At 71.0% G+C, this 56,939-nt stretch carries 54 protein-coding genes; 22 read left to right on the top strand and 32 right to left on the bottom strand.

Annotation, left to right across the window (positions count from 1 at the left end; translation table 11 throughout):
* Nucleotides 1-32 precede the first annotated feature (32 nt).
* The 4 genes from DEJ05_RS12885 to DEJ05_RS12875 all read left to right on the top strand — a co-directional run bounded on the left by DEJ05_RS12885 (nt 33) and on the right by DEJ05_RS12875 (nt 3,924).
* Entirely contained in the window at nt 33-2,426 is a 2,394-nt protein-coding gene (locus tag DEJ05_RS12885) for an excinuclease ABC subunit UvrA (protein ID WP_220037024.1), read from the top strand.
* Between the two features lie 123 nt (nt 2,427-2,549).
* A complete protein-coding gene (locus tag DEJ05_RS12880; RefSeq protein WP_111030113.1) occupies nt 2,550-2,816 on the top strand; it encodes a DUF4190 domain-containing protein in 267 nt (88 codons plus the stop codon).
* Between the two features lie 127 nt (nt 2,817-2,943).
* Complete coding sequence (locus DEJ05_RS18150) at nt 2,944-3,099, top strand: hypothetical protein (RefSeq protein WP_163343611.1); 156 nt, start codon at nt 2,944-2,946, stop codon at nt 3,097-3,099.
* A gap of 183 nt (nt 3,100-3,282) precedes the next feature.
* On the top strand, nt 3,283-3,924 hold the full coding sequence (locus tag DEJ05_RS12875; RefSeq protein WP_111110580.1) for a copper resistance CopC family protein: 642 nt from the start codon (nt 3,283-3,285) through the stop codon (nt 3,922-3,924).
* Between the two features lie 15 nt (nt 3,925-3,939).
* On the opposite strand, the gene DEJ05_RS12870 is transcribed toward DEJ05_RS12875, so the two are convergent.
* A complete protein-coding gene (locus tag DEJ05_RS12870) occupies nt 3,940-4,971 on the bottom strand; it encodes an alcohol dehydrogenase catalytic domain-containing protein (protein ID WP_111110579.1) in 1,032 nt (343 codons plus the stop codon).
* A 224-nt stretch (nt 4,972-5,195) separates the two neighbouring features.
* Here DEJ05_RS12870 and DEJ05_RS12865 point away from each other — a divergent pair, with 224 nt between their 5' ends.
* Entirely contained in the window at nt 5,196-5,636 is a 441-nt protein-coding gene (locus tag DEJ05_RS12865) for a GNAT family N-acetyltransferase (protein WP_111103591.1), read from the top strand.
* A gap of 31 nt (nt 5,637-5,667) precedes the next feature.
* Here DEJ05_RS12865 and DEJ05_RS12860 read toward each other — a convergent pair whose 3' ends face one another.
* The gene (locus DEJ05_RS12860) at nt 5,668-6,348 is read right to left on the bottom strand and encodes an SDR family NAD(P)-dependent oxidoreductase (protein ID WP_111103589.1); all 681 of its coding nucleotides are present in this window, start codon (nt 6,346-6,348) and stop codon (nt 5,668-5,670) included.
* A 102-nt stretch (nt 6,349-6,450) separates the two neighbouring features.
* Here DEJ05_RS12860 and DEJ05_RS12855 point away from each other — a divergent pair, with 102 nt between their 5' ends.
* Entirely contained in the window at nt 6,451-7,284 is an 834-nt protein-coding gene (locus DEJ05_RS12855) for a helix-turn-helix domain-containing protein (RefSeq protein WP_181440723.1), read from the top strand.
* On the opposite strand, the gene DEJ05_RS12850 is transcribed toward DEJ05_RS12855, so the two are convergent.
* On the bottom strand, nt 7,271-8,491 hold the full coding sequence (locus DEJ05_RS12850) for a beta-ketoacyl synthase (RefSeq protein WP_111054236.1): 1,221 nt from the start codon (nt 8,489-8,491) through the stop codon (nt 7,271-7,273). The two genes, DEJ05_RS12855 and DEJ05_RS12850, sit on opposite strands and share 14 nt — an antisense overlap.
* Nucleotides 8,492-8,545: 54 nt before the next feature.
* Here DEJ05_RS12850 and DEJ05_RS12845 point away from each other — a divergent pair, with 54 nt between their 5' ends.
* Complete coding sequence (locus tag DEJ05_RS12845; protein WP_111054235.1) at nt 8,546-9,124, top strand: TetR/AcrR family transcriptional regulator C-terminal domain-containing protein; 579 nt, start codon at nt 8,546-8,548, stop codon at nt 9,122-9,124.
* Between the two features lie 62 nt (nt 9,125-9,186).
* On the opposite strand, the gene dhaM is transcribed toward DEJ05_RS12845, so the two are convergent.
* From dhaM to dhaK, 3 genes are all read right to left on the bottom strand, one after another.
* Nucleotides 9,187-9,921, bottom strand: coding sequence for a dihydroxyacetone kinase phosphoryl donor subunit DhaM (dhaM, locus tag DEJ05_RS12840; RefSeq protein ID WP_111110577.1), 735 nt, complete (start codon nt 9,919-9,921; stop codon nt 9,187-9,189).
* A complete protein-coding gene (gene dhaL, locus DEJ05_RS12835) occupies nt 9,918-10,544 on the bottom strand; it encodes a dihydroxyacetone kinase subunit DhaL (RefSeq protein WP_111030104.1) in 627 nt (208 codons plus the stop codon). The genes dhaM and dhaL overlap by 4 nt, the downstream gene beginning before the upstream one ends.
* A 70-nt stretch (nt 10,545-10,614) precedes the next feature.
* A complete protein-coding gene (gene dhaK, locus DEJ05_RS12830) occupies nt 10,615-11,616 on the bottom strand; it encodes a dihydroxyacetone kinase subunit DhaK (protein ID WP_111110576.1) in 1,002 nt (333 codons plus the stop codon).
* A gap of 316 nt (nt 11,617-11,932) precedes the next feature.
* Between dhaK and DEJ05_RS12825 the strand changes: the two genes are divergently transcribed.
* Entirely contained in the window at nt 11,933-12,658 is a 726-nt protein-coding gene (locus DEJ05_RS12825; RefSeq protein ID WP_111030103.1) for an MIP/aquaporin family protein, read from the top strand.
* A gap of 83 nt (nt 12,659-12,741) precedes the next feature.
* Entirely contained in the window at nt 12,742-14,253 is a 1,512-nt protein-coding gene (glpK, locus tag DEJ05_RS12820; RefSeq protein WP_071403832.1) for a glycerol kinase GlpK, read from the top strand.
* Nucleotides 14,254-14,962: 709 nt separating this feature from the next.
* Here glpK and trpD read toward each other — a convergent pair.
* On the bottom strand, nt 14,963-16,018 hold the full coding sequence (trpD, locus tag DEJ05_RS12815) for an anthranilate phosphoribosyltransferase (RefSeq protein WP_111110575.1): 1,056 nt from the start codon (nt 16,016-16,018) through the stop codon (nt 14,963-14,965).
* 70 nt (nt 16,019-16,088) lie between these two features.
* Between trpD and DEJ05_RS12810 the strand changes: the two genes are divergently transcribed.
* From DEJ05_RS12810 to DEJ05_RS12790, 5 genes are all read left to right on the top strand, one after another.
* The gene (locus DEJ05_RS12810; RefSeq protein WP_027465617.1) at nt 16,089-16,727 is read left to right on the top strand and encodes a heme-copper oxidase subunit III; all 639 of its coding nucleotides are present in this window, start codon (nt 16,089-16,091) and stop codon (nt 16,725-16,727) included.
* Between the two features lie 21 nt (nt 16,728-16,748).
* Nucleotides 16,749-17,558: a cytochrome c gene (locus DEJ05_RS12805; protein WP_071403834.1), complete on the top strand. Its 810-nt coding sequence runs from the start codon at nt 16,749-16,751 to the stop codon at nt 17,556-17,558.
* A 33-nt stretch (nt 17,559-17,591) separates the two neighbouring features.
* A complete protein-coding gene (locus tag DEJ05_RS12800) occupies nt 17,592-18,656 on the top strand; it encodes a ubiquinol-cytochrome c reductase iron-sulfur subunit (RefSeq protein ID WP_027465615.1) in 1,065 nt (354 codons plus the stop codon).
* A complete protein-coding gene (locus tag DEJ05_RS12795; protein ID WP_111110574.1) occupies nt 18,656-20,344 on the top strand; it encodes a ubiquinol-cytochrome c reductase cytochrome b subunit in 1,689 nt (562 codons plus the stop codon). Before DEJ05_RS12800 ends, DEJ05_RS12795 begins: the two co-directional genes overlap by 1 nt.
* A gap of 167 nt (nt 20,345-20,511) precedes the next feature.
* Entirely contained in the window at nt 20,512-21,471 is a 960-nt protein-coding gene (locus tag DEJ05_RS12790) for a phosphodiesterase (RefSeq protein ID WP_111030100.1), read from the top strand.
* A 521-nt stretch (nt 21,472-21,992) separates the two neighbouring features.
* On the opposite strand, the gene DEJ05_RS12785 is transcribed toward DEJ05_RS12790, so the two are convergent.
* From DEJ05_RS12785 to DEJ05_RS12770, 4 genes are read right to left on the bottom strand one after another with little or no spacing between them, the layout of a single operon-like run.
* On the bottom strand, nt 21,993-23,546 hold the full coding sequence (locus DEJ05_RS12785; RefSeq protein WP_111030099.1) for a stealth conserved region 3 domain-containing protein: 1,554 nt from the start codon (nt 23,544-23,546) through the stop codon (nt 21,993-21,995).
* 48 nt (nt 23,547-23,594) lie between these two features.
* A complete protein-coding gene (locus tag DEJ05_RS12780) occupies nt 23,595-24,026 on the bottom strand; it encodes a DUF6804 family protein (protein ID WP_111030098.1) in 432 nt (143 codons plus the stop codon).
* Nucleotides 24,026-24,610 carry a GDSL-type esterase/lipase family protein gene (locus DEJ05_RS12775; protein WP_071403838.1) on the bottom strand — a complete coding sequence of 195 codons (585 nt, stop codon included), beginning with the start codon at nt 24,608-24,610 and terminating at the stop codon, nt 24,026-24,028. The genes DEJ05_RS12780 and DEJ05_RS12775 overlap by 1 nt, the downstream gene beginning before the upstream one ends.
* Nucleotides 24,607-26,139: an SDR family oxidoreductase gene (locus tag DEJ05_RS12770; protein ID WP_258370603.1), complete on the bottom strand. Its 1,533-nt coding sequence runs from the start codon at nt 26,137-26,139 to the stop codon at nt 24,607-24,609. Before DEJ05_RS12770 ends, DEJ05_RS12775 begins: the two co-directional genes overlap by 4 nt.
* Before the next feature lie 43 nt (nt 26,140-26,182).
* Between DEJ05_RS12770 and deoC the strand changes: the two genes are divergently transcribed.
* From deoC to DEJ05_RS18145, 3 genes are all read left to right on the top strand, one after another.
* A complete protein-coding gene (gene deoC, locus DEJ05_RS12765; protein WP_111030096.1) occupies nt 26,183-26,914 on the top strand; it encodes a deoxyribose-phosphate aldolase in 732 nt (243 codons plus the stop codon).
* A 164-nt stretch (nt 26,915-27,078) separates the two neighbouring features.
* Entirely contained in the window at nt 27,079-28,032 is a 954-nt protein-coding gene (locus DEJ05_RS12760) for an ROK family protein (protein ID WP_111110583.1), read from the top strand.
* Nucleotides 28,033-28,228: 196 nt separating this feature from the next.
* The gene (locus DEJ05_RS18145) at nt 28,229-28,801 is read left to right on the top strand and encodes a type IV toxin-antitoxin system AbiEi family antitoxin (protein ID WP_181440722.1); all 573 of its coding nucleotides are present in this window, start codon (nt 28,229-28,231) and stop codon (nt 28,799-28,801) included.
* A 141-nt stretch (nt 28,802-28,942) separates the two neighbouring features.
* Here the strand turns inward: DEJ05_RS18145 and DEJ05_RS12750 are convergent, their stop codons facing one another.
* From DEJ05_RS12750 to ybaK, 17 genes are all read right to left on the bottom strand, one after another.
* Nucleotides 28,943-31,267, bottom strand: coding sequence for a bifunctional (p)ppGpp synthetase/guanosine-3',5'-bis(diphosphate) 3'-pyrophosphohydrolase (locus DEJ05_RS12750; protein ID WP_228513657.1), 2,325 nt, complete (start codon nt 31,265-31,267; stop codon nt 28,943-28,945).
* Nucleotides 31,268-31,336: 69 nt separating this feature from the next.
* Nucleotides 31,337-31,684, bottom strand: coding sequence for a rhodanese-like domain-containing protein (locus tag DEJ05_RS12745; RefSeq protein WP_111103578.1), 348 nt, complete (start codon nt 31,682-31,684; stop codon nt 31,337-31,339).
* On the bottom strand, nt 31,684-32,688 hold the full coding sequence (secF, locus tag DEJ05_RS12740) for a protein translocase subunit SecF (RefSeq protein WP_111110572.1): 1,005 nt from the start codon (nt 32,686-32,688) through the stop codon (nt 31,684-31,686). The genes DEJ05_RS12745 and secF overlap by 1 nt, the downstream gene beginning before the upstream one ends.
* Nucleotides 32,688-34,439 (bottom strand): protein translocase subunit SecD, encoded by a 1,752-nt coding sequence (gene secD / locus DEJ05_RS12735; protein ID WP_111101124.1) that lies wholly within the window; start codon nt 34,437-34,439, stop codon nt 32,688-32,690. Before secD ends, secF begins: the two co-directional genes overlap by 1 nt.
* A 91-nt stretch (nt 34,440-34,530) precedes the next feature.
* Nucleotides 34,531-34,932, bottom strand: coding sequence for a preprotein translocase subunit YajC (yajC, locus tag DEJ05_RS12730; protein WP_111039336.1), 402 nt, complete (start codon nt 34,930-34,932; stop codon nt 34,531-34,533).
* Between the two features lie 90 nt (nt 34,933-35,022).
* A complete protein-coding gene (gene ruvB, locus DEJ05_RS12725) occupies nt 35,023-36,066 on the bottom strand; it encodes a Holliday junction branch migration DNA helicase RuvB (protein ID WP_111039335.1) in 1,044 nt (347 codons plus the stop codon).
* Nucleotides 36,063-36,683 (bottom strand): Holliday junction branch migration protein RuvA, encoded by a 621-nt coding sequence (gene ruvA, locus DEJ05_RS12720; protein ID WP_071403844.1) that lies wholly within the window; start codon nt 36,681-36,683, stop codon nt 36,063-36,065. The genes ruvB and ruvA overlap by 4 nt, the downstream gene beginning before the upstream one ends.
* Nucleotides 36,680-37,327 (bottom strand): crossover junction endodeoxyribonuclease RuvC, encoded by a 648-nt coding sequence (gene ruvC, locus DEJ05_RS12715; protein ID WP_111110571.1) that lies wholly within the window; start codon nt 37,325-37,327, stop codon nt 36,680-36,682. Before ruvC ends, ruvA begins: the two co-directional genes overlap by 4 nt.
* A 2-nt stretch (nt 37,328-37,329) precedes the next feature.
* Nucleotides 37,330-38,097 carry a YebC/PmpR family DNA-binding transcriptional regulator gene (locus DEJ05_RS12710; protein WP_017887357.1) on the bottom strand — a complete coding sequence of 256 codons (768 nt, stop codon included), beginning with the start codon at nt 38,095-38,097 and terminating at the stop codon, nt 37,330-37,332.
* Between the two features lie 119 nt (nt 38,098-38,216).
* Nucleotides 38,217-38,828, bottom strand: a complete 612-nt coding sequence (gene pdxT / locus DEJ05_RS12705) for a pyridoxal 5'-phosphate synthase glutaminase subunit PdxT (RefSeq protein ID WP_111110570.1) — start codon at nt 38,826-38,828, stop codon at nt 38,217-38,219.
* Entirely contained in the window at nt 38,818-39,738 is a 921-nt protein-coding gene (gene pdxS, locus DEJ05_RS12700) for a pyridoxal 5'-phosphate synthase lyase subunit PdxS (protein WP_071403847.1), read from the bottom strand. Before pdxS ends, pdxT begins: the two co-directional genes overlap by 11 nt.
* A 13-nt stretch (nt 39,739-39,751) precedes the next feature.
* On the bottom strand, nt 39,752-40,405 hold the full coding sequence (locus DEJ05_RS12695) for an HIT domain-containing protein (RefSeq protein ID WP_258371279.1): 654 nt from the start codon (nt 40,403-40,405) through the stop codon (nt 39,752-39,754).
* Nucleotides 40,405-42,426, bottom strand: a complete 2,022-nt coding sequence (gene thrS, locus DEJ05_RS12690; protein WP_111110569.1) for a threonine--tRNA ligase — start codon at nt 42,424-42,426, stop codon at nt 40,405-40,407. The genes DEJ05_RS12695 and thrS overlap by 1 nt, the downstream gene beginning before the upstream one ends.
* A gap of 123 nt (nt 42,427-42,549) precedes the next feature.
* On the bottom strand, nt 42,550-43,092 hold the full coding sequence (locus DEJ05_RS12685; protein ID WP_111110568.1) for an adenine phosphoribosyltransferase: 543 nt from the start codon (nt 43,090-43,092) through the stop codon (nt 42,550-42,552).
* 244 nt (nt 43,093-43,336) lie between these two features.
* The gene (locus DEJ05_RS12680) at nt 43,337-43,570 is read right to left on the bottom strand and encodes a hypothetical protein (RefSeq protein ID WP_128779916.1); all 234 of its coding nucleotides are present in this window, start codon (nt 43,568-43,570) and stop codon (nt 43,337-43,339) included.
* Nucleotides 43,571-44,395: 825 nt separating this feature from the next.
* A complete protein-coding gene (locus tag DEJ05_RS12675) occupies nt 44,396-47,005 on the bottom strand; it encodes an ATP-dependent Clp protease ATP-binding subunit (RefSeq protein WP_111110567.1) in 2,610 nt (869 codons plus the stop codon).
* A gap of 96 nt (nt 47,006-47,101) precedes the next feature.
* Nucleotides 47,102-47,587: a Cys-tRNA(Pro) deacylase gene (ybaK, locus tag DEJ05_RS12670; RefSeq protein ID WP_071244681.1), complete on the bottom strand. Its 486-nt coding sequence runs from the start codon at nt 47,585-47,587 to the stop codon at nt 47,102-47,104.
* Between the two features lie 66 nt (nt 47,588-47,653).
* On the opposite strand from ybaK, the gene DEJ05_RS12665 reads away from it, so the two are divergent.
* A complete protein-coding gene (locus DEJ05_RS12665; RefSeq protein ID WP_110863747.1) occupies nt 47,654-47,947 on the top strand; it encodes a hypothetical protein in 294 nt (97 codons plus the stop codon).
* 61 nt (nt 47,948-48,008) lie between these two features.
* Nucleotides 48,009-48,746 carry a membrane protein insertase YidC gene (locus tag DEJ05_RS12660; protein WP_111110566.1) on the top strand — a complete coding sequence of 246 codons (738 nt, stop codon included), beginning with the start codon at nt 48,009-48,011 and terminating at the stop codon, nt 48,744-48,746.
* Here the strand turns inward: DEJ05_RS12660 and DEJ05_RS12655 are convergent.
* On the bottom strand, nt 48,743-48,958 hold the full coding sequence (locus tag DEJ05_RS12655) for a hypothetical protein (protein WP_027465592.1): 216 nt from the start codon (nt 48,956-48,958) through the stop codon (nt 48,743-48,745). The genes DEJ05_RS12660 and DEJ05_RS12655 overlap by 4 nt on opposite strands.
* Before the next feature lie 360 nt (nt 48,959-49,318).
* Between DEJ05_RS12655 and DEJ05_RS12650 the strand changes: the two genes are divergently transcribed.
* Together DEJ05_RS12650 and DEJ05_RS12645 are read left to right on the top strand one after the other, a co-directional pair.
* Nucleotides 49,319-49,969 (top strand): hypothetical protein, encoded by a 651-nt coding sequence (locus DEJ05_RS12650; RefSeq protein WP_146245101.1) that lies wholly within the window; start codon nt 49,319-49,321, stop codon nt 49,967-49,969.
* A 229-nt stretch (nt 49,970-50,198) separates the two neighbouring features.
* The gene (locus DEJ05_RS12645) at nt 50,199-51,560 is read left to right on the top strand and encodes an MFS transporter (RefSeq protein ID WP_111110564.1); all 1,362 of its coding nucleotides are present in this window, start codon (nt 50,199-50,201) and stop codon (nt 51,558-51,560) included.
* Between the two features lie 486 nt (nt 51,561-52,046).
* Here DEJ05_RS12645 and DEJ05_RS12640 read toward each other — a convergent pair whose 3' ends face one another.
* Nucleotides 52,047-54,134: a collagen binding domain-containing protein gene (locus DEJ05_RS12640; RefSeq protein ID WP_111110563.1), complete on the bottom strand. Its 2,088-nt coding sequence runs from the start codon at nt 54,132-54,134 to the stop codon at nt 52,047-52,049.
* Between the two features lie 208 nt (nt 54,135-54,342).
* A complete protein-coding gene (locus tag DEJ05_RS12635; protein ID WP_111110562.1) occupies nt 54,343-54,807 on the bottom strand; it encodes an NUDIX domain-containing protein in 465 nt (154 codons plus the stop codon).
* 176 nt (nt 54,808-54,983) lie between these two features.
* On the opposite strand from DEJ05_RS12635, the gene DEJ05_RS12630 reads away from it, so the two are divergent.
* Entirely contained in the window at nt 54,984-55,853 is an 870-nt protein-coding gene (locus DEJ05_RS12630) for a universal stress protein (RefSeq protein WP_111110561.1), read from the top strand.
* On the opposite strand, the gene DEJ05_RS12625 is transcribed toward DEJ05_RS12630, so the two are convergent.
* On the bottom strand, nt 55,810-56,939 hold a 1,130-nt coding region (locus DEJ05_RS12625; protein WP_111110560.1), incomplete at its 5' end, for an SGNH/GDSL hydrolase family protein. The two genes, DEJ05_RS12630 and DEJ05_RS12625, sit on opposite strands and share 44 nt — an antisense overlap.

The raw sequence follows: 56,939 nt of genomic DNA, 5'->3' as shown, positions 1-56,939 counted from the left end.
GCCACGGGCCTCCCGTCGGTACGCTGACCCGCATGCACACCGATCCGGTCGACGACGACCCCGCCGGCGCCGACGCGCACCCTGCCGACCGGCACGGCCGGATCCGGGTGCGCGGTGCCCGCGCGAACAACCTGCGCGACGTCGACGTGGACCTGCCGAAGCGGCGCCTCACGGTGTTCACCGGGGTCTCCGGCTCGGGCAAGAGCTCGCTCGTGTTCGGCACCGTCGCCGCCGAGTCGCAGCGGATGATCAACGAGACCTACAGCGCGTTCGTGCAGGGGTTCATGCCCTCGCTCGCGCGCCCGGACGTCGACCTGCTGGACGGCCTGACCACCGCGATCGTCGTCGACCAGGAGCGCATCGGCGCCGACCCGCGCTCCACCGTCGGCACCGCCACGGACGCGAACGCGATGCTGCGCGTGCTGTTCAGCCGACTCGGTCAGCCGCACATCGGGGGGCCGAACGCGTTCTCGTTCAACCTCGCCACCGTGACGGCCGGGGGAGCGATCACGGTGCAGAAGGGTGCGGACGCGAAGGCCCAGAAGGTCTCGTTCACACGGCTCGGCGGCATGTGCGCGGACTGCGAGGGCCGGGGGCTGGTGAACGACATCGACCTGACGCAGCTGTTCGACGACACGAAGTCGCTCGGGGACGGCGCGCTCACGATCCCCGGGTACGGGACCGACGGGTGGAACGTGCGGCTGTACGCCGAGTCGGGCTACTTCGACCGGGACACCCCCATCCGCGACTTCACCGAGCAGGAGCGGCAGGACTTCCTGTACCGCGAGCCGACGAAGCAGAAGATCGCCGGCATCAACATGACCTACGAGGGGCTCGTGCACCGGGTCCGCCGATCGTTCCTGCAGAAGGACCGCGAGGCGATGCAGCCGCACATCCGGGCGTTCGTCGACCGTGCGGTGACCTTCACGACGTGTCCGGCCTGTGACGGGACCCGGTTGAACGACACCGCCCGCTCGTCGAAGGTCGCGGGCCGCAGCATCGCCGACGTCTGCGCGATGCAGATCACCGACGCCGTCGCCTGGCTGCGGGGTCTGGACGACCCGGGGGTCGGGCCGTTGCTCGAGGGGCTCCGCGACCTGCTCGAGTCCTTCGTCGAGATCGGACTCGGCTACCTGTCGCTCGACCGCCCGACCGGCACGCTGTCCGGGGGAGAGGGGCAGCGCGTGAAGATGGTGAAGCACCTCGGCTCCTCGCTCAGTGACGTCACGTACGTCTTCGACGAGCCGAGCACGGGGCTGCACCCGCACGATATCGAGCGGATGAACGAGCTGCTCGTCCGGCTGCGCGACAAGGGCAACACCGTCCTGGTCGTCGAGCACAAGCCCGAGGTCATCGCGATCGCCGACCACGTCGTCGACCTCGGACCCGGTGCCGGTTCCGGCGGTGGGACGCTCTGCTACCAGGGGTCCGTCGACGGGCTGCGTGCCAGCGGGACCGTGACCGGTCAGCACCTGGACGACCGCGTCACCGTGAAGTCCGAGGTCCGTCGTCCGGATGGGGCGATCGCGATCCGCGGCGCCTCGGCCCACAACCTGCACGACGTCGACGTGGACGTCCCCACCGGGGTGCTCACCGTCGTGACGGGGGTCGCCGGCTCGGGCAAGAGCACGCTCATCCACGGGTCGCTGGCCCGGCGCGACGACGTGGTCGCCATCGACCAGAGCGGGATCCGTGGGTCACGGCGGAGCAACCCGGCGACGTACACCGGCCTGCTCGAGCCGATCCGCAAGGCGTTCGCGAAGGCCAACGGCGTCAAGCCCGCGCTGTTCAGCGCCAACTCGGAGGGCGCCTGCCCGGCGTGCAACGGTGCCGGTGTCGTGTACACCGACCTCGGCATGATGGCGGGCGTCGCGAGCCCCTGCGTCGAGTGCGACGGCAAGCGGTTCGACCAGTCCGTGCTCGGGTACCACCTGGGCGGGAAGGACATCAGCGAGGTGCTCGGCATGTCCGTCGCCGACGCGCTGGCGTTCTTCGCAGCGGGGGAGTCCGCACTGCCGGCCGCCCACACGATCCTCGCCCGGCTCGCCGACGTGGGGCTCGGGTACCTGACGATCGGCCAGCCGCTCACCACGTTGTCCGGGGGAGAGCGGCAGCGACTCAAGCTCGCGACGCACCTCGGTGACCGGGGCGGCGTGGTGGTGCTCGACGAGCCGACCGCGGGCCTGCACCTGGCCGACGTCGAGCAGTTGCTCGGCCTGCTCGACCGGCTCGTCGACGCCGGCCGGACGGTCGTCGTGATCGAGCACCACCAGGCCGTGATGGCGCACGCCGACTGGATCATCGACCTCGGGCCGGGCGCCGGGCACGACGGTGGACGGATCGTGTTCGAGGGGACGCCCGCTGCACTCGTGGCGGCGCGGTCGACCCTGACCGGGCAGCACCTCGCGGCGTACGTCGGAGCCTGAGTCGGGGGACAGGCTCGGACGGCGAATCTGGGCACCAGCCGTGTGTGAGGACTAGCGTTCTGACTGACGCTCACGATCGGCTGCCCGGCCTGGATCGGCGTCCTGACCAGAAGGAGCTCCACCATGTCCAACCCCGGCAACGCGCCCGCGCAGTCGAACACCTTCGCCATCGTCTCCCTGGTGCTCGGCATCATCGGGACCGTCGTGGGTCTGTTCGTGCCGATCGTCGGTGTCATCGGCGGCATCGTCGGTCTCGTGCTCGGCATCTCGGCGCGCAAGCGTGGCGGCAGCCGCGGGATGATCACGGCGGGCGTCATCCTGTCGATCGTCGCCATCGTCATCGGTGTGATCGGTTTCATCATCAACGCGGTGGCGCTCTCGAACATGTGAGTGGTGCGCTTCGCATCGTGAGCAGCAATGGTCGAGTCCAGCGGATGGACTCGACCATTGCTGCTCACCAAACGTCTCGGGCGCCGAGCTTGCAGCTGTTCAGGAACGCGGGCGTACCGTCCGGCGCATGAGCTACAGCCAGCCTGACCCAGCCGAAGAGACCACCCAGAGCGAGTCGCCGGAGCAGCCCGACACCGACCAGGACACCCTGGAGGAACAGGGCGGCGAGCCGGCGGCGCTCGAGATCGACGCCGACGACGTCCCGACGAAGCCCGCCGACTGACACCGTCGTCATCCAGTGAGCAGAAGAGGTCGGGTCCGTGCAGCGGACTCGACCTCTTCTGCTCACGAAGCGTCGTACGGGGCGTCCGCCGGAGCGCCGATAATGCATATTATGTCAACTCGGACGTTCCGAGGCCCCGCTCGGCTGACGGGACGCTCGACATCGCTTCCCTAGCCTGGATCCGTGCACGATCACCGAGATGACCAACGCCGCTCCCGCTTCGTGACACCCCGGGTCCTGTTCGCCGTCGCCCTGTCCGCGTTCCTCGTGCTGATCGGCACGACACCCGCATCGGCGCGCGCAGCACTGACATCGAGTGATCCGGCGGACGGCGCCACCGTGGCTGCCGACCTTGAGCGAGTGGCACTCAGCTTCAGCGAGGCGCCGCTTGCCGGGCTCGAAGCCGGTCTGCGCATCGAGGTCCGGGACGACGGCGGGACCGACGAGTCGTCCGGAGCGGTTGCCGTCGACGGCACCTCGATGTCCAAGGCGGTGTCGCTCTCCCCCGGCCCGCACACCCTCGTCTGGCGGTACGTCTCCCCCGACGGCCATCCGATCGAGGGGCAGCTCGCGTTCTCGGTGGAGCCGGCCGCATCTCCGACCGTCCCACACACGACGACGAGCCCGACGGCCGCGCCCACATCATCCTCGGAACCGTCGGCAGCGGCAGCGGGAGCCGCACCGAACACGGGTGCCGGAACGCACGCGCACGGCCACGGCGGCCCGGCACTCCTGTTCGGGGTCGTCGGGATCTTGGCAGTGCTCGTCATCGGTGCGGTCGTGCTCCGCAAACGCCGGGGCGCCGACGCGCGGACCGAGGGCTGACGGGACGCTCGAGCCTCAGAACACCGCCACCGTCATGCCTGACGACGTTGCCGGGCGGTCCATCGCGACGAGTGCCTCGGGCAGGTCGTCGAAGCCGATCGTGCGGCCGATCGTCTCCTCAGGACGCAGTCGTCCGGCCACGATGGCGTCCAGCATCGCGCCGTACTCCCCGACCGCCGCGCCGTGGCTGCCGAGCAGTTCGAGTTCGTCCGCGATGACCCGGCCCATCAGGATCGCCGGGGTGGCTTCGTCGTCGAGGAGCAGCCCGACCTGCACGTGCCGGCCGCGCGGACGCAGGGACGCCACGGCGGCGACGGAGGTGGCACGGCTGCCGTAGGCGTCGAGCGAGACGTGCGCTCCGCCTCCCGTCCGGGATCGGACCGTCGTGACGGCATCGTCGTCCATCAGCACGGTGTCGGCGCCCAGGGCAGCGGCGCGTTCGAGTGCTGCCGCGGAGACGTCGACGGCGACGACGTGCGCGCCGGCGGCAACGGCGACCATGACCGCGGAGAGCCCGACTCCCCCGCAGCCGTAGACCACGACCCACTCCCCTGCGGCGACGCGCCCTCGGGCGTGCAGGGCGTGGAACGCGGTGCCGAATCGGCAGCCGAGCGCCGCCGCCACCGCGAAGTCCACGGCGTCGGGCAGCGCGACGAGGTTCAGGTCGGCGTGCGGGACGACCAGGGAGTCCGCGTACGAGCCCTGCAGGTCGAACCCGGGCTGCTGCTGGGCGGTGCACACCTGGGTCGCGCCGTCGAGGCATTCGGCGCAGGTCCCGCAGGCGAACACGAACGGTGCCGTGACCCGGTCGCCGACGGCGAAACGCTGGACGCCCGCCCCGATCGCCGCGACGACACCGGCGAACTCGTGGCCGGGCACGTGCGGCAGCCGGACCGAGTCGTCGTGGCCCTTCCACGCGTGCCAGTCGCTGCGGCAGACGCCGGTGGCGGCCACTCGGACGACGACGCCGTGCTCGGGTGCGACCGGTTCCGGCAGGTCGACGATCGAGGGGACGGAACCGAACTGGGCGTACTGGACGGCGCGCATGCGGCCATCCTGACAGACGCCGGACGCCGGACGCCGGACGCCGGACGCCGGACGCCCGACGCCCGACGGCGGACCAGCGCGACCGACCGCCCGAGGCGACCCGTCCGCCGGGGTCCCCACGGGCCTCCAGGCCGACGGCCACCCGACCACCCGACCACGCGAGCGGTCCACCGCACCCCGATCGGCCGTTGCGCCGCAGGCGCGTCCGCCGGTTGACTCGTCACGTGACCGATCTGCGCTTCTCCGCCGACCCCGAAGACCTCGACGTCGACCGCGTGCACCGCTGGCTGAGCGAGGAGTCGTACTGGGCCCGCGGCCGTGACCGGGCGACGCAGGAGGCGATCATCGCCGGCTCCCGGAACTTCGGCGTGTACGACGCGACGACCGGCGAGCAGCTCGGCTACGCGCGGGTGATCACCGACGGCGTGACGTTCGGGTGGCTCGCCGACGTGTTCGTGGACCCCGACGCCCGGGGCCGCGGCGTCGGGGTCGCACTCGTGCGCGGCGTGACCGAGGCGGTCGAGCCGCTCGGCCTGAAGCGCTTCGCCCTGTTCACCGCGGATGCCCACGGGCTGTACGAACGGTTCGGGTTCCGCCCGCTGCCCGACCCGGACGGCTGGATGATGCGCCCCGGGCCGGGGTTCGGCGCCGACGTGCACGACTGACGGGGCGCGGGCGCACACGGAGCGCTGCCCCTCAGTACTCGATGCGGCCCTCGCGGTTGTGGAACTCCCCCGTCGGCCCGTCGGTGCCGATCGTCGCGAGCCTGACCGTGGCGTCGGTGCCCTCGGTGATCGTCTGGTGTCCGCCGAACCCGTTGAACTCCGTCGCCGTGTAGCCCGGGTCGCTCGCGTTCACCCGGAACCCGGGCAGGTTCTTCGCGTACTGCACGGTCAACGCGATCACGGCCGCCTTCGACGCCGCGTACGGCACCGCAGGCACCCCGTACTCGTCGTGTCCCGGTGTCGTCAGCCAGCGCGGGAACCCCACCCCCGACGAGACGTTCACGATGACGGGTGCCGCCGAACGTCGCAGCAGGGGCAGCGCGGCCTGGGTCACCCGGACGATGCCGGTGACGTTGGTGTCGAGCACGGTCGCCATCGCGCTCGCGTCGAGGTCGTCGACCCCGAACGAGGTGCCGAGGATCCCGGCGTTGTTCACGAGGACGTCGAGTTCGGGGATGGTCGCGATCGCCGCGTCGATGCTGGCCTGGTCGGTGACGTCCAGCTGCACGACGTGGGCGCCGAGTGCGCGGGCGTCGTCGCCGCTGGCCGGGTCGCGCATGCCGGCGTACACGGTGCGGCCGGCTTCGAGCAGTCGGCGTGCGGTCTCGAGTCCGAGGCTGCGGTTGGCCCCGGTGATCAGTGTCGTTGTCATGCGCCCAGCCTGCCCCCGCCGGTCCGGCTCCCCCAGGCACGGTGCGACGGTGGGACCGGCAGTACCAGGACGGACTGGAGGCGCGGGGCGATGATGGTGGACATGAGCGAGTTCGCGAACGTGTTGCGTTCCTGGCGCGACCGGGTGCGTCCCGAGGCGGTCGGCCTGCCGGCCGGCCCCGGCAGACGGACCCCGGGCCTCCGTCGCGAGGAGCTCGCCGCGCTGGCGGGCGTGAGCGTCGACTACGTCGTCCGCCTCGAGCAGGGCCGGGCGACGAACCCGTCGCCGCAGCTGCTCGCCGCCCTCGCGACGGCGCTCCGGCTGTCGTCCGAGGAACGGGACCACCTGTGCCGGGTGGCCGGTGTCGCCCCGCCGTCGCGTCAGGTGGTGCCGCGGCACATCACGCCCGGCGTGCAGCGGCTGGTGGACCGGCTCGGCGACGTCCCGCTCGCGGTGTTCACGGCGACCCACGACATCGTGCTCTGGAACGAGCTGTGGGCCGCGGTGAACGGCGACCCCTCGCGGTACGTCGGGCTCGATCGCAACCTGGTCTGGCGGCACTTCATGCAGGAGCGCGACGGGGTGGACTGGGACGACGAGCACCAGGAGGAGTTCTCGAGCGACCTCGCGGCCGACCTGCGGCAGGCGTACGGGCGCTACCCGGCGGACCGTGACCTGTCGGACCTGGTCGAACGGCTGCTGCGGGAGTCCCCCGAGTTCGCCCGGCGATGGGAGACCGGCCGGATCGCCGAGCACCGTGCGAGCCGCAAGGTCGTGCACACGCCCGTCGGGCCGGTGGAGATCGACTGCGACGTGCTGAGCGTCCCCGGCGGTGACCTGCGGATCGTCGTCTACACGGTCGTCCCGGGCTCCGAGGACGCCGCGAAGCTCGACCTGCTCCGGGTCACCGGCCTGCAGGAGCTCACGCCGCGGTGAACACCAGCGACGCGTTCTGACCGCCGAACCCGAACGAGTTGTTCAACGCCGCACGGAGCGGCGCGGTCCGGGCTGTGCCGGAGACGACGTCGAGGTCCACCGCGGGGTCGAGCCGGTCGAGGTTCAGGGTCGGTGGAACGATCCCGGTCTCGAGCGTCCGCAGGGTCAGGATCCCCTCGACCGCGCCGGCAGCGCCGAACATGTGCCCGATCGCGCTCTTCGGAGCGGTGACCAGCGCGCCCGTCCCCACCGCACGGCTGATGGCGGCCGCCTCGCCGACGTCGCCGACCGGGGTACCGGTCGCGTGCGCGTTCACGTGGTCGACGTCGGCACCGGTGAGGCCCGCCATCCGGATCGCGGCGCGCATCGCCCGCTCCTGCTCGCTGCCGTCCGCGAGCGGTGCGGTGATGTGGTGCGCGTCCGAGGTGATCCCCCACCCGGCGAGCGTGCCGTGCGACCGCTGCCCTCGGGCGGCGGCATGGTCGGCACGCTCGAGCACGACGATGCCGGCGCCCTCGCCGAGGACGAAGCCGCGGCGGTCGGCGTCGAACGGCCGGGACAGGGTCGTCGGGTCGTCGCCGTCGGGCTTCGCGAGGGCCTGCGACTGGGCGAACGACGCCATCGTCACCGGGGTGACGGCGGCCTCGGTCCCGCCGGTGATGACGACGTCGGCCTCACCGGTGGCGATGAGTCGCGCGGCGGTGGCGATGGCCTCCGCACCGGAGGCGCATGCCGAAACCGTCGTGTAGGCGCCGCCCCGCGCCCCGAACGCGATGCTGATCTGCGCGGCGGCACCGTTCGCCATGAGCATCGGCACCGTGCGCGGTGAGACCCGCCGGGCACCGGACGCACCGAGCACGTCGTGGGCGTCGAGGAGCGTCTCCACTCCCCCGATCCCGGTGCCGATGACCACGGCGAGGCGGTCGCCCTCCACCGCGGGGGCACCGGCGTCGGCCCAGGCCTCGTCCGCGGCGACGAGCGCCAGCTGCTGACTGCGGTCCAGGCGATTGGCGCGGACCCGCCCGAGCGACCCCTCGGCGTCGAGTGTGGCATCGGCCCCGACCCGGATCGGCACCTGTTCCCAGAGTGCTCCGTCACGGTGCAGGGCTCGGACGCCGGAGCGACCGGCCACCAGGGCGTCCCAGAGCGGCGCGACGCCGTGGCCGAAGGGTGAGACCGCGCCGTAGCCGGTGATGACGATGTCCACGGGAACTCCTCTTGTACGTTGAACAAGTTGAGTTGTACCACGTACAATTCCGACATGGCAACCACGGTGGACGGCTCCGGCACGGCACGCGGCGCGGCGACACGGGCGAGGATCCTCGCCGCGTCGGCCGGACTGCTCAGCGCGGGCGCTCGGAGCGTCACCGTCAGCGAGGTCGCCCGGGCCGCGGGTGTCTACCCGAACCAGATCACGCACCACTACGGCTCGAAGGACCGCCTGGTGCTCGACGCCGCGTTCGCCCTGTTCCTCCGCGACACCACGCGACTGCAGGCGGCCGGCCGTCGTGCCCGCTCGGCGGAGTCGTTCCGGCAGCTCCTCGCGCGCACCGCCCTCGCGATGCCGTCGACCCCGCTCGTGGTCCGCGCGCTCGGGGCCGCCGGGGACGACCCGGCGCAGCGTGAGCGCGTGCGGTTGCTGCTCGCCGTGCTCTTCCGGCAGTCCGAGCGCTACCTGGAGCGCGTCGTCGCCGACCAGGGCTGGACGAGCCCGAGCGGCGTCGCCCGGGACGCCCGCACGTTCTGGAGCGCCGTGTTCGGTGCCACCCTGCTCGCGGACGCCGGGGTCACCGGCGGCCCCTCGGACCTCGACCTTGCGGGGACGATCTCGATCCGTTGACCGGAGCGGGCACCGCCGCCGGGGTCTCCCCCGGCGGCGCTGTCACTCGCCCGGCGGCGGTGTCACTCGCCGAAGCCGGACCGGACCAGTTCCACCAGGGCGTCGACTGCGGCCTGCGCGTCCTGCCCGGTCGCGTCGATCGACACCGTCGCACCCTTCGGCAGCGCCAGGGCCATGATCGCCAGCAGGCTCTTCGCGTCCACGCCGTTGACGTGCACGCTCGCGTCGTACTTCGCCGCCGTCTTCACGAACTCCGCGGCGGGCCGGGCGTGCAGCCCGGTCTCGTTCACCAGCTCGACCGACGCGCTGACGCGGTCGGAGCCGGCCGCGTCGTCGACGGGGGCAGTCCCGTCGGCCGGCCCCGTGCCTCCAGGCTGGTCACCGGACGGACGGGAGGCGGTGCTCGCGTCCGCCTCGGAACCCGCGGCCGATGCAGCGGCGGCCAGCACCGCGTCGGCGTCTCCGCCCGTCTGGGCGGCGACCGCAGCGGCCACCGCTCCCTCGACCAACGGGGCCTGCGACACGTGGACGCGTGCGCGGACGTCGTCGTCCAGGAAGTCGAGCGCGGTGTCGGTCGTCAGGTAGGCGGAGCCGAGGTCGCACAGGACCACGACGGCGTCCGCCTGGGCGAGTTCCTCGATGCCGGCGGTGATCGCCTCGAACGAGGTGCCGATGCCGCCGTCGTCCGTGCCGCCCGCGGCGACGAGCGGCACGTCCGCGGCCATCTGCCGTGCGAGCTCGACGGTGCCCGTCGCGATCGCCGCGCTGTGCGAGACGACCAGGATGCCGACGGTCACGCTGCGTCCACCGCTGCGCGCAGGATGTACGCGGTCGACTGCGCACCGGGGTCGCGGTACCCGATCGCGCGGTCGCCGAGGTAGCTCGCGCGGCCCTTGTGGGCGACGAGCGGCTCGGTGTCCGCCGCACCCTGCGCGGCGGCGTCGGCTGCTGCGGTGAGCACGGCCTTCGGGTCGTCGCCGGCACCGGCGGCCGCTGCTGCGGCGTCGACCGCGGGGCTCCACGCGTCGACCATCGTCTTGTCGCCGACCGCGGCCTTGCCGCGGGACACGACACCGTCGCGGGCGGCGGTGAGCACGGCGACGAGGGTGTCCGCGTCGAGTTCGGCCGCGTCACCGGCGGCCTGCGCCGCCTTCAGGTAAGCCGTACCGAAGAGCGGGCCGGCCGCCCCGCCCACCGTCGAGATGAGCTTCGTCGCGACGGTCTTGAGCACGGCACCCGGGGTGTCGAAGGACCCGGAGTCGACGGCCTCGAGCACGGCCCGGAACCCGCGGTCGAGGTTCTCGCCGTGGTCGCCGTCGCCGATCTCACGGTCGAGCGTGACGAGCTCGGCGCGGTGTTCGTCGATCGTCGCGGCGGTGCGACGGACCCAGTCGATGGCCCATGCGGTGTCGAGCGCCAATGCGGTTCCCTTCGTGTGTCGGGCCCGGTGGCCCGTTGTCGTGGTCCGGTGGTCGAGCGGCCGTGGACGCTCAGCGTCCCCAGCGCAGGGCCGGGGTCTCCACCGGGGCGTCCCAGAGGGCCGTGAGTTCGTCGTCGAGCACCGTGACGGTGAGCGAGAACCCCTGCATCTCGAGGGACGTGACGTAGTCGCCGACCAAACTACGCGTGACCTGGTGGCCGCGGTCCGAGAGGACCTCGGCGGCGCGTCGGTACGCGATGTAGAGCTCGGACAGCGGAGTGCCGCCCATGCCGTTCACCAGGAGCAGCAGCGACGACCCGGCCGGGGCCTCGAGGTCGGTCAGGATCGGTTCGAGCACGCGGTCGACCAGCTCGTCCGCCGGTGCCATCGCGATCCGCTCGCGGCCGGGCTCGCCGTGGATGCCGATGCCGAGCTCGACCTCGTCGTCGGCCAGCACGAACGACGGCTCCCCCGCGTGCGGGACGGTGCCCGATGCCAGTGCGAGCCCCATCGACCGCGTGACGTCGTTGACGTGCCGGGCCACGGCGGCGACCGCGTCCAGGTCGTCCCCGCGCTCGGCGGCGGCGCCGGCGCACTTCTCCACCACGACGGTCCCGGCGACACCGCGACGGCCGGCGGTGAACAGGGAGTCCTGCACCGCGACGTCGTCGTCCACCACGACGGACTCGACGCGGACGTCGTCCATCGCCGCGAGTTCGGCGGCCGTCTCGAAGTTGAGCACGTCGCCGGTGTAGTTCTTCACGATGTGCAGCACGCCCGCACCGCCGTCGACGGCCTTCGTCGCGGCGACGATCGGGTCGGGCGTCGGGCTCGTGAACACCGGGCCGGGCACCGCGGCGTCGAGCATGCCGTACCCGACGAAGCCGGCGTGCAGCGGTTCGTGCCCGCTGCCACCGCCGCTGACGATCCCGACCTTGCCGGCGACGGGTGCGTCAGCGCGGTGCAGGTGGATCGGGTCCTCGACCAGGACGACGTGTCCGGCGTGTGCCCGGGCGAAGCCCCGGACGGTCTCCTCGACCACGGCCTGCGGGTCATTGATGAGCTTCTTCATGCGGTGCCTCCACGGGTACGGGGTCGAACCGTGGCGGTCACACCGCGCGTCGTCGACCGGAGTGGGCCCAATCTACATCGACGGCACGGGCAGCCGTCCGCTCCCGATGCACGTTCGTGCAGTGCGCCGAGGACGCGCCACCGGCTCGGGATCGTGCTGGGGACACTCGTCCTGCACGTTCGTGCACGATGCCGCACTTCGCTCACGAATTCATCGCCGGGCCGTGAACCGCATCACTATGGTTGGCCTCAATCACTCAACGGGGAGTGCGGCGCAGCACGGCCGGACCCCCACCCTCACGCACTGGAGGTCACCGATGGACGGCATCGGCGTCAATTTCCTGTCCGAGCTCGTCGGTACGGCGATGCTCATCATCCTGGGTGGCGGCGTCGTCGCCGCTGTCTCGCTCGCGAAGTCCAAGGGCTTCGGAGCCGGGTTCCTGATGGTCACCATCGGCTGGGGCTTCGCGGTCTTCGCCGGTGTCACCGTCTCCTACAGCTCGGGCGGTCAGCTCAACCCCGCGGTCAGCCTCGGGCTCGCCCTGCTCGGCAAGATCACCGTCGGCGAGATGTTCCTCTACTGGCTCGCGCAGCTGATCGGCGCGATCATCGGCGCGGTCATCGTCTGGCTCGCCTACAAGCAGCACTTCGACGAGGAGCCCGACGCGGCCGCCAAGCTCGGCGTCTTCTCGACCGGCCCCGCGATCCGGTCGTACGGCTGGAACCTCGTCACGGAGATCATCGGCACCTTCGTGCTGGTCTTCGTCGTCATCGCGTTCTCGAACGGTCAGACGCCGGCATCGCTCGGTGCGATCCCCGTCGCCTTCCTCGTGATCGCGATCGGTGTCAGCCTCGGTGGCCCCACCGGCTACGCCATCAACCCGGCCCGTGACCTCGGCCCCCGCATCGCGCACGCCTTCCTGCCCATCAAGGGCAAGGGCTCGAGCGACTGGGCCTACGCCTGGGTGCCGGTCGTCGGACCGCTGATCGGTGGCGCCCTCGCCGCCGGCCTGTCCGTCGCCCTGCTGCCCATCGTCAGCTGACCCACCCCCACCCCGAAGGCGTGGACGGCCGTTCCGTACGACCGCACACGCACCCGCACCGAACACACCCGTAAGGAGCACCAATGGCCGACTACATCGTCGCCATCGACCAGGGCACGACCTCGACCCGAGCAATCGTGTTCGACCACTCCGGTTCGATCATCTCGACCGGGCAGAAGGAACACGAGCAGATCTTCCCGCGCGCCGGGTGGGTCGAGCACGACCCCGCCGAGATCTGGGACAACACCCGCGAGGTGATCGGTCAGGCACTGTCGCGTGCCGACATCACGCGCCACGACGTCGCAGCCGTCGGCATCACCAACCAGCGCGAGACGGCCGTCGTCTGGGACAAGACCACCGGCAAGCCGATCTACAACGCGATCGTCTGGCAGGACACCCGCACGCAGGCGCTCGTCGACAAGCTCGCCGACGGCGACACCGACAAGTACAAGGCCATCGTCGGCCTGCCGCTCGCGACCTACTTCGCCGGCACCAAGATCATGTGGATCCTCGAGAACGTCGAGGGTGCTCGTGAGAAGGCCGAGGCGGGCGACCTGCTCTTCGGCACCACCGACACCTGGGTCCTGTGGAACCTGACCGGTGGCATCGACGGCGGCGTGCACAAGACCGACGTCACGAACGCGTCCCGCACGCTGTTCATGGACCTCGAGACGCTGCAGTGGCGCGACGACATCCTCGCCGACTTCGGCGTGCCGAAGTCGATGCTCCCCGAGATCGTCAGCTCCTCCGAGGTCTACGGCCACGTCGAGTCCTCGAGCCTGCTGCGCGAGGTCCCGATCGCCGGCATCCTCGGCGACCAGCAGGCCGCGACCTTCGGTCAGGCCGCGTTCGACCAGGGCGAGTCGAAGAACACCTACGGCACCGGCAACTTCCTGATCTTCAACACCGGTACCGAGATCGTCCGCTCCGAGAACGGCCTGCTCACCACCGTCGGCTACAAGCTCGGCGACCAGGAGACGCACTACGCCCTCGAGGGTTCGATCGCCGTCACGGGCTCGCTCATCCAGTGGCTCCGCGACAACCTCGGTCTGATCGGCAGCGCCCCGGAGGTCGAGGCCCTGGCCAAGACCGTCGAGGACAACGGTGGCGTGTACTTCGTGCCGGCGTTCTCCGGGCTCTTCGCGCCGTACTGGCGTCCGGACGCCCGCGGTGCGATCGTCGGCCTCACCCGCTTCGTCAACAAGGGCCACATCGCGCGTGCCGCCCTCGAGGCGACGGCGCTCCAGACCCGCGAGGTCCTCGACGCGGTCAACGCCGACTCCGGCGTGGACCTGACCGAGCTCAAGGTCGACGGCGGCATGACCGCGAACAGCGAGCTCATGCAGTTCCAGGCCGACATGCTCAACGTGCCGGTCGTGCGTCCGGTCGTCGCGGAGACGACGGCGCTCGGTGCGGCCTACGCCGCAGGTCTCGCGGTCGGCTTCTGGGCCAACCTCGACGAGCTCCGTGCCAACTGGCAGGAGGACAAGCGCTGGGAGCCCCAGCTCGACGCCGCCGAGCGCGAGCGCACGCTCCGCCTGTGGAAGAAGGCCGTCACGAAGACCTTCGACTGGGTCGACGAGGACGTGCAGTAACGAAGCACGCGCACGCTGACCGCGTGCACTGAACGCACCGACGGGAGGCCCGGTGCCGGTTCCATGAACCGGCACCGGGCCTCCTGTGCGTTGCGTCTCCTGCGGGCTGGTCGCGGTCGGCCGGTCGTCGGGTGGTTGTCGGGTCGTTGCCGGCACGGCACGGTGCGGGCTTGTTCACCGGGTGCAGCGGTGACCGCCTGGTGCGCGACCGTGGCGCAGCACCGAGCCGTCAGGCTCGCACCGGCTGACGCACCGCGCACGGTGCGGCTCGCGCTGGGGTGGCACGGGATCGCGGACCGCGCACGGTGCGGACTGGAGGCGCGGGACGGGCCCGCCACGGCCCTCCGGTCCGGCACGGGGCGGCCGGCACGGCACGGTGCGGGTTTGTTCACGGGGTGCAGCGGTGACCGCCGGGTGCGCGCTCGTGGCGCAGCACCGAGCCGTCAGGTTCGCACCGGGTGACGTACCGCGCACGGTGCGGGTAGCGCGGAAGCGGCACGGGATCGCGCACCGCGCACGGTGCGGACTGGAGGCGCGGGGCGGGCCCGCCACGGCCCTCCGGTCCGGCACGGGGTGGCCGCCACGGCACGGTGCGGGCTTGTTGACCGGGTGCAGCGGTGACTGCCTGGTGCGCGCTCGCGGCGCAGCACCGAGCCGGCAGGTTCGCACCGGGTGACGCACCGCGCACTGTGCGCGGGGGCGGCGTGGGCTACGCGGCGGGAGCTGCGCCGACCCAATCAGCCAGTTTGCGCGCACCGGCGCCGGAGTCGATCGCCTCGGCGGCGACGACCAGCTGCTCGCGGAAGCGCTGCAGGATCGGCCGGTCGGACTCGTTCGGGTCCTGGGCCAGCCGGAACGAGACGAGGCCGGCCGCGGCGTTCAGCAGGACGATGTCGCGGACGGGTCCGGTCTCCCCCGCGAGCACCCGGTGGACGACGCCGGCGTTGTGCTCGGGGTCGCCGCCGAGCAGGTCCTCCGTGCGTGCCCGGGCGATGCCGAGGTCCCGCGGGTCGAGGTCGTGCTCGGTCACGCGGCCACCGGTGACCTCCCAGATGTGGCTGTGCCCGGTGGTGGTCAGTTCGTCGAGTCCGTCGTCGCCGCGGAACACGAGGGCCGTCGCGCCGCGCGTCTGGAACACACCCGTGATGATCGGAACGAGGTCGAGCTGGGCGACCCCTACAGCGTTGGCCTCGCACCGTGCGGGGTTGACCAGCGGGCCGAGGAAGTTGAACACCGTCGGCACGCCGATCTCGCGCCGCACCGGGCCTGCGTGGGCGAAACCGGGGTGGAACGCGTTGGCGAAGGCGAAGGTCAGCCCGACACGCCGGAAGGTGTCCGCGACACGCGCGGCGTCCATCGTGAGATCGAGTCCGAGGGCGGCGAGCACGTCGCTCGAGCCGGACTTCGACGAGCTGGCCTTGTTGCCGTGCTTGACGACGGGGACCCCGGCGGCGGCGATCACGATGGCTGCCATGGTCGAGATGTTCACGGTGCCGACCACGTCGCCACCGGTCCCGACGATGTCGAGCGCCATCGGATCGACGTCGAGCGGAACCGCGGCGTCCAGGATCGCGTCGCGGAACCCGACGACCTCGTCGACGGTCTCGCCCTTCGCGCGGAGCGTCACGGCGAAGGCTGCGATCTGTGCCTGGGTGGCGCGCCCGTGCACGATCTCCTCCATGGCCCATGTGGATTGCCTGATCGTCAGGTCCTCGCGCGCCATGAGCGCGCTGATCACTGCTGGCCAAGAAAGTGCGTCAGGCATGGCTCGATCGTAGTGAATTCGAGAGACCCGCCAGTCTCCTGCGAAAACACTGTCGGGGGTTTCGGCCATAATGGAGGACGTGACTAGCACCTCTCTCTCCAGATCAGCCAGCGGTCCGGCCCTCAACAGGCCGAACGCCGTGGCCGTGGGGACGATCGTGTGGCTGGGCAGCGAGGTCATGTTCTTCGCCGGCCTGTTCGCGATCTACTTCACGCTCCGCAGCACGTCCCCTGAGCTCTGGGCGACCGAGACCGCGAAGCTCGAGGTGCCCTTCGCCTCCGTGAACACGATCATCCTGGTGCTGTCCAGCTTCGCCTGCCAGTTCGCCGTGTTCGCCGCGGAGCGCTTCCAGGTGCACCGGACGAGCTGGAACCCGCGCCACTGGGGCATGACGGAGTGGTTCTTCGTCACCTACGCGATGGGTGCGATCTTCGTCTGCGGCCAGATCTTCGAGTACGCCAACCTCTGGCACGAGGGCGTGACGCTCTCCTCCAGCGCATACGGCTCGGCGTTCTACATGACCACCGGGTTCCACGGGCTCCACGTGACCGGTGGCCTCATCGCCTTCCTGCTGACGCTCGGCCGCGGTTTCGCCGCCAAGAACTTCGGCCACAAGGAAGCGACCACCGCCATCGTCGTGTCGTACTACTGGCACTTCGTCGACGTCGTGTGGATCTTCCTCTTCGCCGTCATCTACCTTCTCAAGTAGGAACTGGACACCCCCCAGCACATGTTCAACAGAACCAAGTCCAAGAAGGGCCGCCGTTCACCGATGGCGACCGTGTCGCTCATCGTCGTGGGTCTCATGACCACCGGTGGCGCGTACGCACTGTTCAGCTCCACGGCGAACGCCGACGACAGCACGAACACCGTCGCCGCCTCGAGCCAGTCGCAGGTGAACGAGGGCGAGAAGCTCTTCGCCTCGAACTGCGCCACCTGCCACGGTCTCTCCGCGCAGGGCACGAGCGAGGGCCCGTCCCTCATCGGTGTCGGCGCCGCGTCGGTCGACTTCCAGGTCGGCACCGGCCGCATGCCGATGGCCGCTCAGGGCCCGCAGGCCGAAGAGAAGCCCGCGCAGTTCACGGACGAGCAGGTCGACGCACTCGCGCAGTACGTCGCCTCCCTCGGCCCCGGCCCGTCGGTCCCGTCCACCGAGCTCACCAACGGTGAGGACGGCGACGCTGCCGAAGGCGCCGAGCTGTTCCGCATCAACTGCGCCATGTGCCACAACGTGGCCGGCGCCGGCGGTGCGCTGACCGAGGGCAAGTACGCCCCGAACCTCGAGACGGTCTCCGGCAAGCACATCTACGAGGCCATGCTCACCGGCCCGCAGAACATGCCGGTCTTCAACGACCTGAACCTGACGCCGGAGCAGAAGGCCGACATCATCACGTACCTCAAGTACGTGCAGGACAACAAGTCCCCCGGTGGCTTCGCACTCGGCTCCCTGGGGCCGGTCGCCGAGGGTCTGTTCATCTGGATCTTCGGACTCGGCGCGGTCGTCGCGATGACCGTCTGGCTGACCGCGAAGTCCAACTGATCGTCCGTGTCGAACGACACTGAAGGGAACACCATGGCAGAGCACGACGACGAGACGCTGAACTCGTCCTCGGCTGTCGAGAAGCACGGCACGACCACCTCCCCCGGGATTGCGGTCCTCCCCGTCGACCCGTTCGAGAACCCGGGCGAGCCGCCGCACCGCCCGCGTCGCACCGACGTCGACCCGAAGAAGCAGCGTCTGGCCGAGCGCCAGGTCGCCGCGTACTTCTACCTGTCGATCGTCGGCAGCGTGCTGTCGATCGCGGCGTACGTCGCCTTCCCGATCGACCCGAGCGACTTCGGGACGGTCCGCACCGCGAACCTCTTCCTGGGCCTGTCGATCGCCCTCGCGCTCCTCGCCCTCGGCCTCGGCGCCGTCTACTGGTCGAAGTCGCTCGTCGTCGACCGTGAAATCACCGAGCTCCGCCACGGCACCCGCGGCACCGACGCGACCCGCGCCAAGGCGGTCGAGGCGTTCCAGCTCGCCGACAAGGAGTCCGGCTTCAGCCGTCGCAAGCTGATCCGCAACTCGATGATCGGTGCCCTGGCCGCGTTCCCGCTCCCCGGCATCGTCCTGGTCCGTGACCTCGCTCCCGCCGAGGACCCCAACGAGCTGCTCCGCCACACCTTCTGGAAGCAGGGCCTGCGCCTGACGAAGGACCCGACGGGTCTGCCGATCAAGGCCTCCGACGTCACCATCGGTTCGGTGTTCCACGTCATCCCCGAGGGCATGCTCGAGTCCGAGCACATGCTGGAGGAGAAGGCCAAGGCCTCCGTCCTCCTCATGCGTCTCGACCCGAAGGACCTCAACCCGTCCAAGGGCCACGAGAACTGGGGCTACGACGGCATCGTCGCGTACTCCAAGATCTGCACCCACGTCGGTTGCCCCGTCGCGCTCTACGAACAGCAGACGCACCACCTGCTGTGCCCGTGCCACCAGTCCACCTTCGATGTCTCGAACAACTGCGAGGTCATCTTCGGTCCGGCAGCACGCCCCCTCCCCCAACTTCCGATCGCGATCGACGACGACGGCTACCTGGTTGCCCAGAGCGACTTCCACGAGCCGGTCGGACCGTCCTTCTGGGAGCGTGAACGCTGATGACCAGCACCACCACCACCGCACCGAACACGTCGACGAACAAGCCGGCGCCGGAGCGCGGATCCCGCATCATCGGCGGGGTCGCCAACTACATCGACGAGCGCACCAGCATCTCGGGCCTCGTCAAGGAAGTCGGCCGCAAGATCTTCCCGGACCACTGGAGCTTCATGCTCGGCGAGGTGGCGCTGTACAGCTTCGTCGTCGTGCTGCTCTCCGGGACCTTCCTGACGTTCTTCTTCCAGGCGTCCATGACCGAGGTCGTCTACAACGGCTCGTACGTCCCGCTCAAGGGCGTGGCGATGTCGACGGCCCTGCAGTCCACGCTCGACATCTCGTTCGACATCCGCGGCGGGCTCTTCGTCCGCCAGGTCCACCACTGGGCAGCCCTGCTGTTCGTGGCGTCGATCATGCTGCACATGGCCCGCGTGTTCTTCACCGGCGCCTTCCGCAAGCCGCGTGAGCTCAACTGGGTCTTCGGCTTCCTGCTCTGGGTCCTCGCCATGGCCGAGGGCTTCACCGGCTACTCGCTCCCCGACGACCTGCTCTCCGGAAACGGTCTGCGGATCATCGTCGGCATGATCGAGGGTGTCCCGGTGATCGGCGTCTGGATCGCCTACCTGCTGTTCGGCGGCGAGTTCCCGGGGACCGACATCGTCGGCCGCCTGTACACGCTGCACATCCTGCTGCTGCCGGCGATCCTCGTCGCGGTGCTCGGTGTCCACCTCGTGCTCGTCGTGATCAACAAGCACACGCAGTTCGCCGGTCCGGGCAAGACCAACGAGAACGTCGTCGGTGTCCCGATCCTCCCGGCGTTCGCCGCGAAGGCCGGTGGGTTCTTCTTCATCGTCGCGGGCATCCTGGCCCTCATCGCGTCGCTGTTCACGATCAACCCGATCTGGAACTACGGCCCGTACGACCCCTCCCCGGTGTCCGCCGGTACCCAGCCCGACTGGTACATCGGCTTCGCCGACGGCGCGCTCCGACTGGTCCCGCCGCACTGGGAGGTCGTGTGGTTCGGCTACACGGTGTCGTTCAACATCCTGGCGCCGATCGCGGTCCTGGTGCTGCTCATCCTGGCGATCCTGCTCTACCCCTTCATCGAGGCGTGGGTCACGGGCGACAAGCGTGAGCACCACATCCTCGACCGCCCGCGCAACGCCCCGACGCGCACGGCGTTCGGTGCCGCTGGCATCACGCTCTACGCCAGCCTCTGGGCAGCAGCCTCGTCGGACATCATCGCGACGCACTTCCTGGTGTCGATCGAACACGTGATCCACGTGATCCAGGCAACGACCGTCCTCGGTCCGTTCATCGCCTTCTGGATCACGAAGCGTGTCTGCCTCGCCCTCCAGAAGAAGGACCGCGAGATCGTCCTGCACGGCTACGAGTCGGGCCGCATCGTCCGACTCCCCCACGGCGAGTACATCGAGGTGCACGAGCAGCTCGACGAGTACGAGCGCTGGAAGCTCCTGCAGTTCAACGAGTACAAGCCGCTGATGATCCGCCCGAACGCCAAGGGCAAGATCACGGGTATGCAGAAGGTCCGCGCCGGCGTCTCCCGCTTCTTCTTCGAAGACCGCATCGAGCCGGTCTCGAAGGCAGAACTCGAGGCAGCACACGCCGCGCACCACGGCCCGAACCTCGAGGGTGGCCACCAGGCTCCCCAGGTCGGCCCCGGCGATCACTGATCGGTAGCGCACGAAGCAACCCCCGTCACGAAGTGGCGGGGGTTTCTTCGTGCACAGGGCAACACGCCGCCCCCAGTTCACGGCTGGTTCACTCTCGCATGCTGGACTCGTCCAGGACGGTGTGGCAACGTGTTGCACCACGCATCCGCCAACGGAATGAGACCCCGATGGACAGCCGGACGGCCGAACACCCCAGGCCGAACCACTTCCTCCTCCACCTCAGCGACACGCACCTCGTCTCCGGGGACCGCAACCTGTACGGCGATGTGGACTCCGCCGCACGGCTCACGCAGATCGTCGCGGACATCGAAGCCTCGGGCACGCGGCCCGAAGCGATCGTCGTCACCGGCGACGTGGCCGACAAGGGCGAGCCGGGAGCGTACGCCCGCGTCCGCGAGATCCTCGAACCGGCGGCCCAGCGCATCGGTGCACAGGTCATCTGGGCCATGGGCAACCACGACGAGCGCGGTGCCTTCCGCCAGGAGCTCTTCGGCCTGCAGCCCACCGACCGCCCGGTCGACTTCGTCTACGACGTCAACGGTCTCCGCGTGATCACCCTGGACACGAGCGTGCCGGGTCACCACCACGGTGAGGTCTCCCCCGAGCAGCTCGACTGGCTCGCCGAGGTCCTGTCCGAGGCCGCGCCGCACGGCACCATCCTCGCGATGCACCACCCGCCGGTGCCGAGCGTCCAGGACCTCACCGTCCTCGTCGAGCTCCGCGACCAGCAGGCCCTGGCCGAGGTCGTCGAGGGCAGTGACGTCCTCGCCATCATCGCCGGGCACCTGCACTACTCCACCAGTGCGGTGTTCGCCGGCATCCCGGTTTCCGTCGCAAGCGCCACCTGCTACACCCAGGACCTCACCGAGTTCCAGGGCGGCACCCGCGGACGAGACGGTGCGCAGTCGTTCAACCTCGTGCACGTCTACGGCCACAACGTCGTGCACTCGGTCGTGCCGATCGGGCACTACGCCACCGTCGGACAGCCCGTCTCCGCGCTCGAGACCGAGGCGAAGCTCGCGGCGCACGGCGTGACGATCCCCGCGGCCGTCGAGCCGGCACCGGTGACCTCGAGCATCCCGGTGTTCACGCTCGACTCGGTGCCCGTCTCCCCCGTCCACCGGTAGCGTCGCGCACTTCGCGTGCAGAAGAGGTCGGGTCCGTCATGCGGACCCGACCTCTTCTGCTCACCAAGCGTGGGCGCGGGAGGTCATGACTCCCCGTCAGTGTGCGGCGAGTGGTCACGTTCCGTCGGCTGGCGGCTCGGCAATCAATAGTTCATGACCGCTCGGCGGGCAGTCAACGGGGTGTCTTGACCGCGCGGCGTCGTGTACGTCCCGACGGCACGCCCGACGGTCGGGAGGCCCGTGGCGGGCCCGACCCGCGCCTCCCGGCCCGCGGGGTGGTCGCGACTCACCGCGGGTGCTGCGTCGCGTGGTCATGTTCCGTCGGCTGTGGGCGGCGCAGGCGACGGGCTGTGACCGCTCGGCGTGGGGGTGGCGGGGAGTCGTGACCGGTGGAGCGTGCGGGTGCGTCAAACCTCGTGGCTGGGTTCCGGCGCCGGGCTCGCAGGCTCGCCCGGAGCGCCCCAGCAGGCCGCTGGCGCGTCCTGAGCGCTGGGACGCTCCCAGCAGGCCGCTGGCGCGTCCTAAGCGCTGGGGCGCTCCCACGGCGCGGGGAACGGGAAGTAGCGCTCCAGGAAGCCCGTGACGCGCTGCGTGCGCTCTTCGTCGCTGACCTCGGGGAAGCTGCCGTCGTTCAGGCAGAAGAAGTCCACGTTCCGCTTCTTCAGCAGCTCGTCGAGGGCCTTGAGTCCGGAGACCATGGTCGTGTCGACGTACCCGACGGCCGCGTTCTCCTGGATGATCGCCCGACCGGTGAGCAGAGAGTAGTAGTGGTACAGCGAGTTCGTCACCGAGATGTTGTCGGCGGCTCGGAAGCGGGACGCCGCAGTGGCCGCGAACTCGTCGGCGAACTCGTGCTCCATCTCGGTCATGATCGAGGCGCGCAGGGGCGTCGGGGCGTGCTCGAGGTGCCGGGTGGTCACCGCACCGAAGCGCTGCTGCAGCAGGCGACGGTTCACGCGGGCGGAGTTCTCGAAACCGCTGCGTGCAGGGTTGTTGGAGCCGAGGCCGATCCGGGTCGACGCGAGGATGAACTTCGTGACCGATCCCGGGCTGTAGAACACCGAGGGGTCGACGAGGCGCCCGAAGAACATGTCGTCGTTCGAGTAGATGAAGTGCTCGCTGATGCCCGGGATGTGGTGCAGCTGCGACTCGACGGCCTGCGAGTTGTGCGTCGGCAGCACGGAGGGGTCGGCGAAGAACTCCTCGCTGCGGACGATGCGGACCTTCGGGTGCTCGGCGAGCCAGTGCGGCGCCGGGGAGTCCGTCGCGATGTAGATCTGGCGGATCCACGGTGCGAAGGTGTGCACCGAGCGGAGCGCGTACTTCAGCTCGTCGATCTGGCGGAACCGGGCCGGGGCGTCGTCGCCCTCGCCCAGGACGGCGTTCGACTGTGCGGCCTGGCGGGCGCGCTGGTACTCGATGGCGTTGCCGTCGACCCACGAGAAGACGATGTCGATCGGGAACCGGATGTCCGAGACGTGGTCGTCGAACATGTGCTCGACGGTGCGCCAGGTGCGGCCGTAGCGTTCGATGTCGACGAGGACGAACTCGTCGATCGGCAGGCTGCGACGCATCAGGGCGTTCTCGACGGGGGCGAGGACCTCGATGTCGGTGACGCGCCAGAACTCGAGCTGGACGCTCGTCTCGGCGCCGTAGCGCAGGCGTCCGAGCGGCTCGAGCCGCGGGCGGAACACGCGGAGCACGGGTTCCTCGATGGAGCCGAGTCCGTCGTCCTGCACGAGCACCGCCGGCTTGCCCGGGGGCTTCGCGTAGAAGGGCTCGTTGACGGCCGCGGACATCACGGCGCTCTCGGCACGCTGGCGGTCACGCTCGTCGAGGGCGATCACCGGGCGCTGGTCGTTGCCGCGGATGAGCAGGTGGTCGACGTCAGCCGCGGTGAGCGCGTCGTCGAGGAACAGCAGGTCCTCGATCATCGACTGCTGCGGCGTGAGGTGTCCGTTGATCAGGGTCAGTCGCCCCTTGCGGACGACGACGTCGGATCGGTCGAGACCGCCGGAGGACGGTCGAGGGTTCAGCAGAGGACTCTCGGTCACCGGCTCGGTCTCGTCGTTCATCCATGCCCTTCGGGTGTGCGGCCGGGTCCTGTACCCGACCTGCCGATCCTACCGTCCGTCCGACTCGCGGGGCACCTTGACCACGATGCCCACCACGATGAACAGCGCGGCGGCCACCAGCTGCAGTGCCGCCCACACCTGTCCGGGGATCGGCACCGTGACGAGCGGGTTCCAGCAGACGGCGACGGCGGCCATGAGCAGGGCGGCCCACCAGACCTTGCCGCGCACGCTGAAGACCAGCACGATCAACGCGAGCACCGTGACGCCCCAGCGGGCGAAGACGAAGCCCGACGAATCGACGATGGCGACGCAGGCCAGCAGGACGATTGCCGCGATCATCGACGGCGCCAGCGCGGGCCGGGTGAAGGGCGGCGTGGTGCGGGCACCGTTGACGGGTGCGGCGGCTGCGGGTCGCGGGGACCCTGCGGGCACGCCGTGCTGGGACGACCCCACCGGGGGCCGCCCCTTGCGTGCGGCCATCAGTCCGCGGAGCCGTCGAGGTCGATCGCCTGGATCGACCGCGACATCGGCGGCAGGTCGCGGACGCGCTCGAGCGCCGGCACCAGCTCGCCGACCAGCGCACGGTAGCCGTCTTCGGTCAGGTGCAGGCCGTCCTCGGTGAAGCGGGCGTCCAGGTGGTCGCCGTCGGCCAGGGCGGGCCAGGCGTCGAGGTACTGCGCGTGGCACGTGGCGACGAACTGCCGGAGGTGCCGGTTGGCCTGCTCGATCTTCGTGGCGTACTCGGCTTGCCGGGGCAGGATCGACACGAGCAGCAGGCGCACGCCCGGCAGCTCGCGGCGGAGCGTGACCAGGATGGTCTCGACGTTGCGGACCACGTGCTCGGCGCTCGCGCGGTGGTTGCCGAAGTCGTTCGTGCCGATGAGCAGCACGATCACCTCGGGCTGTTCGGCGACGACGGCGTCGAGGCGCGTCAGTACGCCGTCGGTCGTGTCTCCACCGATGCCCTGGTTCAGCGTGTGCTCGTCGGGGAGCCAGGTGTCCCAGTCGCCCTGTTCGGTGATGCTGTCCCCCAGGAAGAGGACGGGGCTGCGGTCGTCGGTCATGCTGCCTCCTCGTGCGCCGGCTCGGGGGTCCCGGTCTGCTGCGTCCGGTTGCGCTGCGTGGACTCGGTGTGGTCGGACTCCCGCTCGGCGGCGGCGGTGATGCGCTCGACCATACCGGGGAAGATGACGCCGTGGAACGGCAGGATGCCGTACCAGTACAGCCGCCCGGCCAGGCCCTGCGGGAAGTAGATCGCCCGCTGGTGGTAGTCGCTGCCGCCGTCGGGGTTCGGTGTGACGGTCATCTCGAGCCACGCACGACCGGGCGACTTGAACTCGGCGCGGAGCCGCAGGTACCGGCCGCGCTCGAGTCGTTCGACGCGCCACCAGTCGAGCGCGTCACCCTGCTCCAGGCGCTGCTGGTCACGCCGGCCGCGGTTCAGGCCGACACCGCCGGCGATCTTGTCCATCCAGCCGCGGGCGACCCAGGCGAGTGGGAACGAGTACCAGCCGTTGTCGCCGCCGATCGACTCGACGACGCGCCAGACGTCCTCGGCGGAGGCACTGGAGTGCCGCTTCCGGTCGTCGACGTAGACCGTGTGCCCGGCCCAGTCGGGGTCGTTCGGCATCGGGTCGGCCGAGGCGCTCGAGAGCGTCGCGCTCCGCCAGCTCGTCTGGACCTGACCGCTGCGCATCTTGTTGAGCGCGAGGCGGACGGCCCGGCGGTACGAGGTGAGCCCGCCCTCGGGCTGCGGCACGACGTCGTCGATGTCGTGCTCGCGCTGCACGCACTCGAACTGCAGCGACTCGATGATCGGGGTCGCGAGCTTGCGCGGGATCGGGGTGACGGCGTTGAACCAGTGTGCGGCGAGGCGCGGGGTGAGCACCGGCAGGACCGTGATCGGACGCTGGGGCAGCTTCGCCTCGACCGCGTAGCCGTTCAGCATCTGGCCGTACCGCAGGACGTCGGGGCCGCCGATGTCGAAGGTGCGGTTGACGTCGGCGGGCACGTCGAGCGCGGCCACCAGGTAGTACAGGACGTCGCGGACCGCGATCGGCTGGATGTGGTTGCGGACCCAGCGCGGCGCGGGCATCCACGGCAGGACGTCGGTCAGGTGCCGGATCATCTCGAACGAGGTGCTGCCCGAGCCGATCACGACCCCGGCCTGGTACGCCACCGTCGGCACGCCCGAGCTGAGGAGGATCTCCCCCACCTCCTTGCGGCTGCGGAGGTGCTTCGACAGCTCGCCGTCGGGGTGCAGCCCGCCCAGGTAGACGAACCGGCTGACGCCGGCCGCCTTCGCCTCGCGCGCCATGGTCTCCGCTGCTTCGCGCTCGGCCGACTCGAAGTCGCCGTCGGCGCCCATCGCGTGGGCGAGGTAGTAGACCGCCTCGATCCCGTCGACGGCGGCGCGCACCGCCTCGGCGTCCTGGAGGTCGCCCTCCGCGACGTCGACCTCACTGCTCCACGGGACGTCCTGGAGCTTCCGGGGGTTGCGCACGAACACACGGACGGAGTGGCCGGCTTCGAGGAGACGAGGGACGAGACGACCACCGATGTACCCGGTGGCGCCGGTGACGAGGACCTGCATGCCCTGCACGCTACGCGGCACGCCTGACGGGTAGGCTTGCCGGGTGGACAACGCAGCCTTCCCCGTCACCGTCGATGCCGTCCGCGGCCTCATCGACCACGCGATCCTGAAGCCCGAACTCACCCGCGCGGACGTCGACGCCCAGCTCGACGAAGCCGCCGCCCACCGCGTCTTCAGCGTCTGCGTCCGTCCGAGCGACGTCGCCCAGGCCGTCGAGCGCCTCACGGGCACCGGTGTCGGCGTCGGCACCGTGATCGGCTTCCCGCACGGCACGACGTCCACCGCGGCGAAGGTCGCCGAGTCGCTGCAGGCACTGGCCGACGGCGCGTTCGAGCTCGACATGGTGCAGAACATCGGCGCGGCGAAGTCGGGTGACTGGCAGCGCGTCGAGCAGGACGTCCGCGCGGTCGTCGACGCCGCCGGCGACACCGTGGTCAAGGTGATCCTCGAGACCGCGTTCCTGACCGATGACGAGATCGTCGCGGCCTCGCGTGCGGCACAGACCGCCGGCGCCGCCTTCGTGAAGACCTCGACCGGGTTCGCCGGCGGTGGCGCGACGGCCGAGCACATCGCCCTCATGCGCCGCACGGTCGGTGCCGACACCGGCGTGAAGGCCTCCGGCGGCGTCCGCGGGCTCGACACCCTGCTCGAGATGGTCGAGGCGGGCGCGAACCGCATCGGCACGAGCGCCTCGGCCCGCATCCTCGACGAGGTCACGCACCGCGCCGAGACGGGCGCCGCGTCGGCGCTCGGCGACGACACGACGTCCTACTGACCCACGGGGCTGACCCACGGCGCTGAGCCCACCCGACTGAGCCAGCCCAGCTGAGCCAGCCCACGCACCCAGCACGACCCACCACGACCAGGCCGGTGCCCACCGGACGCGACGACGCGTCGGCGACCCGCACCGTGCCTCCAGACCGCCGCATCGGAGCGCGCATGTCCAGCACCGCACCCCAGTCCCCCGCCCTCGCCCTGGCCGTCGACCTCGGCGGCACGAAGGTCGAGGCCGCGCTCGTCACCGACCAGGGCGTCGTGCTGCCGGCGACCCGGTTCCGCAGCCCCACCGGGCCGCAGCGCACCTCGGACGAACTGCAGGCCGCCGTCGACGAGGTCGTCACGGCCGCGCTCGGCGCGCTGCCCGCCGACGCGACGCTCGTCGGCGTCGGCGTCGGTTCCGCCGGCCCGGTCGACGAGGAGCACGGCCTCGTCTCCCCGCTCAACATGCCGGTCTGGCGTGGCCACCCGCTGCGCGACCGGATCGCGGCGCTCGTGCCGGACGACGTCCCGGTGACGCTCCGCATGGACGGCCTGGCGATCACCCTCGCCGAGCACTGGGTCGGCGCGGCCCAGGGCTACGAGCACGTCATGGGCATGATCGTCTCCACCGGTGTCGGCGGCGGGCTCATCCTGCACGGTCGCACCGTCAGCGGACCGACGGGCAACGCCGGCCACATCGGGCACGTCGAGTGCGGCGGCTACGTCGACCCCTGCGCCTGCGGCGGCACCGGTTGCCTCGAGGCGATCGCCAGCGGCCCGAAGACCGTGGCCTGGGCACGTCGTCAGGGCTTCGCGGGCACGACCGGCGAGGAGCTCTCGGCCGCGTACGCCGCCGGCGACGAGATCGCCGTCGCAGCGATCCAGCGGAGCGGCCGTGCCCTCGGGCAGGCCATCGCCGCCGCCACGAGCCTGGTCGACCTCGAGATCGTGGCCATCGGCGGCGGGTTCTCGCGCGTCACCCCGGACCTGTTCGAGTACGCCCGGCAGGCCGTGGCGGAGCGTGTCGAGTTCGGGTTCGTCACGAAGGTGCAGATCGTGCCGACCGGGTTGTCCCAGGACGGTCCGCTCATCGGTGCCGCGGCGCTCGTGCACCGCGCCGACGTCCTGCGCTGAGCGCGCGCGTCGCGCCCGGCCGCGTCCGATCCGGCGCGCGGCCGTCGGCTGGTCGCGTCGTCGACGCGGCCAACGCCGTGGACGTGACCGGCGACGGCCTGGAGGCGCGGTGCGGGCCCGCCACGGTCCTCCCGGCCGGTGCGGGGCTTGTCCACAGGCCTGTCGGTCGCGGCCGCAGGTCGGGCAGGATGTGCGGGTGCCCCGCCCGCGACTGCTGACCAGTGACGACTGGCCGGAACCCGAGCTGCGTGCGGCGGTCCTGGCCGGTGAGCTGGTCGCCGTCGGCCCCTGCTGGGCCTCCCCCGCTGAGCCGCAGACGCCGTCGTTGCGCGCCGCCGCTGCGGCATGGGTCCTGCGGGACGCGCGCCTGATCGCCTGCACCCTGACCGCCGCGTGGATCTGGGGCGCGGTGTCCCGGCCGCCGGCGCCGCTCGAGGCCTGCATCCCGCCGCAGGTCCGCGTCCACGTCGGGCCGGACGTCCGCCTGCGAGAGGTCCGGATCGACGTCGACGACACCGTCGAGCGCTCGGGGCTGCGGGTCACGCTGCCGGCGCGGACCGCGGTCGACCTGCTCCGAACGCCGGGCCCCTCGGCCGGTGCGTTCGGGAAGGCCGAGGCAACGGCCGTGCACGGGCTGCTCGCGATCGGGGCGGTCACCGCTGCCGAGCTGAGGGCGCGCTTGACGTCGCTCGGGACGATCCCCATGGTGCGGCAGGCCGAGCGGCGGTTGCAGGGGCTGCAGGGCGCGGCTGGGGGCGCTGTCCGGTAGGGGTTGCGCGCTGGGTGCGGGCGCGGGTGGTCAGGACACCCGGCTCACGTCCGCCGAGTGGTCAAGAACCGTCGGTTGGCAGGGCCGCAGGCGGACAGTTCGTGACCGGTCGACGGACGGGCCGCGCGGGGCGCTGCCGTCCTAGCCGGCGCTGACGCGGTAGACGTCGTAGACGGCGTCGATGCGTCGCACCGCGTTGAGCACGCGGTCGAGGTGGATGGTGTCGCCCATCTCGAACACGAACCGGCTCAGCGCGAGACGGTCGGACGAGGTCGAAACCGTCGCGGACAGTATGTTCACGTGGTGGTCGGTCAGCACCCGGGTGACGTCGCTGAGCAGGCCCGACCGATCGAGCGCCTCGATCTGGATCTGCACGAGGAACACCGACTTCGATGACGGGGCCCACTCGACCTCGATCATCCGGTCGGGTTCGTTCATGAGCGACTTCACGTTGGTGCACGACGACTGGTGCACCGAGACACCCTGGCCGCGGGTGATGAAGCCCACGATCTGGTCGCCCGGCACCGGGGTGCAGCACTTCGCGAGCTTCACGAGGATGTCGGGCGCACCGCGGACCAGCACGCCGCTGTCGCTCGTGCGCAGCTGGCGACTGGTGACCTGGCGCGGGAACGCGAGTTCGGGTTCGTCCGTCTCGGTCTCGGTCTGGACATTGCCGAGGACCTTCTCGATCACCGACTGCGTCGAGACGTGGCCCTCGCCGATGGCGGCGTACAGGGCGGAGACGTCCTCGTACCGCATCGACGAGGCGACCTCGGCGATGCTGTCCTGGCTCATGATGCGCTGGAGCGGCAGGTTCTGCTTGCGCATCGCCCGGGCGATGGCGTCGCGACCCTGCTCGATAGCCTCTTCGCGGCGCTCCTTGGTGAACCACTGCTTGATCTTGTTGCGTGCGCGGGGGCTGCGGACGAACTGCAGCCAGTCCTGCGAGGGGCCGGAGTCCGGGTTCTTCGACGTGAAGATCTCGACGACGTCGCCACTGGACAACTGGCTTTCGAGCGGGACCAGGCGGCCGTTGACCTTCGCACCCATCGTGCGGTGGCCGATCTCGGTGTGCACGGCGTAGGCGAAGTCGACCGGGGTGGCTCCGGCGGGGAGCCCGATGACCTTGCCCTGCGGTGTGAAGACGTAGGTCTCCTTGGCGCCGATCTCGTAGCGCAGGGAGTCGAGGAACTCGCCCGGGTCGCTGGTCTCGGCCTGCCAGTCGGTGATGTGGGCGAGCCACGCCATGTCCTGGTCGTCCGTGGTCGACGAGGTGCCTGCGTCGCGGCCGGCAGCGCGCTGCTTGTACTTCCAGTGGGCGGCGACACCGAACTCGGCGCGCTGGTGCATCTCGTGCGTGCGGATCTGGATCTCGACCGCACGACCCTGCGGTCCGAGCACCGTGGTGTGCAGCGACTGGTACAGATTGAACTTGGGGGTCGCGATGTAGTCCTTGAAGCGACCAGGCAGCGGGGTCCAGCGGGCGTGCACCGAGCCGAGCATGGCGTAGCAGTCGCGCACGGTCGGCACGAGCACGCGGATGCCGACGAGGTCGTAGATCTCGTCGAACTCGCGACCCCGCACGATCATCTTCTGGTAGATCGAGTAGTACTGCTTCGGCCGGCCCATGACGTCGCCGCGGACCTTGGCGGCCTTCAGGTCCTTCTTCAGGGTCCCGATGACGTTCTGGACGAACTGCTCGCGCTTCGGCTGGCGTTCCTTGACCAGGCTGTCGATCTCGACGTAGAGCTTCGGGTGCAGGACCGCGAACGACAGGTCCTCGAGCTCGAGCTTGATCATCTGGATGCCGAGCCGGTGCGCGAGCGGCGCGTAGATCTCGAGCGTCTCCTTCGCCTTGCGCGTGGCGGAGGTCGACTCGACGAAGCCCCACGTGCGGGCGTTGTGCAGGCGGTCGGCGAGCTTGATGACGAGGACGCGGATGTCCTTCGACATGGCGATGACCATCTTGCGGACGGTCTCGGCCTGGGCGCTGTCGCCGTACTTGACCTTGTCGAGCTTCGTGACGCCGTCGACGAGCATCGCGATCTCGTCGCCGAAGTCGGCTCGCAGCTGATCGAGCTGGTAGTCGGTGTCCTCCACCGTGTCGTGCAGGAGGGCGGCCGCGATGGTGATCGTGCCGATGCCGAGGTCGGCCAGGATCTGCGCGACCGCGACCGGGTGCGTGATGTACGGCTCACCGGACTTGCGCTTCTGCCCGTCGTGCGCGCGCTCGGCGACCGAGTAGGCCCGCTCGATGAGCGTCACGTCGGCCTTGGGGTGGTGCGAGCGGACCGTGCGGATCAGTGTGTCCACGGCGCCGGCCGGCTGGGCGCGCGAGAACAGGCGCGGCAGCAGCGAGCGGAGGGAACCGAGGTTGCCGGTGGTGTTCGGACCGATCGGGCTCGAGGGCCGCGGGGCGGAACCCGGGCGGCTCGGCGCGGACGGCTCTTCGCGGGTGTCCGTCATGATGCGCCTCCCAGGACTCGGTCCGAGAGCTCGATCCGAGCTCGATCCGACAAGACTACGCGTCCCCGGTCAGTGCCCGTGACGCGGTTCGCCCTGGGCGTCGCGCTCCACCGGTGCCCCCGCCTGCTCCCAGGCGAGCATGCCGCCGGAGAGGTTGACGGCCGGGACCCCCGACTGCTCGAGCGCCGCGACGATGCGCGACGAACGGCCGCCGGAGTGGCAGACGATGATGGCCGGCTGGTCGCCGCCGTTGATCTCCTGCCAGCGGTCCACGAACTCCGACATCGGCACGAGCGTGGCCTGGGGAGCGTGGACCTCGTCCCACTCCCCCTGCTCACGGACGTCGAACAGGCGGGCTCCGGCGTCGATGCGGCGCTGGGCCTCGGCGACGTCGATCTCCTGGATCTCGATGGGCATCAGACGTTCGCCTCCGCTGCGTCGACCTCACGCCGGCGCTTCTCGGCCGCCGCGGTCTTCTTGGCGTCCGACTCCTTGATCTTCGGCTCGTTCTCGCGCAGCTGCGCGTACATCGGCGACGCGATGAAGATCGTCGAGTAGGTGCCGACGATGATGCCGATGAACAACGCGAGCGAGATGTCGCGCAGGGTACCGGCGCCGAGCACGTACGACCCGATGAAGAGGATCGCCGCGACCGGCAGCAGTGCCACGACCGAGGTGTTGATCGATCGGACGAGGGTCTGGTTGACCGCGAGGTTGACCGACTGCTTGAACGTCCGGATCGACTCCTGCGCGGTGTTCTCACGCACCTTGTCGAAGACCACCACGGTGTCGTAGAGCGAGTACCCGAGGATCGTCAGGAAGCCGATGACCGCCGCGGGCGTGACCTCGAGCCCGACGATGCCGTACACACCGGCCGTGATGAGCAGGTCGTGCAGCAGCGCCGCCATCGCGGACAGCGACATCTTCCAGGTGCGGAAGTACAGCGTCATGAAGACCGCGGCGAGGGCGAGGAAGATCACGAGACCACGGATGGCCTGCGCGAGCACGTCGGCACCCCACGTCGCGCCGATGAAGGTCGCGGCGACCTGGCTCTCCGGGACGTCGTAGGCCTTGGCCAGGGCGTCCTGCACGTCGGTCGTCTGCGCGTCGGTGAGCTGCCCGGTCTGCACGCGGATGCCGTGCGTGCCGAGCTGCGAGACGCGCGGGATCGACTCCGGGACGACGTCCTCGACGGTCTCGGTGGCGATGTTCTGGTCGAGCGTCTTGACGTCGGAGATCGTGAACTCCGAGCCGCCGGTGAACTCGATGCCGAGCTGGTACCCGCCACGGAGCCACGGGGTGACCAGGGAGATCAGGATCATCGCGAGGGCGATGAGGTACCAGGTCTTCCGGCGCCCGATGATGTCGTACGACCGCTTCCCCGTGTAGAGGTCGCTGCCGAACTGGCTGAAGCTGGCCATCAGTCGTCCTTCCCGTCCGGCGTCGAGCCGTTGTCGCCGGAGGCCTGCTGGGCCTTCCGCTCCGCGATCGTCTGTCGGCGCTGTGCCTCACCGGCACTGCGCTGGCGCTTGCCGTCCACGACGGGTGCGCGGAACTGTGCGCGCCCCCGGTAGACGGCACCGAGTGCTGCCGGGTCGAGACCGCTGAACCGGTGCCCCTCGCCGAAGAACCGGCTGCGGGCGATGAGCTGCATCATCGGGTGGGTGAAGAGCGCGACCACCACGATGTCGATGAGGGTCGTGAGGAGCAGCGTGAACGCGAATCCCTTCACGTCGGCGACCGCGAGCACGTAGAGCGTCACGGCGGCGAGGAAGTTCACCGCGTCCGACGCCAGGATCGTGCGGAGGGCACGCTTCCAGCCGGACTCGACCGCGCTCTCGAGGGCACGGCCGTCACGGAGTTCGTCACGGATGCGCTCGAAGTAGACGATGAACGAGTCCGCCGTGATGCCGATGGCGACGATGAGACCCGCCACACCCGCCAACGAGAGGCGGTAGTCGACGCGCCACGACATGATCGCGATCACCAGGTAGGTGAGCACGGCGGCGATCCCGAGCGACAGCACGGTGACGAACGCCAGGGCCCGGTACTGGATGACCGAGTAGATGATCACCAGGATCAGACCGATCAGGCCGGCGACGAGGCCACCGATGAGCTGCGCGGTGCCGAGTGTCGCCGAGATGTTCTCGTTCGACTGCACCTGGAAGTTGATCGGCAGCGCACCGTACTTGAGCTGGTCGGCGAGGGTCTTGGCAGACTCGGCGGTGAAGTTCCCGCTGATCTGCGCCTTGCCGTTGGTGATCGCCGAGTTCGTCGTCGGGGCTTCGATCACCGTGCCGTCGAGCACGATCGCGAACTGGTTCTGCGGCTGCTGGAGCGACACGAGACGGTTCGTGACGGTGCGGAAGTCCTTCGAACCCTCGCCGTTGAACGTCAGGTTGACGGCCCACTGGCCGGTCGAAGTGCCCTGCGAGTCGGTGGCGAGACCCGAGGTGGCGTTGCTGACGTCGGCTCCGAGGACCTCGACCGGACCGAGGATGAACTTCGCCGCGCCCGTCTGGTCACAGGTGACGAGGGGCTCGTCATCGGGTGCCGCGGTGATGTCGTCCGGCGCTGCACAGTTGTAGTTGGTGTACAGGTCCTGCAGCTTCGGCGTGACCCAGTTCAGGTCGCTCGCGTTCGACGGCTTCGCGCTCGGCGTCGCGGCGAGCGATGCCGGGGGCGAGTAGGGAGTCGGCGACGCGGTGCCCTTGCCGTCGCCACCGACGGCCGAGCTCGATGCGGCCTCGGTGAAGAGCACCGGGCGGAAGGTCAGCTTGGCTGCGGCCTCGATGCGGTCAATCGTGGCCTTGTCGGGACGACCCGGGATCGAGACGACGATGTTGTTCGCGCCCTGGGTGTTGATCTCGGACTCGGAGACACCGGTGGCGTCGATGCGCTGGCGGATGATGTTCACCGCCTGCTGCAGCTGCTGCGAGGTGACGGAGTCGCCCTCGGTGTTCTGCGCCGCGAGGGTCAGCTGCGTGCCGCCCTGCAGGTCCAGAGCCAGCTCCGGCACCCAGCTCGCGCCCTGGTACCACTTGTCGGTGTCGTCCTTCGAAGAGCCGGCGAGGATCGACGCGGCGGTGTTCACGCCGGCGAGGATCGCCATCAGGATCACCAACCAGGTGAGCGAGCGCAGCGCCTTCTTGACGGGTGTCGATCGTGCCACCGGTCGTCTCGTCTTTCTGTTCAGGACCGTCGGCACACCGTGCGACGGCAGAGGGAAGCCGCCGGGTCAGACGACCCGGCGGCCGAGGGCGTCAGTCGTCGGACTTGCGCTTCGTGACGTCGGTCTCGTCGACGCGGTCGGTGTCGACACGCTCGCCGTAGACCGGCTCACCGTTGAGCTCGGCCACGGGCTTCGGCTCGTCCTCGGTGGTCGTGGTGGTCTCGACGTCGGACGCGTTGTCGTCGACGACGCGCGACAGGGTCTGGCGGTGCACGGTGACGATGGTCCCCGGTGCGATCTCGACGTCAGCGGTGACCTTCTCCTCGTTCACGGAGAGGAGCGTGCCGTAGAGGCCGAAGGACAGCATGACCTTGGCGCCCGGGACCATCTTGTCCACGAGTTCGGCCTGCTGCTTCTTGCGCTTGCGGCTGTTGTAGAACATGAAGGCCGCGAACGCCACGACGATGACGATGAGGATGACTTCTTGACCCATGATGCGTTGCCTTCTCTGGTTGCTCGGTTTCGGGCCGTAGCAGTCTAGGGCACGCCGGTGTCCGTGGCATGTCACTCGACTGATCGGCGTTCAGTCGTCGGTGTCCTGGTCGTCGAAGAGCCCCGGCTGCCCGCCGTCGGCCTGTCCCGGGGTGAGGCCGAGGTGCCGCCAGGCACGTGGTGTGGCGATGCGCCCACGCGGCGTGCGCGTCACGAGACCGACCCGGACGAGGAACGGTTCGACGACCGACTCGATCGTCTCGGACTCCTCGCCGACGGAGACGGCGAGGGTGTTCAGACCGACCGGGCCCCCGTCGAACCGGGTCAGCATGATCTCGACCACGGCCCGGTCGAGCCGGTCGAGCCCGAGTTCGTCGACGTCGTACAGGTCGAGTGCACCCTGGACCGCGGCCATGCCGTCGGTGGTGCGGTGCACGAGGGCGTAGTCGCGCACCCGGCGGAGCAGGCGGTTCGCGATGCGCGGGGTGCCGCGGGAGCGTCCGGCGATCTCGCGCAGGGCAGTCCGGTCGATGTCGAGTTCGAGCAGGTGGGCCGCACGGATCAGGACCTGCTCGAGCTCGTCCTTCTCGTAGAACTCGAGGTGGGCGGTGAACCCGAAGCGGTCGCGCAGCGGGTTCGGCAACAGGCCAGCCCGGGTGGTGGCGCCGACGAGCGTGAACGGTGCGAGGTCGAGCGGGATGCTCGTGGCACCCGCACCCTTGCCCACCATCACGTCGATGCGGAAGTCCTCCATCGCCAGGTAGAGCATCTCTTCTGCCGAGCGGGCCATGCGGTGGATCTCGTCGATGAACAGCACTTCGCCCGGGACCAGGGACGACAGCACGGCGGCGAGGTCACCGGCGTGCTGGATCGCCGGGCCGCTCGACATGCGCAGCGGTCGCCCGGTCTCGTGCGCGACGATCATCGCGAGCGTGGTCTTGCCGAGGCCGGGAGGACCCGCCATCAGGATGTGGTCGGGCGTACGCTCCTGCATGCCCGCGGCCTTGAGGAGCAGGTCGAGCTGCCCGCGGACCTTGCGCTGCCCGACGAACTCGTCGAGCGAGCGCGGACGGAGCGCGCCTTCGAACGCGAGTTCCTCCGGCGACTCGGCGCCGGCGGACGTGATGCCGCTCACCGGCCGGCTGCCGCGGGTCGCAGGGCGCCGAGGGCGGCGCGGAGCAGGGCCTGGGTGCCCATCGCGGCGGCACCGGGCTCGTTGGCGACGGCGTCGTCGACCGCGGACTGTGCCGCGTCCTCGCGCCAGCCGAGGCCGATGAGCGCCGAGACGACGTCGACCGCGGCGGGGTGCACTGCGGTCCCCCGTGCTGCCGCGACCACGGCTGCCTGCTCGAAGGCCACGAGCTTGCCGGAGAGCGCGACGATGATGAGCTTGGCGGTCTTCGGCCCGATGCCGGAGACCTTGCGGAAGGCACCGTCGTCCTCGTTCGCGACGGCGTTCGCGATCTGCGCCGGGTCCATGTGGGCCAGGACGCCCATCGCGGACTTCGGGCCGACGCCGGAGACCCCGCGGAGCAGGTCGAACACCTGCAGGGCGTCGGTCGACTCGAACCCGAAGAGCAGGTGCTCGTCCTCGCGCACGATCATGGCGGTCCGCACGAACACCTCGGAACCGTGGCGCATCGTCAGCGCGTGTGCGGGGGTCACGGTGACGGCGTACCCGACTCCCCCGACCTCGATCACCACGGCCGAACCGGCGATGTCGATGCAGGTGCCCCGGAGACTCGCGATCATGCTCCGAGCCTAGGGCCGCCCACCGACGACGCCGACCTGCCACGCTGCAGGCGGGCCGCGGCGGCGGCCGCGCGGGCCAGCGGCGAGTCGACGGTGCCGCCCTGGGCGTCCCGCCAGGCACGCTGGGCCGGGGTGAGGTTCGTGGCACGTGAGCCGGCGGCGTCGGGTGATCCGAGCCTCCAGGCATGGCACACGGCCAACGCGAGCGCGTCGGCGGCGTCGGCCGGCTTCGGGGCCTCGTCCAGACCGAGCACGCGCGCGATCATGGTCTGCACCTGACGCTTGTCGGCGTTGCCGTAGCCGGTGACGGCGGCCTTGACCTCGGAGGGGGTGTGCAGGCCGACGGGCAGGCCGCGGGCGGCCGCGGCGTGCAGCGCCAGGCCGGCCGCCTGCGCGGTCCCCATCACGGTGCGGACGTTCGCCTGCGCGAACACCCGCTCGACGGCGACCGCATCCGGGTGGTGCTCGTCGATCTCGGCGGCGATGCCGTCGGCGATGCGGAGCAGCCGCTGTTCGAGCGGCATGTCCGGCGGGGTGCGCACGACCGTCACGTGGACGAGCCGTGCACGCCGGTTCGGTGCGACCTCGACGACGCCGACGCCGCACCGGGTGAGCCCGGGGTCCACCCCGAGCACACGGAGCACGGTTACTCGCCCTCGTCCTCGTCGAGCTCGGCCTGGACGTCCGCGGGGATGTCGAAGTTCGAGTAGACGTTCTGCACGTCGTCCGAGTCCTCGAGCGCGTCGATCAGGCGGAACACCTTGCGGGCGGTCTCGGCGTCGACCGGGACCTTGAGGCCGGGCACGAACTCGGCGTCGGCGGAGTCGTAGTCGATGCCGGCGTCCTGCAGGGCGGTGCGGGCGGCGACCAGGTCGCTCGCCTCGGTGATGATCTCGAAGCCGCCGCCCTGGTCGATGACGTCCTCGACACCGGCGTCCAGCACCGCGGTCATCACGGTGTCCTCGTCGAGGCCGTCGGTCTTCGTGACCGAGATGACGCCCTTGCGCGAGAAGTTGTAGGCGACGCTGCCCGGGTCGGCCATGGTGCCGCCGTTGCGCGACATCGCCGTCCGGACCTCGGCCGCGGCACGGTTCTTGTTGTCCGTGAGGCACTCGATGAGCATCGCGACGCCGTTGGGGCCGTAGCCCTCGTACATGATCGTCGTGTACTCGATGGTCTCGCCCGTGAGACCCGCACCGCGCTTGACGGCGCGGTCGATGTTGTCGTTGGGGACCGAGGTCTTCTTCGCCTTCTGCACGGCGTCGACCAGGGTCGGGTTGCCGGACATGTCGGCACCGCCCATCTTCGCGGCGACCTCGATGTTCTTGATCAGCTTGGCGAACGACTTGGCACGGCGCTGGTCGATGACCGCCTTCTTGTGCTTGGTCGTTGCCCACTTGGAATGCCCGGACACGGTTCTCCTTGCGTCTTGCGGAAAGTCCCGCTCAGTTTAGCGGCCCTGTGGGCCGAACACCGGCCTGGAGGCGCGGCGCGGCTTCCGTCCCGTCGGTGCCGCGGGTGGACGGTGACGCCTCAGGCGCTGCGCACCAGGTCGAGGAACCGGCGGTGGAAGCGGTCCTCGCCCGCGACCTCGGGGTGGAACGCACTCGCGATGACGTTGCCCTGCTGCACGGCGACGACCTGGCCGTCGGGCAGCGCACCGAGGACGTGGACGTCGTCGCCGCGCTGCTCCACGACGGGGGCCCGGATGAACACCGCGTGCACCGGGGCCTCGCCGAGGTCGGGCATCGGGATGTCGATCTCGAACGAGTCGTTCTGCGCACCGAACGCGTTGCGGCGCACGGTGGTGTCGAGCACGTCGAGGGTCTGCTGGCCGCTGATGCCGTCGGTGATCCGCGACGACAGCATGATCATGCCGGCGCAGGTGCCGTAGGTGGGCAGGCCACCCCGGATCGCGTCGGCGAGGGGCTCGGCGACGCCGAACGCGCGGGACAGCTTGTCCATCACGCTCGACTCGCCCCCGGGGATCACGACACCGTCGAGGGTCTCGATCTCCACGGGGCGACGGAGCGGCACCACGTCGGCGCCGAGCTCGGTCAGCGAGGCGATGTGCTCGCGGAAGTCACCCTGCAGCGCCAGGACCCCGATGCGGGGCCGAGCGCCGCTCGTCGGACTACCAGCCACGCTCGGCGAGGCGGTGCGGTGCGGGGACGTCGGCGACGTTGATGCCGACCATCGCCTCGCCCAGACCACGGGACACCTCGGCGATGACCTTGGGGTCGTCGTGGAAGGTCGTCGCCTTGACGATCGCGGCGGCACGCGCTGCCGGGTCGCCGGACTTGAAGATGCCGGAACCGACGAAGACACCGTCGGCGCCGAGCTGCATCATCATCGCGGCGTCGGCCGGGGTGGCGACACCACCGGCGGTGAAGAGGACGACGGGGAGCTTGCCGGTGCGGGCGACTTCCTGCACGACGTCGATCGGGGCCTGGAGCTCCTTGGCGGCGACGTAGAGCTCGTCGTCACGCAGGTTGCGGAGCGCCGCGATCTCCTTGGTGATGGTGCGGATGTGCTTGGTGGCCTCGGACACGTCGCCCGTGCCGGCCTCGCCCTTGGAACGGATCATGGCGGCGCCCTCGGTGATGCGACGGAGCGCCTCGCCCAGGTTGGTGGCACCGCAGACGAAGGGGGTGGTGAACTTCCACTTGTCGATGTGGTTGAGGTAGTCGGCCGGCGACAGCACCTCGGACTCGTCGATGTAGTCGACACCGAGCTCCTGCAGCACCTGCGCCTCGACGAAGTGGCCGATGCGGGCCTTCGCCATGACGGGGATCGACACCGCGGCGATGATCTCCTCGATCATCGAGGGGTCGGACATGCGGGCGACGCCGCCCTGCGCACGGATGTCAGCGGGGACGCGCTCGAGGGCCATGACGGCGGTCGCACCGGCTTCTTCCGCGATGCGGGCCTGCTCGGCGTCGACGACGTCCATGATCACGCCGCCCTTGAGCATCTCGGCGAGTCCGCGCTTGACGCGGTCGGAGCCGGTGATCGAGGTGCCAGGGGTGCCGGAGGTGCTGGTGCTGTCGCTCATGATGCCGACCAGTCTAGTGCGCCCGGGGCCACCCGTCGGCGACGAGTCGACGGGTCTCGCCGAGCAACTGCGACATGGACTTCGTCCGGGCGATGATCGGGAAGAAGTTCGCGTCCGACTGCCACCGCGGGACGATGTGCTGGTGCAGGTGTGCGGCCACGCCGGCACCGGCGACCTCGCCCTGGTTCATGCCGATGTTGAAGCCGTCGCAGTGCGAGACCTCGCGCAGCACCCGCATCGCGGTCTGGGTCAGCTCGCCGATCTCGCACAGTTCGTCAGGCGTCGCCTCGTCGTAGAGCGGGACGTGCCGGTACGGGCAGACGAGCAGGTGCCCGTTGTTGTACGGGAACAGGTTGAGCAGCACGTAGGCGTGCTCACCGCGGGCCACGATCAGGGCGTCCTCGTCGGTCTTCCGCGGGGCTTCGCAGAACGGGCAGTCGTCGTCGTGCCCGCGTCCCCGGCCTTCGCGGCCGGCGTCGATGTAGGCCATCCGGTGCGGGTTCCAGAGCCGCTGGAACGCGTCCGGGACGGCTGCACCGGTGGCCGCGTCGCGGATCACCAGCGGATCGGTGTCCGCGCCTTCGGAGCCCGCGGCGGCGGTGGGACCGGCCACGTCGTCGACGTGACCGGTCCCACCGGCCTGCTCCGGGCCTCCCGACTGCGCCATCAGACCTGCGTGCGCTCGCGGATCGCGGTGAGGATGCGGTCCACGGCCTCGTCGACGGGCACCGCGTTGTCCTGGCGGCCGTCGCGGAAGCGGAAGCTGACGGCCCCGGCATCGCGGTCGTCGCCACCGGCGATGAGCTGGAACGGCACCTTCGCCTTGGTGTGCGTGCGGATCTTCTTCTGCATGCGGTCGTCCGAGTGGTCGACCTCGGCGCGGACGCCGTGGGCACGGAGCTTCGCGATGACCTCGTCGAGGTAGTCGCCGTACTCGGCCGCGACCGGGATGCCGACGACCTGGACGGGCGACAGCCACGCCGGGAACGCGCCCGCGTAGTGCTCGGTGAGGACACCGAAGAAGCGCTCGATCGAGCCGAACAGCGCGCGGTGGATCATCACCGGACGCTGGCGCGAGCCGTCGGCAGCGGTGTAGTCGATGCCGAAGCGCTCGGGCAGATTGAAGTCGAGCTGCACGGTCGACATCTGCCAGGTGCGACCGATGGCGTCGCGGGCCTGCACGGAGATCTTCGGGCCGTAGAACGCGGCGCCGGCCGGGTCCGGCACGAGCTCGAGACCGGACTCCTCGGCGACCTGGCGCAGGGTCTCAGTCGCGACGTCCCAGACCTCGTCGTCACCGACGTACTTCTCCGGGTCCTTCGTGGAGAGCTCGAGGTAGAAGTCGTCGAGGCCGTAGTCGCGCAGGAGCGAGAGCACGAACGCGAGGGTCGTGGTCAGCTCCTCCTTCATCTTCTCCTGCGTGGTGAAGATGTGCGCGTCGTCCTGGGTCAGGCCGCGCACGCGGGTGAGGCCGTGGATGACGCCGGACTTCTCGTTGCGGTACACCGTGCCGAACTCGAACATCCGGAGCGGCAGGTCGCGGTAGGAGCGGGGCTGCGACCGGTACGCCAGGATGTGCATCGGGCAGTTCATCGGCTTGAGGTAGTAGTCGGCGCCCTGCCGGGTGACGTTGCCGTCCTCGTCCTTCGCCTCGTCCATGTGCATGGCCGGGAACATGCCGTCCTTGTACCAGCCGAGGTGCCCGGAGGTCTCGAACAGGTCGCCCTTGGTGATGTGGGGCGTGTAGACGAACGAGTAGCCGTTCTCCTCGTGCCGACGGCGCGAGTAGTCCTCCATCTCGCGGCGGATGATGCCGCCCTTCGGGTGGAAGATCGCCAGGCCGGAACCGATCTCGTCGGGGAACGAGAACAGGTCGAGTTCGGCGCCGAGCTTGCGGTGGTCGCGCTTGGCGGCTTCCTCGAGGCGCACCAGGTACGCCTTGAGCTGGTCCTTGTCGGGCCAGGCGGTGCCGTAGATGCGCTGCAGCTGCGGGTTCTTCTCGGAGCCGCGCCAGTACGCGGCGGCGACGCGCATGAGCTTGGCCGCGTTGCCGATCCAGCGGGTGTGCGGGACGTGCGGGCCGCGGCAGAGGTCCTGCCAGAGCACCTCGCCCGACTTCGGGTCGACGTTCTCGTACACGGTGAGCTCGCCGGCACCGACCTCGACGCTCTCGCCGGAGTCACCGTCGGACGCTGCACCCTTGAGGCCGATGAGCTCCTGCTTGTAGGGCTCCCCCGCCATCAGCTCGCGTGCCTGCTCGTCGGTGACGACCACGCGACGGAAGCGCTGGGCCTGCTTGACGATGCGGTCCATGCCCTTCTCGATCGCCTTGAGGTCTTCGGGGGTGAAGGGCTCGGCGACGTCGAAGTCGTAGTAGAAGCCATCGGTGACGGGCGGCCCGATCCCGAGCTTGGCGTCCGGGTTGATCTGCTGCACGGCCTGCGCCAGCACGTGGGCGGCCGAGTGGCGGAGGATGTCGAGCCCGTCCTGCTCCTGCAGGGTGACGGCCTCGGCGGTCTCGCCGGCCTGCACGTCCGCCGCGAGGTCCTTCAGGACACCGTCGACGCGGATCGCGACGACGCCGCGCTCACCGTCGAAGAGCTCGGTGCCGGTCGAGGTCGTCGTCGCGGTCCGGGGCTCGGGTGCCTGGGGAAGCTCGGCGGGCGCGGGTGCGACTGACTCGGTCACGATGATGGGACTCCTCGATCGAAATGGTGCGTCAAGACTAGTGCGAGACGTGCTCGCGTGCGGACGCCGGGGACGCGCCTGTGGAGAGAACGGATGCCGCCCCGACCGCGCGGTTGCCCGCGCTCAGGCCGGGACGGCGCCGAGCGTCGCGACGGGCAGGCGCGGCTCGAGACGCTCGCGCCCGTTCAGGCCGTCGAGCTCGAGCAGGGCGGCGAACCCGACGGCCTGGTACCCGGCACGTTCGAGCAGGGTGATGGTGGCGGCGCCGGTCCCCCCGGTGGCCAGGACGTCGTCGACGACGAGCACCCGCGTGCCGGCCGGCAGCTGGCCGGGGCGCAGTTCGAGCTCGGCCTCGCCGTACTCGAGCGCGTACTGCTCGCTGAGGACCTCGCCGGGGAGCTTGCCCGCCTTGCGCACCGTGAGCACGCCGACCTGGTGCTGGGCGGCGATGCCGCCGGCCAGCGCGAAGCCCCGGGCCTCGATGCCGGCGACCGCGTCGAACCCGGCTCCGACCGCGAACGGTGCCGCGAGTGCTTCGCACACGCGGCCGAACGCGACGGCGTCCGAGAACACCGGCGTCACGTCACGGAAGAGCACCCCCGGCTTCGGGAAGTCCGGCACGAGGGCGGTGAGGCGTTCGACGAGTGCAGCTGCGGTTTCGGTCACCCGCCAACGGTACGGGAGGCCCGGGGTGCGTCCGACACGTCGGCGCACGGTGCGAGGCTGGTCTCCTCGTGCGGGGCCAACCGTTCGCGGCACGGTGCGGGTTCCGTCGGACGGTTCGCCGAAGGTGGCTCGGTGCGAGGTTGTTTCCTCGCACCGAGCCGTTCAGTCCGCACGGGCTTCGGAACGACGCACGGTGCGTGCGTGCTTGACGCCGACGACAGCGCCGGCGCCGCAGCGCCGCGGGTCAGCGCCACATCCGCATGGCGGCGCCCTGGGTGATCCAGTCGGCCTCGCGCTGCTGGCGCTCCCGCTCGAGGCGGGCCAGCGTGGCGAGGTCGACCTCGGGCCGCTCCTTGCGGGTGCGTCGGCTCCAGATGATGAGCGACATCCCGACCCGGAGTGCGATGCGGTCGGCGAGTGAGACCCGGCGGCGCACCGCGCGGGTATCGGGTGGACGGGTGGTGGTCTTCGTGGTCACGGTGTTCCCCTTCAGGGCACGGCAGAGCTGCCCGGGTGTCGGGCAGGACGAATCCGCCCGGGTTGCGGGCAGTAGGAAATGAATGCGTGAGAATGCACTCCGGGATGGTCCGGAAATGTTCGGACATCGATCGCGGAATGCTCGTCGACACCGAGAGCGTCGCACTGTCCACCGACATTCTTCCGGCGTCGTCCGCGCAGATCGGACGGCACGCATCAACGTGCCGTCGAGCCGCTCCGCGGATGAACGAACCGGTGCTGCGCGAGCCTGATCGGCTCAGCGCACGGTGCCCGGAGGCACAGGTGTCAGGAGAGTGGGACGCTCCGGGTCAGCGGACGCGGAACGGGGTACCGACGCGTCCACGGATTCCACGGAACGGAGTGGTCGTTGAGATCATCATGGTCGGCCCCCTTTCGGTCTCGAGCTGGCGGAGTCGTCCGGGTCGAATGTTCGACCGTTCGCGACGAGTGAACACTATCGGCACCGCAATTCCGAGCGCAACCCCTTTTCCGGAAAACATCGGAATTGCATTCCCGAACAGGGTGATCACGGTGCGACGTTCGTGGTCTCGCGTCAACTTGCCGGCTGTGTGCGGAGTTCCCGTCGCACACCGGTGCCGGGCCTCCCGGCTGCACCGTGCGTCGTCCGCGGACCGGTGGCAGCCTGCGCGCTCGGTGCGGGATCGCAGGCCTGCACGGTGCGGGCAACCTCGCACCGTGTGACGGAGCGCGCACGGTGCGCGGCGGCGCGCACCGCGGCGGTCCGCGCACGCCGAAGGCCCGGTACCGAATCGGTACCGGGCCTTCGTGTGTGCGTGCGACCGGACTAGACCGCCGCGTGCTCCGCGACGCTCGCCGTCAGGGCATCGCCCTCGACGTCGATCCGCACGGTGTCACCCGCGGTGACCCCGCCCTCGACCACCAGGGTCGCGATGCGGTCGTCGACCTCCCGCTGGATGAGCCGACGGAGCGGGCGGGCGCCGTACTCCGGCTCGTACCCGTGCTCGGCGAGCCAGTCGACCGCCGCGTCGGACACCGACAGGAGCATGTCCTGTGCGACCAGCCGGAGCGCCGTGTCCTGCAGCAGCAGCGACACGATCGACGCGATCTGGGACCGGTCGAGCTTGCGGAACAGCACGATCTCGTCGATGCGGTTGATGAACTCGGGCCGCATCGCCTCGCGCAGCTTGCCCATGACGCGGGCCCGCAGGTCGTCTTCGGCGTAGCCGTCCGTCGCGCCGACCGGGGAGAACCCGAGCGCTCCCGAGCGGGAGGCCAGGAACTCCGAGCCGATGTTCGACGTCATGATGACGACCGTGTTCCGGAAGTCGACCGTCCGCCCCTGCCCGTCGGTGAGCCGGCCGTCGTCGAGGACCTGCAGCAGCAGGTTGAAGACGTCCGGGTGGGCCTTCTCGACCTCGTCGAGCAGGATCACCGAGTACGGGTTGCGGCGGACGCGCTCGGTGAGCTGGCCGGCCTCGTCGTAGCCGACGTACCCGGGAGGGGCACCGACCAGGCGGGACACGGTGTGGCGTTCGCCGAACTCGCTCATGTCGAAGCGGAGCATGGCGGACTCGTCACCGAACAGCGACGACGCCAGGGCCTTCGCGAGTTCGGTCTTGCCGACGCCCGTCGGGCCGAGGAACAGGAAGCTGCCCACCGGACGACGCGGGTCGCCCATGCCGGTCCGGCTGCGCCGCACCGCCTTGGCGATCGCCCGTACGGCGTCGTCCTGGCCGACGACGCGGTCGTGCAGCTCGGACTCGAGCGCGGCGAGCCGCGTCTTGTCGGCCGGGCCGAGGCGGGTCACCGGGATCCCGGTGGCGCGTGACACCACGGCGGCGATGTCGGCTTCCGTGATCGACGCGTCCGCGGATTCCGGAATGGAGGCGCGGCTGGCGTCCGCCGACGAGGCGGCGGTGATCCGGGCCTCCAGTCCGACGATCTCGTCGCGCAGGTCGGACGCTTCCTCGTAGTGCTCCTCGGCGACCGCGCGGTCCTTGCGGGCCGTCAGGTCGGTGACCTGGGCACGCAGTGCCTCGACGTCGACGTCGCCCGACAGGGCGAGGCGGCGGCGTGCACCGGCCTGGTCGATGAGGTCGATGGCCTTGTCCGGCAGGTGCCGGTCGGTCACGTAGCGATGCGAGAGCTCGACCGCTGCGCGGAGCGCCTCGGGCGTGTAGCCGACGCCGTGGTGCTCCTCGTAGCGCGGGGCGAGGCCGGTCAGGATCGCGACGGCGTCCTCGACGTTCGGCTCCCCCACCGTGACGGGCTGGAACCGGCGCTCGAGCGCGGCGTCCTTCTCGATCCGGCGGTACTCGTTGAGCGTGGTCGCGCCGACCAGGTGCAGGTCGCCGCGGGCGAGCCGGGGCTTGAGGATGTTGCCGGCGTCCATCGAGCCGCCCTCGCCGCCGCCACCGGCGCCGACGACGGTGTGGAGCTCGTCGACGAAGACGATGAGCTCGTCGGCGTGCGCCGCGATCTCGTCCATCGCCGTGGTGAGGCGCTCCTCGAAGTCGCCGCGGTAGCGGGTGCCGGAGAGCATGCCGGGCAGGTCGAGCGCGACGACCCGCTTGCCCTGCAGCAGGGCGGGGACGTCACCGTCGACGATGCGCTGGGCGAGGCCCTCGACGATCGCGGTCTTGCCGACGCCGGGCTCACCGATCAGCACCGGGTTGTTCTTGGTGCGACGGAGCAGGATCTCGACGGTCTGCTCGATCTCGTCGGCGCGGCCGATCACCGGGTCGATGTGTCCGTCACGGGCGCGCTCGGTGAGGTCGGTGCCGAACTGATCGAGCGTCGGGGTGTCGCTGTCGGAACCGGACTCGGCCGTTCCGATCGTCGCACCGGTTCCTGGCATGGGGCGCCCCTCTCGTGCTGCTGCCGCGGCCTGCTGGGCGTAGTCCTGCATGACCTGCGGGGTGATCCCGGCGCTGGCGAGCAGCTGGCCGGTCACGGTCTCCTGGTCCATCACGAGCGCGAAGAAGACGTGCTCGGGGTCGGTGTAGGTGCTGCCGAAGCCCCGCGCGGCCTGCGTCGCCTCGACGAGGATGCGCTGGGCGGTGCCGGTCAGTGCCGGGCGGCCGGTCTGCTCGGCCAGCGGCTCGTGCGCCATCGGCAGGCGCTGCTCGATCTCCTCGGCGAGTCGCTGGGGGTCGACCCCGGCGGAACGCACGACGGCGTCGAACGGTTCGGTGCGGACGAGCACGTGCAGGATGTGCAGTGCGTCGACCTCGCGCTGCCCCTGCGCGACCGCGTACTCGGCGGTGTGCTGGAGCAGCTCGTGGGTCCGGCGGCTGAGCAGCCGGGTGATGTCGACCGGTCGACCGAACGCGCGGACGCGCTGCTGGTCACCGGTGCGCTGTGCCGCGAGCAGGCGGGCGAGGAACTCGTCGAACGAGTCGTTGCTACCGGTCGGGCCGAACGTCTCTGGCAAAGGGACCTCCTGGGGAACTTGAGTGCCTTCGACTCAATGCAACGCAGGAGGGCCCCGGTCATTCCCGGGTGCCGAAAAAACTTGCGGCGACTCGACTCAGGTCCGCGCGATGGGTGCGGCGACCGCCTCGGTGATCCGCGCGAGGTCCGTCGGTGCCACCTCGACGTCGAAGCCGCGACGTCCGCCGGACACGAAGATGCTCGCGTACGACAGCGCCGACTCGTCGAGGACGGTGCGGAGCCGGGTCTTCTGGCCGACCGGGCTGATGCCGCCGACCACGTAGCCCGTGCGCTTCTCAGCGAGGGCGGGATCGGCCAGCGTCGCCTTCTTGCCCCCGACGGCTGCGGCGATCGCCTTGAGGTCGAGCCGGTTCGCCACCGGCACGATCGCGACGGCGAGGGTGCCGTCGACGGAGACGACGAGGGTCTTGAAGACCTGCTCCTCGCGCAGCCCGAGGGCGGCGGCCGCCTCTTCTCCGAAGTTGGTGGCGCTCTCGTGGTGCTCGTACACGTGCGGCGTGTACGGGACCCCGGCCGCCTCGAGCGCGACGGTCGCTGGGGTGCTCGGCGAACCTGCGGTCATGCCGTGATCCTCCCCCGCTGCACCTTCCGGTCCTCGACGGCACGCGGGCGTTACGCTGAACGGACCATGACCGCCGTCCTGCTGCTGCTCCGCGCCACCGCCGCGCTGGTGCTCGGCGACCCGGCCGCCGGGGTGCTGCCCCTGCTGGCCGTCGCGGCACTCGGACTGACCGCGGTCGCCGTGACCGTCGTCGTCGCCCGGCTGCTCGTCGCGGTGCTGGCAGCCGTGCTCGGGGTCGGATCGGCATCCGTGTCGGACCGGTCGGCGGTACCCGACCTGGTCACCCGGATCGGGTGGAGCCACCCCGACGCCGACGGCCACGTCCGCTCACGGGCACCGGGGGTCGCGACCCCGGCCTGACCACCGACCGGTGGCCGGGCCGCTCGCGCACCCCGCTGACCCACCACCGATCGGAACCGTCATGGACCTGTCCACCCTGCCCCTCGTCGGCCCGCTGCTGCACGGCGGCGCGGACCTCGTCACCGCCCTCACCGCGGCGCTCTCCCCCGTCGCCGGCTCGTTCGCCGCGGCGATCGCCGTCGTGCTCCTCACCCTGGCCGTCCGCCTGGTGCTCGTCCCGCTGTCCGTGCTGCAGGTGCGGGCCGAGCGGGACCGCCGGCGCCTCGCACCACAGCTCGCGGCGCTGCGGAAGCGGTACGGCCGCGACCCCCAGCGCCTGCAGCGGGCGATGCAGCAGCTGTACACCGACGAGAAGGTCTCGCCGCTGGCCGGCTGCCTGCCCGTCCTGGCGCAGGCACCCGTCGTGTCGCTCGTCTACGCCCTGTTCACGCACGCCTCGATCGGCGGCACCACGAACGCCCTGCTGGAGGCGACGCTCGTCGGGGTCCCGCTCGGCCACTCGCTCGTCGTCACCCTGACGTCGCCGCTGTGGGTGCACGCCTGGGTGGTGCTGGTCCTGCTGGCGGTGCTCGCGGTCGTCGTCGAGCTCAGCCGCCGGTCGAACGCGCACTGGAACCCGGTGCCGGCACCGGAGCCGGGCGTCCCCGGCGCCGCCGCGACCGCCGCCGTGGGTCGGTACGTGCCGTTCATCACGGTCGTCTTCGCGGCGATCGCACCGCTCGCCGCCGCGCTCTACGTCGTGACGAGTGCGGCCTGGACGTCCGGCGAACGCGCCGTGCTGCGACGGGTGGTCCGCTAGCCGCCCTGGCCCTCCTGCTGCGGTCCCTGGTCGACCGGGTCGTACTCGGTGCCGCGGCCCTGCTCCTCGTCGGCGGTCGGCACGTGGCGTTCCGTGCCGGCACCGCCGGGGCTGGTCGCGACGTAGTCGGCCTCGCCGGACTGGGTGTCGTGGCTCAGCGGCTCGAGGGTCTCGGCGTCGGCGTCGTGCTGCGGCATGGGGTCGGTGCTCATCCACCACGCCTACTCCCTCGTTCTGGGTGCGCGCGCACGGCTCGGCGGTGCCACGATGGACCTGTCCACGCGACCGGCAGAGCGGGAGTGCGCATGGCCCACGACGACGTGGCAGCGGAACGGGCACGGCTCGAGGCCGTCGCCTGGGGAGCAGGATCGAGCCCGGCGGACGCGGCGCGCGCCCGGATCGCACTACAGGACCTGGAACGCGGACGACGACCCCGCGTGCGTGCGGTCGCGACGGCGCGGGATCTCCTGCCGGGAGGCCCGGGTCCGGTCCGCACGTCCGTCCCGTCCGCGACGCGATCGGGTCCAGGGCCCGTGCCGGTGCCCGTGTCCTCGCCCGCTGACGCGGCGGTCGTGTCCTTGCCCGCCGGCGCGGCGGCGGTGCCTGCCGGAGCCGACGTGTCGGAGGCGACCGACGGCGGTGGGGGCGACCACGTCGACGACGCGCGGGGCGAGGGCGGGGACGAGCCGGGCCTCCAGGCAGTGCCGGCCGAGCGATCGCGGTGGGGGCGGTGGCTGTGGACGGAGCGACCACGCGCCTGGATCGCAGGCGGCGCGGCTGCCGCGGTGGGCGTCGCGTTCGCCGCCGGGACGCTCGTCGGGACCGCGCAGCCCGACGTCGCCGCGGCGCCGAGTGTCACGCCGACGGCGGGGACGGTGACGCTCGAACAGCTGCTCGACGTGCCGCAGACGTACGCCGACCAGCTGCCGGGGCCGGTCGCTGCGCCGGTGAGCCTGCACACGACGCGACTCGTCTTCACGAACCGGGCGCTCGACGGCGGGACCGCCGAGACCCCCTGGAACGTCTGGGCCGGCATCGGGACCGACCGGTCGACGATCTGTCTCGTGGCGACGGCGGACCGCATCGAGTCGTCGACGGCGTGCTTCCCGCGGCAGGCGGCGCTGCACGGGTCGGTGTCGATGTCGGCGCAGTCCAGGAGCGGCACGTTGACGATCGAGCTGCGCGGCGGCGGGGTCCAGGGCCGAGTGACGAACGAGTACTGAGCGGGCGAGCAGTACCTGAGTGTTTCGTTGGAGCGCTCCGATATATTTGCTGGATGTCCTCGCGAGAGTCGTTCCATCGTGCAACACTGGATGAGCGCACTCGTCGTGGAGTCGTACCCACATCATCCACATCCGCCAGCGAGCGCGCCCCGCAGACCCTCCCGGTCACCGCCGTCAGAACGATCGGCATCGTCGCGCGCTCCACCGTGCCTCGGAGGAGGTCAGCAGCGTGTCCACCAACACCACCACCTCGGCCGTGTCGACCCACACGCGGCCGATCACCGTCACCAGCCAGTCGATCGTCGGCATCGCCGTGCTCGGACTGGCCACGTTCTTCGCCATCACCACCGAGCTCATGCCCGTCGGGCTGCTCGGCACGATGAGCGCCGACCTCGGCGTGACCGAGGCCACCATGGGCATCGTCATCACCGTGTACGCCGCGGCTGTCGCGCTCCTCGCGCTGCCGCTCACCGCGTTCACCGCGAAGCTGCCCCGCAAGACCGTGCTCGTCGCCACGCTCGTCGGCTACACCGTGTCGAACCTGATGGTCGCGCTCGCGCCGTCCTTCGCCGTGGTCTGCGCCGGACGTGTCGTCGGCGGCATCGCGCACGCACTGTTCTTCTCGGTCGCCTCGGCGTACGCCACCCGGATCGTCCCGCCGCGGCTGGCCGGGCGGGCGATCGCGTTCGTGTACTCGGGCAGCTCGCTCGGGTTCGTGCTCGGCGTGCCCGTCGCGACCTGGGTGGCGCAGCACATCGGCTGGCGCCAGGCCGTGTTCTCCGTCGGTGTCGCCGCAGCGGCACTCGCGGTCGTCGCCCTGCTGTTCCTGCCCGCCGTCCGCGGTGCCTCGTCGCCGCACATCGGGTCGCCGAAGGCCTGGGCGCGCACCGGGCTGCTGTCCGTCGTGATCGCCGACATGCTGCTGTTCGGCGGGCACTACGTCGTCTACACCTACATCGGGCCGTACGCGATCGACGCCGGGCTCGACGCCGGCATGGTCAGCGGGGCGCTGCTCGTGCTCGGTGGCACCGGTGTCGTCGGGCTCTGGCTCGCCGGCATGTTCGTCGACCGTGCGCCCCGGCAGACGCTGATCGCCTCGGTCGCCGTGATGGCCGTGGCCTTCGCCACGATGCCGTTCGTGCACGGCTCCCTGATCGGGACGATGGTCGTCGCGGGCATCTGGATGGCCGCGAACGGCACGACCGGCACGCTCTTCATGGCCGCGGCGATCCGCGCCGGTGGCGTCTCCCCCGACATCGCCGGCGCGCTGGTCAACGCCGCGTCGAACATCGGCATCGCCGGTGGTGCGGCGTTCGGCGGGCAGGCCCTCGGGATCGTCGGGCTGCAGTACCTGCCGTTCGCCGGTGCCGCGGTGCTGGTCGGGGCGCTCGGGGTCGTCGTGCTGGCGCGCCGTGGGTTCCCGGTGCACACGCACACGCAGGAGCACCTGTCCACCTCGTCCATCGAGGCCATCACGTCGTCGCTCGCGGTCGTCACCACGTCGGTGCCGGTCGTCGGGCGGGCGATCCAGACGGTCACGGGGTCGATCGGTGTCGTCACGGGTTCGGTGCGGCGGCCGCGGACGCGGTAGGGGCTGTGCGGTGCGGGTGCGCGCGCTTCGGCCTGGGCTCGGTCGCCGAGTGGTCACGACATGCCGTTGGCGGGGCGTCGGGGTCGCACGAACTGTCGTCTGACGGGTCGGCGGGCGACGGTTCGTGGCCCCTCGGCGGACGCGGGCGGCATGTTGTGCGACCGCGACGAAGGCCCGCGGCCCGGCCCCGAGTGGTCACGACATGCCGTTGGCGGGGCGTCGGGGTCGCTCGAACTGTCGTCTGCAGGGGTGGCGGGCGACGGTTCGTGGCCCCTCGGCGGACGCGGGCGGCATGTTGTGCGACCGCGACGAAGGCCCGCGGCCAGGCGCCGAGTGGTCACGACATGCCGTTGGTGGGGCGTCGGGGTCGCTCGAACTGTCGTCTGCAGGGGTGGCGGGCGACGGTTCGTGGCCCCTCGGCGGACGCGGGCGGCGTGTTGTGCGACCGCCACCGCGACCGCCACCGCCACCGCGCCCGCCGCGCGGTCAGTCCTGCAAGTGGTCCGTGCGGCGGCGGTTGCGCACCGCGCGGTAGGTCAGCAGCGCCGCACCGAGCAGCACGAGCACCCCGGCGGCGATGAGCCCCGGCCCGAGGTCCGCCCCCGTGTACGCCAACGGTCCACCGTCCCCCGCGTCGCCCTGGCCCGAGACCGGCGCGGAGCCAGAGCCCGAGCCGGCAGCGGGGCCGGTCGGAGCCGCCGAAGGAGAGCCACTCGGCGACGGCGACGGCGACGGAGCAGGAGCCGGCGCCGGACCCGCCGCGGCCCGCACCACGAACGCCAGCGGTGTCGCAGCCCCGGACTCCGGGGTGACGACGGTCGCCGTCTCGGCCCCCTCGACGTCGACCGAGACGGCGTACTCCGTCGTGGGCTCCAGGCCGGTCAGGTCGAACGCACCGTCGTCGTCCGTGACGACCGACACGGGATCGCCGGACTGCGGGTCGGTCGGAGTCGCGACGACCTCGACGTCCGGAACGGGTTCGCCGTTCGTGTCGACGACCGTGCCGGGCTGGTCGGTCGTGACCTCGGCGGCTGCGGCGGCGGAGGCGAACGGCAGGTCGGACGAAGCACGCTCGCCGGCGACGGCCGTCACACCGGTGTTCGAGGTCGCCCCGGTCGCCCCCGGCTCCGGTCGTTCGGTCCGGACGGTGTACGTGCCCGCCGCAGTGGCGAAGACGTAGCGACCGTCGGCATCGGTCACCGTCGATGCGACCACGGCGCCTGTGCCGTCGACGAGCTCGACCACTGCGCCGGCGGGCACGGGTGCACCGTCGAGCGAGACCACACCCGCGACCGTCGCGACGACGGCGGCCGGGGCGTCGATCTCGTCGGGGACCGCGGGTGCCGCGTCGACGTCGCCGGTCGTGATGGTCACGGGCGGCTCGTCGGCGACGGACACGTCGAGGTCGGTGTCCGCCGGCAGGTCCGAGCCGGTGTAGACGCCGTCGCTGTTCGTCGTGGTGTCGACGAGGACGTCCCCGGAGTCCGGGTCGGTGATGACGACCTCGAGGTTCGAGACCGGTCGGCCGTCCTCGTCGACCACGGTGCCGATGACCGACACGGTGTCCTCCGGCGACGTGAACCCGAAGTCGGCCTGCTGGTCCACGCCGCCCGGTGAGCCTGCCTGGGCGAGGGAGACCCTCGTGGGCTGGTCAGGACCCTCGGCGCCGTCCGGCGGGGTGATCTCGACGCGGTAGTTCGCGATGACCGGCAGCTGCGGGAACGCGTAGGTGCCGTCCGAGTTGGTGGTCGTCGTGTAGACGGTGCCGCGCGGAGCGGTGACACGGACGATCGCCCCGGGGATCGGCGCTCCGTCGAGGGTCGCCGTGCCGGTGATCGCGGCGGTGCGGTTGGCGAACCAGGTCTGGTACACCGGGAACCCGCTGCGCTGCTGGTACGTGATCGTCAGGCTGGTGAGCGACACGCTCGGCGTGAACCAGGCCGTCGCACCGGCGGTGTCGACCGCGCCGGTGTCGCCCGTCAGGGTCCGGGTGGCCGGGTCCCAGGTGGGCCGGTCCTGCCCGGTCGTGCCGTCGGGGTCGGCGGTGCACGACGGCCCTCCGGCGACGGCGGCCGAGCACGAGTTGTAGGAGCTCACGTAGCCGAGCTGCTCCGCGGTCGCGGCGCCACCCCCGGAGACGGTGGCCGAGATGGTCGCCCGGTCGGCGTCGACGTCGCCGAGCACGAACGACCAGCTCTGGGCGCCCGGCGTCGGCTCGGCGAACGTGTAGGTGGTCGTCGAGGCGCCGGTCGTGGGCGAGTCGACGTTCGGCCGCTGGTTCATGTAGGTCTGGCCGCGGCTCGTCCCGTAGACCGCGCCCGACGGGGTCGACGCCGACTGCCAGGTCGATGCCCCGCTGACGACGGTCGACTGCCGGGAGTCCGACGTGAAGGTCGTCTCGGGGAACCCGGCGAGCGTCATCGTGCCGGTGTAGGCCCGGCTCGCTCCGCTGAGGGTGAAGGTCCCCCAGTTGCCGACCGGCTCCGCCGACGCACTCGTCGCGCCGCCGATCGCGAGTCCTGCTCCGAGTGCCAGGGCCGTCAGCCCAGCCGTGACCGCGCGCCAGCGCCGCATGTGTACTCCCCTGCTGTGGCACCGGTGAACCCGACACCCCCTCAGACTATCCAGCGGGCGAGGCTCGTGTCCGGGGCATTACACGAGCAAGAAGGTCCCGCCGAGTGGTCACGACCTGCCGCGTGCCGGTCGCCGGGTGGCCGAGAAGTGTCGGCTGGAGGGCCGCCGGACGACAGTTCGTGACCCCTCGACGAAAATCATCGGCGCGTCAGGAACCGAGCGCCACCAGGGCGTCGAGCGCAGCGACCTGCCCGGCCACCACCAGCTCCCGCGCCTCGTCGAGGCCGACCCACCGTGCGTCGTCCACCTCGGGTACCTCCACGAACCGCCCCGACCCACGCGGCAGCTCGAGCCGCACGGTGTTGCTGCGCACGGTGTCGACCGAGAACCCCGACGCCCGTGCCGCGAAGACCCGCACGCGCTTGCCCGACGCCTGCCGGAACTCCCCCAGGTCGGTCAGGTCGGCCGCGGTCACCGGTGCGGGCACGCCGATCTCCTCGGCGAACTCGCGCAGCGCGGTGCCGAGCGGCTCCTCGCCCGCCTCGACCAGCCCCTTCGGGATCGACCAGGCACGCGGCCGGTTCCGCCAGAACGGTCCGCCCATGTGCGCGAGGAAGACCTCGGGCCCGGACGGACCGGTCCGGTGCAGCAACAGTCCGGCGCTCACGACCACGCCCCGAGACTACGCAGACCCTGTCGGGAGGCCCGGATCACCACACACGCGCCGCGCACCACCCGACGTGCCCGGTTCCACCGCCGGTTCCCCACGTCCGCGCCGGGAGTACCGTGTGGCGCACGGAGCGCCGTGTGACGCCCCCGGAGGACCTGCGATGGAGGAGGCCGATCGGGATGGACGAACGATGGACGACGGTGACGCTGGCCGCGGACGCCGCGATGCCGCACGACGAGGCGCTGCGGTGGATCGCCGCCCGCGCGGACAGCGGGATCGAGCGGATCCGGATCATCGGTGCCGACCCGGCGATCGAGGGCCCCCGACCGGTAGCCGACCGCCTGGCCGAGGCCGCTCGTGCCGCCCTGCCCGGAGTCACCGTCGAGGTGCACCGGCACGCCGGACCGTTCGCCACCGCTCTGGTCGAGGAGTCCGACGGCGGTGACCTCCTGGTGATCGGGACCTTCCGGAGCCGACGGGGTTCGACCGCCGGCGGCGACCCGGCGCGGGTCGCGGTCCGCGCGGCCGTGCCGACCGTGATCGTCCCCGAGGGCCCGCACCCGATCGACGGCGACGTGGTGCTGGCCGTCGAGGAACCCATCGACGAACGGGCCGTCTCGATCGCCGTCGCCGAGGCCGTCCGGCTGCACCGACGACTGACGCTGCTCCGGGCGTGGGAGATGCCCGTGCTGACCCGGACCGGGCTCACCGACTTCGCCGAGGATCCCCTGCGGTGGCGCGCCCGGAACGCCGAACTGCTGCAGCGGGTCACCGAGGACCTGACCGCGCGGTTCCCGGCGGTGCGGATCCGGCCGCTGCTCGTCGAGGGACACCCGGGGCATGCCATCGCCTCGCGCACCCGGCGGGCGTCGCTCGTGGTGCTCGGACGGGGGCACGTGCGGGTGCTGTCCGGCGCACTGCTCCACGACGTCGTCCGTGAGACGGCGGCTCCGGTGTGCGTCGTCCCTCCGGCGGCCCACACGGACAGCGCGGGGTCCGGACGGGTCAGCCGGCGAGTTCCCGGATCGCGTCGGCCATCTGGTCGGTGAGGTACGCGACACCGCGGCCGTTCGGGTGCAGGGCGCCGGCCTTGAGGTCGATGCGTCGCAGGTCGCTCGAGCCGGTCAGGCTGACGCCGGCGACGTAGCGCTCGTCCGCCGGGGCGCAGGCCGAGTGGGCCTCGGTGCGTTCGAGGACGTCGACGAACCGCACCCCGGCGGCGTCGGCGGCGGATGCGGACACCGCGTCGAGCTCCTCCTGGACGCCGTGGAGGTACGCCACGTCGTCGTCGGTGAACGGGAAGGTGTCGGAGGGGAACGACCCCGCGAGCGTGCCGAGGTCGAGCGCCGAGCGGAAGCAGCCCTTCGCCGGGGTGTGCTCGGCGTCCGGGAAGATCGCCGGGTACCCGAGGAACACGACGACGGCGTTCGGGGCGGCCCGTTGCACCGCTGCCAGGGTGTCGGCGATCCCGAGCGCGACCCGCGACTGGATCTTGACGCTGAGCTGGTCCTCACCGTCCTGCACGAGCGTGCTCTCGCACGACGGCGCGTCACGTCCGGAGAACACCGGGCCGTCGGCCGAGATCGCCAGGCACGACGCGGCGGTGCCGAACAGGTCCGCGTCGTTGCCGCCGATCGTCAGGGTCACGAGCCGGGTGCGCGACGACAGCGACTCGATCTGCGGGGGGACGCCCGTGAACTGGTGTCCGGTCGTGACGTCCTCGCTGGTGGCGCCCGCGCACGTGACGTCGGTCAGGTCGAGGCCGAACCGCGCCGCGAGCCGGTGCGGGTAGTCACGGGCCGACTGCACGCACGCGCTCGTGGGCAGCCGGGTCCGATCGCCGAGGCCGTAGCCGGCGGAGTACGAGTCACCGAGGGCGACGTACTCGCTGCCGGGCGGGAGGTCGGCGAGCGATTCGGTGGGGTCGTCCGGCACCGGGTAGGGCTGCGGGACGGGCCACATCGGCGCGGCCGACGCGGGTTCCACCGGCCCCGGTGCCGCGACCCCGGCCACCACCAGCCCGACGACGGCGACCGCCGCCAGGGCGGCGAGCAGCGTCGTACGGGCGGTGCGGAGCAGTTGCGGCCTCCGGGCGGGTGCGGCGGATCGGTCGGTCGGGTGGGGTCGGTCGGGTG

The sequence above is a fragment of the Curtobacterium sp. MCLR17_045 genome, assembly GCF_003234405.1.
Taxonomy (GTDB): Bacteria; Actinomycetota; Actinomycetes; order Actinomycetales; family Microbacteriaceae; genus Curtobacterium; species Curtobacterium flaccumfaciens.
The sequence above is the reverse complement of the archived record's forward strand: the minus strand, read 5'-3'. Positions and strand labels throughout refer to the sequence as shown.

Coding starts and splice junctions, on each gene's coding strand:
- DEJ05_RS12795 (WP_111110574.1), top strand. CDS start 18,656: ATGACCAGCACCACCACCACCGCACCGAACACGTCGACGAACAAGCCG.
- DEJ05_RS12745 (WP_111103578.1), bottom strand. CDS start 31,684: ATGCCCATCGAGATCCAGGAGATCGACGTCGCCGAGGCCCAGCGCCGC.
- DEJ05_RS12860 (WP_111103589.1), bottom strand. CDS start 6,348: ATGACAACGACACTGATCACCGGGGCCAACCGCAGCCTCGGACTCGAG.
- pdxS (WP_071403847.1), bottom strand. CDS start 39,738: ATGAGCGACAGCACCAGCACCTCCGGCACCCCTGGCACCTCGATCACC.
- DEJ05_RS12780 (WP_111030098.1), bottom strand. CDS start 24,026: ATGGCCGCACGCAAGGGGCGGCCCCCGGTGGGGTCGTCCCAGCACGGC.
- yajC (WP_111039336.1), bottom strand. CDS start 34,932: ATGGGTCAAGAAGTCATCCTCATCGTCATCGTCGTGGCGTTCGCGGCC.
- DEJ05_RS12695 (WP_258371279.1), bottom strand. CDS start 40,405: ATGGCGCAGTCGGGAGGCCCGGAGCAGGCCGGTGGGACCGGTCACGTC.
- DEJ05_RS12630 (WP_111110561.1), top strand. CDS start 54,984: ATGGACGAACGATGGACGACGGTGACGCTGGCCGCGGACGCCGCGATG.
- DEJ05_RS12655 (WP_027465592.1), bottom strand. CDS start 48,958: ATGAGCACCGACCCCATGCCGCAGCACGACGCCGACGCCGAGACCCTC.
- DEJ05_RS12855 (WP_181440723.1), top strand. CDS start 6,451: ATGAGCGAGTTCGCGAACGTGTTGCGTTCCTGGCGCGACCGGGTGCGT.
- ybaK (WP_071244681.1), bottom strand. CDS start 47,587: ATGACCGCAGGTTCGCCGAGCACCCCAGCGACCGTCGCGCTCGAGGCG.
- trpD (WP_111110575.1), bottom strand. CDS start 16,018: ATGCCTGACGCACTTTCTTGGCCAGCAGTGATCAGCGCGCTCATGGCG.
- DEJ05_RS12870 (WP_111110579.1), bottom strand. CDS start 4,971: ATGCGCGCCGTCCAGTACGCCCAGTTCGGTTCCGTCCCCTCGATCGTC.
- dhaK (WP_111110576.1), bottom strand. CDS start 11,616: ATGAAGAAGCTCATCAATGACCCGCAGGCCGTGGTCGAGGAGACCGTC.
- DEJ05_RS12880 (WP_111030113.1), top strand. CDS start 2,550: ATGTCCAACCCCGGCAACGCGCCCGCGCAGTCGAACACCTTCGCCATC.
- DEJ05_RS12665 (WP_110863747.1), top strand. CDS start 47,654: ATGACCGCCGTCCTGCTGCTGCTCCGCGCCACCGCCGCGCTGGTGCTC.
- DEJ05_RS12845 (WP_111054235.1), top strand. CDS start 8,546: ATGGCAACCACGGTGGACGGCTCCGGCACGGCACGCGGCGCGGCGACA.
- secF (WP_111110572.1), bottom strand. CDS start 32,688: ATGGCCAGCTTCAGCCAGTTCGGCAGCGACCTCTACACGGGGAAGCGG.
- DEJ05_RS12790 (WP_111030100.1), top strand. CDS start 20,512: ATGGACAGCCGGACGGCCGAACACCCCAGGCCGAACCACTTCCTCCTC.
- DEJ05_RS12805 (WP_071403834.1), top strand. CDS start 16,749: ATGTTCAACAGAACCAAGTCCAAGAAGGGCCGCCGTTCACCGATGGCG.
- DEJ05_RS12750 (WP_228513657.1), bottom strand. CDS start 31,267: ATGACGGACACCCGCGAAGAGCCGTCCGCGCCGAGCCGCCCGGGTTCC.
- DEJ05_RS12775 (WP_071403838.1), bottom strand. CDS start 24,610: ATGACCGACGACCGCAGCCCCGTCCTCTTCCTGGGGGACAGCATCACC.
- DEJ05_RS12825 (WP_111030103.1), top strand. CDS start 11,933: ATGGACGGCATCGGCGTCAATTTCCTGTCCGAGCTCGTCGGTACGGCG.
- DEJ05_RS12885 (WP_220037024.1), top strand. CDS start 33: ATGCACACCGATCCGGTCGACGACGACCCCGCCGGCGCCGACGCGCAC.
- glpK (WP_071403832.1), top strand. CDS start 12,742: ATGGCCGACTACATCGTCGCCATCGACCAGGGCACGACCTCGACCCGA.
- DEJ05_RS12660 (WP_111110566.1), top strand. CDS start 48,009: ATGGACCTGTCCACCCTGCCCCTCGTCGGCCCGCTGCTGCACGGCGGC.
- DEJ05_RS18150 (WP_163343611.1), top strand. CDS start 2,944: ATGAGCTACAGCCAGCCTGACCCAGCCGAAGAGACCACCCAGAGCGAG.
- ruvA (WP_071403844.1), bottom strand. CDS start 36,683: ATGATCGCGAGTCTCCGGGGCACCTGCATCGACATCGCCGGTTCGGCC.
- DEJ05_RS12800 (WP_027465615.1), top strand. CDS start 17,592: ATGGCAGAGCACGACGACGAGACGCTGAACTCGTCCTCGGCTGTCGAG.
- DEJ05_RS12770 (WP_258370603.1), bottom strand. CDS start 26,139: ATGCAGGTCCTCGTCACCGGCGCCACCGGGTACATCGGTGGTCGTCTC.
- DEJ05_RS12810 (WP_027465617.1), top strand. CDS start 16,089: ATGGAGGACGTGACTAGCACCTCTCTCTCCAGATCAGCCAGCGGTCCG.
- DEJ05_RS12785 (WP_111030099.1), bottom strand. CDS start 23,546: ATGAACGACGAGACCGAGCCGGTGACCGAGAGTCCTCTGCTGAACCCT.
- DEJ05_RS12760 (WP_111110583.1), top strand. CDS start 27,079: ATGTCCAGCACCGCACCCCAGTCCCCCGCCCTCGCCCTGGCCGTCGAC.
- DEJ05_RS12640 (WP_111110563.1), bottom strand. CDS start 54,134: ATGCGGCGCTGGCGCGCGGTCACGGCTGGGCTGACGGCCCTGGCACTC.